The sequence below is a fragment of the Micromonospora sp. NPDC005257 genome (assembly GCF_042872445.1).
Taxonomy (GTDB): Bacteria; Actinomycetota; Actinomycetes; order Mycobacteriales; family Micromonosporaceae; genus Micromonospora.
The window spans coordinates 166114-221471 of record NZ_JBIAKL010000010.1; the positions used below are offsets into that span (position 1 = coordinate 166114).

Annotated in this window: 54 protein-coding genes, 1 tRNA gene, 1 other RNA gene and 1 pseudogene (2 of these 57 only partly in view); 21 read left to right on the top strand and 36 right to left on the bottom strand. The window is 72.8% G+C overall.

Annotation, left to right across the window (positions count from 1 at the left end):
* The 3 genes in view from ACFYO8_RS21935 to ACFYO8_RS21945 are tightly spaced (at most 34 nt apart) and all read left to right on the top strand, a layout consistent with a single transcriptional unit that may run on beyond the window.
* Positions 1 to 35, top strand: partial view of a hypothetical protein gene (locus ACFYO8_RS21935; RefSeq protein ID WP_387257469.1) — the 3' end only. Its footprint begins 274 nt before the window's first position; only the last 35 of its 309 coding nucleotides appear in the window; its start codon lies off the left edge, out of view; its stop codon occupies positions 33 to 35.
* Positions 36 to 69: 34 nt separating this feature from the next.
* Positions 70 to 435 carry a VOC family protein gene (locus ACFYO8_RS21940; protein WP_354865230.1) on the top strand — a complete coding sequence of 122 codons (366 nt, stop codon included), beginning with the start codon at positions 70 to 72 and terminating at the stop codon, positions 433 to 435.
* A 31-nt stretch (positions 436 to 466) separates the two neighbouring features.
* Complete coding sequence (locus ACFYO8_RS21945; RefSeq protein WP_354865228.1) at positions 467 to 1201, top strand: DUF2071 domain-containing protein; 735 nt, start codon at positions 467 to 469, stop codon at positions 1199 to 1201.
* Between the two features lie 40 nt (positions 1202 to 1241).
* Here the strand turns inward: ACFYO8_RS21945 and yidD are convergent, their stop codons facing one another.
* Positions 1242 to 1625, bottom strand: coding sequence for a membrane protein insertion efficiency factor YidD (yidD, locus tag ACFYO8_RS21950; protein ID WP_354865226.1), 384 nt, complete (start codon positions 1623 to 1625; stop codon positions 1242 to 1244).
* 102 nt (positions 1626 to 1727) lie between these two features.
* Between yidD and ACFYO8_RS21955 the strand changes: the two genes are divergently transcribed.
* Complete coding sequence (locus ACFYO8_RS21955) at positions 1728 to 2588, top strand: AraC family transcriptional regulator (protein WP_354865224.1); 861 nt, start codon at positions 1728 to 1730, stop codon at positions 2586 to 2588.
* Here the strand turns inward: ACFYO8_RS21955 and ACFYO8_RS21960 are convergent.
* The gene (locus ACFYO8_RS21960; protein WP_354865222.1) at positions 2585 to 3793 is read right to left on the bottom strand and encodes an aminoglycoside phosphotransferase family protein; all 1209 of its coding nucleotides are present in this window, start codon (positions 3791 to 3793) and stop codon (positions 2585 to 2587) included. The genes ACFYO8_RS21955 and ACFYO8_RS21960 overlap by 4 nt on opposite strands.
* A gap of 108 nt (positions 3794 to 3901) precedes the next feature.
* Here ACFYO8_RS21960 and ACFYO8_RS21965 point away from each other — a divergent pair, with 108 nt between their 5' ends.
* Entirely contained in the window at positions 3902 to 4471 is a 570-nt protein-coding gene (locus ACFYO8_RS21965) for a hypothetical protein (RefSeq protein WP_354865220.1), read from the top strand.
* Between the two features lie 6 nt (positions 4472 to 4477).
* Here ACFYO8_RS21965 and ACFYO8_RS21970 read toward each other — a convergent pair whose 3' ends face one another.
* A complete protein-coding gene (locus ACFYO8_RS21970; RefSeq protein WP_354865218.1) occupies positions 4478 to 5632 on the bottom strand; it encodes a hypothetical protein in 1155 nt (384 codons plus the stop codon).
* Between the two features lie 289 nt (positions 5633 to 5921).
* Here ACFYO8_RS21970 and ACFYO8_RS21975 point away from each other — a divergent pair, with 289 nt between their 5' ends.
* A complete protein-coding gene (locus ACFYO8_RS21975; protein WP_354865216.1) occupies positions 5922 to 7463 on the top strand; it encodes a gluconokinase in 1542 nt (513 codons plus the stop codon).
* Between the two features lie 22 nt (positions 7464 to 7485).
* A pseudogene (locus ACFYO8_RS21980) lies at positions 7486 to 8996 on the top strand (SLC13 family permease).
* A gap of 7 nt (positions 8997 to 9003) precedes the next feature.
* Here the strand turns inward: ACFYO8_RS21980 and ACFYO8_RS21985 are convergent.
* The 5 genes from ACFYO8_RS21985 to ACFYO8_RS22005 all read right to left on the bottom strand — a co-directional run bounded on the left by ACFYO8_RS21985 (position 9004) and on the right by ACFYO8_RS22005 (position 13851).
* Positions 9004 to 9288 (bottom strand): putative quinol monooxygenase, encoded by a 285-nt coding sequence (locus ACFYO8_RS21985; protein ID WP_387257471.1) that lies wholly within the window; start codon positions 9286 to 9288, stop codon positions 9004 to 9006.
* 26 nt (positions 9289 to 9314) lie between these two features.
* Complete coding sequence (locus ACFYO8_RS21990; protein ID WP_357706625.1) at positions 9315 to 10073, bottom strand: MerR family transcriptional regulator; 759 nt, start codon at positions 10071 to 10073, stop codon at positions 9315 to 9317.
* Positions 10074 to 10181: 108 nt separating this feature from the next.
* Positions 10182 to 10814, bottom strand: coding sequence for a hypothetical protein (locus tag ACFYO8_RS21995; protein ID WP_354865210.1), 633 nt, complete (start codon positions 10812 to 10814; stop codon positions 10182 to 10184).
* 129 nt (positions 10815 to 10943) lie between these two features.
* A complete protein-coding gene (locus ACFYO8_RS22000) occupies positions 10944 to 13223 on the bottom strand; it encodes a putative bifunctional diguanylate cyclase/phosphodiesterase (RefSeq protein WP_387187306.1) in 2280 nt (759 codons plus the stop codon).
* 130 nt (positions 13224 to 13353) lie between these two features.
* Positions 13354 to 13851 (bottom strand): ArsR/SmtB family transcription factor, encoded by a 498-nt coding sequence (locus ACFYO8_RS22005; RefSeq protein ID WP_387257472.1) that lies wholly within the window; start codon positions 13849 to 13851, stop codon positions 13354 to 13356.
* A 78-nt stretch (positions 13852 to 13929) separates the two neighbouring features.
* Here ACFYO8_RS22005 and ACFYO8_RS22010 point away from each other — a divergent pair, with 78 nt between their 5' ends.
* On the top strand, positions 13930 to 14883 hold the full coding sequence (locus tag ACFYO8_RS22010; protein WP_355093644.1) for a S41 family peptidase: 954 nt from the start codon (positions 13930 to 13932) through the stop codon (positions 14881 to 14883).
* Between the two features lie 10 nt (positions 14884 to 14893).
* Here ACFYO8_RS22010 and ACFYO8_RS22015 read toward each other — a convergent pair whose 3' ends face one another.
* The 7 genes from ACFYO8_RS22015 to ACFYO8_RS22045 form a co-directional block, all read right to left on the bottom strand.
* Entirely contained in the window at positions 14894 to 16399 is a 1506-nt protein-coding gene (locus tag ACFYO8_RS22015; protein WP_357706621.1) for a hypothetical protein, read from the bottom strand.
* Positions 16396 to 17466 (bottom strand): hypothetical protein, encoded by a 1071-nt coding sequence (locus ACFYO8_RS22020; RefSeq protein WP_354865202.1) that lies wholly within the window; start codon positions 17464 to 17466, stop codon positions 16396 to 16398. Before ACFYO8_RS22020 ends, ACFYO8_RS22015 begins: the two co-directional genes overlap by 4 nt.
* Before the next feature lie 218 nt (positions 17467 to 17684).
* Complete coding sequence (locus ACFYO8_RS22025) at positions 17685 to 17918, bottom strand: zinc-ribbon domain-containing protein (RefSeq protein ID WP_355096129.1); 234 nt, start codon at positions 17916 to 17918, stop codon at positions 17685 to 17687.
* 85 nt (positions 17919 to 18003) lie between these two features.
* On the bottom strand, positions 18004 to 18834 hold the full coding sequence (locus ACFYO8_RS22030; protein WP_355096131.1) for an SRPBCC family protein: 831 nt from the start codon (positions 18832 to 18834) through the stop codon (positions 18004 to 18006).
* Positions 18827 to 19387 carry a helix-turn-helix domain-containing protein gene (locus ACFYO8_RS22035; protein WP_354865194.1) on the bottom strand — a complete coding sequence of 187 codons (561 nt, stop codon included), beginning with the start codon at positions 19385 to 19387 and terminating at the stop codon, positions 18827 to 18829. Before ACFYO8_RS22035 ends, ACFYO8_RS22030 begins: the two co-directional genes overlap by 8 nt.
* Before the next feature lie 90 nt (positions 19388 to 19477).
* Positions 19478 to 20821 carry a class I SAM-dependent methyltransferase gene (locus ACFYO8_RS22040; RefSeq protein ID WP_355096132.1) on the bottom strand — a complete coding sequence of 448 codons (1344 nt, stop codon included), beginning with the start codon at positions 20819 to 20821 and terminating at the stop codon, positions 19478 to 19480.
* Entirely contained in the window at positions 20818 to 22203 is a 1386-nt protein-coding gene (locus tag ACFYO8_RS22045; protein ID WP_355096134.1) for an FAD-binding oxidoreductase, read from the bottom strand. The genes ACFYO8_RS22040 and ACFYO8_RS22045 overlap by 4 nt, the downstream gene beginning before the upstream one ends.
* A 32-nt stretch (positions 22204 to 22235) precedes the next feature.
* On the opposite strand from ACFYO8_RS22045, the gene ACFYO8_RS22050 reads away from it, so the two are divergent.
* From ACFYO8_RS22050 to ACFYO8_RS22060, 3 genes are read left to right on the top strand one after another with little or no spacing between them, the layout of a single operon-like run.
* A complete protein-coding gene (locus tag ACFYO8_RS22050; RefSeq protein WP_355096136.1) occupies positions 22236 to 22403 on the top strand; it encodes a hypothetical protein in 168 nt (55 codons plus the stop codon).
* A 10-nt stretch (positions 22404 to 22413) separates the two neighbouring features.
* Positions 22414 to 22698 carry a DUF427 domain-containing protein gene (locus ACFYO8_RS22055; RefSeq protein ID WP_354865186.1) on the top strand — a complete coding sequence of 95 codons (285 nt, stop codon included), beginning with the start codon at positions 22414 to 22416 and terminating at the stop codon, positions 22696 to 22698.
* Positions 22699 to 22756: 58 nt separating this feature from the next.
* Complete coding sequence (locus tag ACFYO8_RS22060; RefSeq protein WP_357706617.1) at positions 22757 to 23485, top strand: RICIN domain-containing protein; 729 nt, start codon at positions 22757 to 22759, stop codon at positions 23483 to 23485.
* A 4-nt stretch (positions 23486 to 23489) separates the two neighbouring features.
* On the opposite strand, the gene ACFYO8_RS22065 is transcribed toward ACFYO8_RS22060, so the two are convergent.
* A complete protein-coding gene (locus ACFYO8_RS22065; RefSeq protein ID WP_354865182.1) occupies positions 23490 to 24785 on the bottom strand; it encodes an MFS transporter in 1296 nt (431 codons plus the stop codon).
* Between the two features lie 71 nt (positions 24786 to 24856).
* On the opposite strand from ACFYO8_RS22065, the gene ACFYO8_RS22070 reads away from it, so the two are divergent.
* Positions 24857 to 25915: a helix-turn-helix domain-containing protein gene (locus ACFYO8_RS22070; RefSeq protein ID WP_355095225.1), complete on the top strand. Its 1059-nt coding sequence runs from the start codon at positions 24857 to 24859 to the stop codon at positions 25913 to 25915.
* Positions 25916 to 25930: 15 nt separating this feature from the next.
* Here the strand turns inward: ACFYO8_RS22070 and ACFYO8_RS22075 are convergent, their stop codons facing one another.
* Both ACFYO8_RS22075 and ACFYO8_RS22080 read right to left on the bottom strand, forming a co-directional pair.
* Positions 25931 to 26425, bottom strand: a complete 495-nt coding sequence (locus ACFYO8_RS22075) for a hypothetical protein (RefSeq protein ID WP_387187301.1) — start codon at positions 26423 to 26425, stop codon at positions 25931 to 25933.
* A gap of 98 nt (positions 26426 to 26523) precedes the next feature.
* Entirely contained in the window at positions 26524 to 27513 is a 990-nt protein-coding gene (locus tag ACFYO8_RS22080; RefSeq protein WP_357706614.1) for a zinc-binding dehydrogenase, read from the bottom strand.
* A gap of 75 nt (positions 27514 to 27588) precedes the next feature.
* On the opposite strand from ACFYO8_RS22080, the gene ACFYO8_RS22085 reads away from it, so the two are divergent.
* The gene (locus ACFYO8_RS22085) at positions 27589 to 27933 is read left to right on the top strand and encodes a metalloregulator ArsR/SmtB family transcription factor (protein WP_354865176.1); all 345 of its coding nucleotides are present in this window, start codon (positions 27589 to 27591) and stop codon (positions 27931 to 27933) included.
* A gap of 99 nt (positions 27934 to 28032) precedes the next feature.
* On the opposite strand, the gene ACFYO8_RS22090 is transcribed toward ACFYO8_RS22085, so the two are convergent.
* The 3 genes from ACFYO8_RS22090 to ACFYO8_RS22100 all read right to left on the bottom strand — a co-directional run bounded on the left by ACFYO8_RS22090 (position 28033) and on the right by ACFYO8_RS22100 (position 32552).
* Complete coding sequence (locus ACFYO8_RS22090) at positions 28033 to 29988, bottom strand: VWA domain-containing protein (RefSeq protein WP_355095229.1); 1956 nt, start codon at positions 29986 to 29988, stop codon at positions 28033 to 28035.
* A gap of 2 nt (positions 29989 to 29990) precedes the next feature.
* Positions 29991 to 31514 (bottom strand): magnesium chelatase, encoded by a 1524-nt coding sequence (locus tag ACFYO8_RS22095; protein WP_387257474.1) that lies wholly within the window; start codon positions 31512 to 31514, stop codon positions 29991 to 29993.
* A 69-nt stretch (positions 31515 to 31583) separates the two neighbouring features.
* On the bottom strand, positions 31584 to 32552 hold the full coding sequence (locus tag ACFYO8_RS22100; protein ID WP_355095233.1) for an aldo/keto reductase: 969 nt from the start codon (positions 32550 to 32552) through the stop codon (positions 31584 to 31586).
* 57 nt (positions 32553 to 32609) lie between these two features.
* Here ACFYO8_RS22100 and mgrA point away from each other — a divergent pair, with 57 nt between their 5' ends.
* On the top strand, positions 32610 to 33599 hold the full coding sequence (mgrA, locus tag ACFYO8_RS22105) for an L-glyceraldehyde 3-phosphate reductase (protein ID WP_355095235.1): 990 nt from the start codon (positions 32610 to 32612) through the stop codon (positions 33597 to 33599).
* 1 nt (position 33600) lies between these two features.
* Here mgrA and ACFYO8_RS22110 read toward each other — a convergent pair whose 3' ends face one another.
* Positions 33601 to 34314, bottom strand: a complete 714-nt coding sequence (locus ACFYO8_RS22110) for a lytic polysaccharide monooxygenase (protein WP_355095237.1) — start codon at positions 34312 to 34314, stop codon at positions 33601 to 33603.
* Positions 34315 to 34469: 155 nt separating this feature from the next.
* Between ACFYO8_RS22110 and ACFYO8_RS22115 the strand changes: the two genes are divergently transcribed.
* On the top strand, positions 34470 to 36647 hold the full coding sequence (locus ACFYO8_RS22115; protein WP_387188958.1) for a DUF4153 domain-containing protein: 2178 nt from the start codon (positions 34470 to 34472) through the stop codon (positions 36645 to 36647).
* A 35-nt stretch (positions 36648 to 36682) separates the two neighbouring features.
* Here the strand turns inward: ACFYO8_RS22115 and ACFYO8_RS22120 are convergent, their stop codons facing one another.
* Complete coding sequence (locus ACFYO8_RS22120; protein WP_355096070.1) at positions 36683 to 37024, bottom strand: VOC family protein; 342 nt, start codon at positions 37022 to 37024, stop codon at positions 36683 to 36685.
* Positions 37021 to 37965, bottom strand: a complete 945-nt coding sequence (locus tag ACFYO8_RS22125) for an AraC family transcriptional regulator (RefSeq protein ID WP_355096068.1) — start codon at positions 37963 to 37965, stop codon at positions 37021 to 37023. Before ACFYO8_RS22125 ends, ACFYO8_RS22120 begins: the two co-directional genes overlap by 4 nt.
* A gap of 71 nt (positions 37966 to 38036) precedes the next feature.
* Between ACFYO8_RS22125 and ACFYO8_RS22130 the strand changes: the two genes are divergently transcribed.
* Positions 38037 to 38525 carry an anthrone oxygenase family protein gene (locus tag ACFYO8_RS22130; protein ID WP_355096066.1) on the top strand — a complete coding sequence of 163 codons (489 nt, stop codon included), beginning with the start codon at positions 38037 to 38039 and terminating at the stop codon, positions 38523 to 38525.
* Positions 38526 to 39203: 678 nt separating this feature from the next.
* Here ACFYO8_RS22130 and ACFYO8_RS22135 read toward each other — a convergent pair.
* Positions 39204 to 39276 (bottom strand) — tRNA-Ala (locus tag ACFYO8_RS22135).
* 91 nt (positions 39277 to 39367) lie between these two features.
* Entirely contained in the window at positions 39368 to 39958 is a 591-nt protein-coding gene (locus ACFYO8_RS22140) for a YqgE/AlgH family protein (RefSeq protein ID WP_355096074.1), read from the bottom strand.
* Positions 39959 to 40106: 148 nt separating this feature from the next.
* On the opposite strand from ACFYO8_RS22140, the gene ACFYO8_RS22145 reads away from it, so the two are divergent.
* Both ACFYO8_RS22145 and mdlC read left to right on the top strand, forming a co-directional pair.
* Positions 40107 to 40895, top strand: coding sequence for an S-methyl-5'-thioadenosine phosphorylase (locus ACFYO8_RS22145; RefSeq protein ID WP_387257477.1), 789 nt, complete (start codon positions 40107 to 40109; stop codon positions 40893 to 40895).
* A 109-nt stretch (positions 40896 to 41004) separates the two neighbouring features.
* Positions 41005 to 42597, top strand: coding sequence for a benzoylformate decarboxylase (mdlC, locus tag ACFYO8_RS22150; RefSeq protein ID WP_357706597.1), 1593 nt, complete (start codon positions 41005 to 41007; stop codon positions 42595 to 42597).
* A 3-nt stretch (positions 42598 to 42600) separates the two neighbouring features.
* On the opposite strand, the gene ACFYO8_RS22155 is transcribed toward mdlC, so the two are convergent.
* The 8 genes from ACFYO8_RS22155 to pruA form a co-directional block, all read right to left on the bottom strand.
* A complete protein-coding gene (locus tag ACFYO8_RS22155; RefSeq protein WP_357706595.1) occupies positions 42601 to 43545 on the bottom strand; it encodes a hypothetical protein in 945 nt (314 codons plus the stop codon).
* Positions 43546 to 43732: 187 nt separating this feature from the next.
* Positions 43733 to 44108, bottom strand: a transfer-messenger RNA (tmRNA) gene (ssrA, locus tag ACFYO8_RS22160).
* A 103-nt stretch (positions 44109 to 44211) separates the two neighbouring features.
* Positions 44212 to 44691 (bottom strand): SsrA-binding protein SmpB, encoded by a 480-nt coding sequence (gene smpB, locus ACFYO8_RS22165; RefSeq protein ID WP_013284227.1) that lies wholly within the window; start codon positions 44689 to 44691, stop codon positions 44212 to 44214.
* A 133-nt stretch (positions 44692 to 44824) separates the two neighbouring features.
* A complete protein-coding gene (gene ftsX, locus ACFYO8_RS22170; protein WP_387257479.1) occupies positions 44825 to 45700 on the bottom strand; it encodes a permease-like cell division protein FtsX in 876 nt (291 codons plus the stop codon).
* A gap of 64 nt (positions 45701 to 45764) precedes the next feature.
* Positions 45765 to 46445 carry a cell division ATP-binding protein FtsE gene (gene ftsE / locus ACFYO8_RS22175; RefSeq protein ID WP_013284225.1) on the bottom strand — a complete coding sequence of 227 codons (681 nt, stop codon included), beginning with the start codon at positions 46443 to 46445 and terminating at the stop codon, positions 45765 to 45767.
* Positions 46446 to 46563: 118 nt separating this feature from the next.
* Complete coding sequence (gene prfB, locus ACFYO8_RS22180) at positions 46564 to 47691, bottom strand: peptide chain release factor 2 (RefSeq protein WP_357706591.1); 1128 nt, start codon at positions 47689 to 47691, stop codon at positions 46564 to 46566.
* Positions 47692 to 47845: 154 nt separating this feature from the next.
* Positions 47846 to 48361, bottom strand: coding sequence for a PadR family transcriptional regulator (locus ACFYO8_RS22185; RefSeq protein WP_357706588.1), 516 nt, complete (start codon positions 48359 to 48361; stop codon positions 47846 to 47848).
* A gap of 134 nt (positions 48362 to 48495) precedes the next feature.
* Positions 48496 to 50124, bottom strand: a complete 1629-nt coding sequence (pruA, locus tag ACFYO8_RS22190; protein ID WP_355094671.1) for an L-glutamate gamma-semialdehyde dehydrogenase — start codon at positions 50122 to 50124, stop codon at positions 48496 to 48498.
* Between the two features lie 375 nt (positions 50125 to 50499).
* Between pruA and ACFYO8_RS22195 the strand changes: the two genes are divergently transcribed.
* Complete coding sequence (locus ACFYO8_RS22195) at positions 50500 to 51513, top strand: hypothetical protein (protein ID WP_354865292.1); 1014 nt, start codon at positions 50500 to 50502, stop codon at positions 51511 to 51513.
* A 7-nt stretch (positions 51514 to 51520) separates the two neighbouring features.
* Here the strand turns inward: ACFYO8_RS22195 and ACFYO8_RS22200 are convergent, their stop codons facing one another.
* Complete coding sequence (locus tag ACFYO8_RS22200; RefSeq protein ID WP_354865135.1) at positions 51521 to 52030, bottom strand: DUF6912 family protein; 510 nt, start codon at positions 52028 to 52030, stop codon at positions 51521 to 51523.
* Between the two features lie 196 nt (positions 52031 to 52226).
* Here ACFYO8_RS22200 and ACFYO8_RS22205 point away from each other — a divergent pair, with 196 nt between their 5' ends.
* Together ACFYO8_RS22205 and ACFYO8_RS22210 are read left to right on the top strand one after the other, a co-directional pair.
* Complete coding sequence (locus ACFYO8_RS22205; RefSeq protein WP_013474124.1) at positions 52227 to 52454, top strand: helix-turn-helix domain-containing protein; 228 nt, start codon at positions 52227 to 52229, stop codon at positions 52452 to 52454.
* Between the two features lie 95 nt (positions 52455 to 52549).
* Complete coding sequence (locus ACFYO8_RS22210; RefSeq protein ID WP_354865133.1) at positions 52550 to 53128, top strand: Rv3235 family protein; 579 nt, start codon at positions 52550 to 52552, stop codon at positions 53126 to 53128.
* Between the two features lie 206 nt (positions 53129 to 53334).
* Here the strand turns inward: ACFYO8_RS22210 and secA are convergent, their stop codons facing one another.
* A protein-coding gene (gene secA, locus ACFYO8_RS22215) for a preprotein translocase subunit SecA (protein WP_354865131.1) crosses the window boundary here: on the bottom strand, positions 53335 to 55358 show its 3' portion. The gene runs 877 nt beyond the window's last position; the window shows 2024 of its 2901 coding nt (coding positions 878-2901); its start codon lies off the right edge, out of view; its stop codon occupies positions 53335 to 53337.

Below are 55358 nucleotides of genomic sequence, written 5' to 3' on the forward strand. Positions count from 1 at the left end.
TCACCACCGGCGGAAGTGTCGTAGACGGCTCGTAGCCTGGCGCGGTCATCGACGACCCCGGGAGGCGACGTGCTCGATCACCTGTCCATAGCGGTACGCGACCTGGCGGCCAGCGGCGCCTTCTACGACGCCGTGCTCGCCCCGCTGGGTGCGCGGCGGCTCATGGAGCCCGGCCCGATCGGCTACGGTGTCGACGCGCCCGACTTCTGGGTCGAGCCCGCGCCGTCAGGTGCCATGCCGGTGCCTGTGCACATCGCGTTCACCGCCGCCGACCGTGCCACCGTGCGGGCGTTCCACGACGCGGCTGTCGCGGCCGGCGCGGAGGTGCTGCACGCGCCGAAGGAGTGGCCGGAATACCACGCCACCTACTACGGCGCGTTCGTCCGCGACCCGGACGGCAACAACGTCGAGGCGGTTTGCCACCGCCCGGAGTGAGTCGCTTGCGTCCGGGAGGCAGGATGAGCCGGTGGAGATCGAACCGGTCGAACACGCTCCGGTACGCGCCATCCGCCGGGCCTGGTTGGCCCAGCGCTGGCACGACCTCACCTTCCTGCACTGGGCGGTCCCGCCGGAACGGGTGGCGCCGCTGCTGCCCGCCGGCACCCGGCCCGACACGTTCGACGGGCTCACCTACGTCGGGCTGATCGGGTTCCAGATGGTCGGGGTGGGTCTCGGCCGCGGCCCGGGTGTGCCCTACTTCGGCACGTTCTGGGAGACGAACGTGCGGCTCTACTCGGTCGACGGCTCGGGGCGGCGGGCTGTCGTGTTCCGCTCGCTCGACGCGTCCCGGCTGGTGCCGGTGCTGGTGGCCCAGTTGAGCCTGCGCCTGCCGTACAAGTGGTCGGCGATGCGGCTGGACCGCTCCGGTGACACGCTCACCTACCGTTGCCGTCGCCGCTGGCCCGGCCCGGCGGGCGCGACCAGCCGGATGGCGGTACGCGTTGGTGCGCCGATCCCCGAACCGACGCCGCTGGAGCACTTCCTCACCGCCCGCTGGGGTCTGCACACCCGCGCGTACGGCCGCACCCGCCACGTGCCGAACTGGCACCCGCAGTGGCCGCTGCACCGCGCCGAGCTGCTGCACCTGGACGACGAACTGATCACCGCCGCCGGCCTGCCCGCGCCGGACGGGCCGCCGATGAGCGTGCTCTACTCCCCCGGCGTCCCGGTCGTCTTCGGCGGCCCCACCTCGGCCGGCTGACCGGCCGGCGCGCGAGGCGGACCGGCGAGGACGGGCGGCGTCAGCGCACCGGATCGTGGGTGCCGTGCGGTACGTCGTGGCGGCACCGGCGGACCCGGTCGGCGGCCATCTGACCGCCCACCGCCAGCCCGTACCGCTCCACGGCGGCGAGCCCGTACGCGCTGCACGTGGGCGTGTAGCGACAGGTTCCCGGCCAGCGGTGCGACAGCCAGCGCCGGTAACCGAGGATGGCGGCCCGGCCGGCCCGGTCCACGGCGGGCCGCCGGACGACGCCCGCCGTCACCGAGCCGAGGGTGAGCAGGGTCGAGAAGATGCCCAGGTCGCAGCAGGTCAGCGCTTCACAGTCGAACGCGTCGCAGTCACAGCCGCGGTTCTTCTTCTTGTGGTGTCGCCTCCGGAAGATCACCACGTCATGATGCGACACCCTCGCCAGTGTCGATGAGGCGACCGGACCGGGTCCGGTCTGATCGGGTCGGCGGGCGGCCGGGAACCTAGCGTCGACGGCGTCACCAGGAGGGAAGAACGGGTGCTGGATCGGCTCAACGCCGCGCTGGAACACCTCGAACAGCGGCTCGACCAGCCGCTCGACGTGGCCGCGCTGGCCCGGATCGCGGGCGTGTCGGAGCACCACTTCGGCCGGCTGTTCTCGGCACTGGCCGGGTTGCCGCTGTCGGAGTACGTGCGCCGTCGCCGGTTGACCCTTGCGGGCGCGGACGTGCTCGCCGGCCGGGAGTCGCTGCTCGACGTGGCGGTCCGCTGGGGGTACGGCTCGAACGAGGCGTTCGCCCGCGCGTTCCGGGCCGTGCACGGCGTCGGGCCGACGCAGGCCCGGCAGGCCGGGGCGGTGCTACGGTCCCAGCCCCGGCTGTCCTTCCGGCTCGTCGTCGAAGGGAACACCAGCATGGACTACCGGATCGTGACCAAGGACGCCTTCCGGCTCGCCGGATTGACGGCGCGGGTGCCGCTCGTGCACGAGGGGATGAACCCGCACATCGTGGCGTTCGTCAGGGGCATCGACCCGGCCACCGTCCGCCGCATCGAGGCGCTGTCCGACCAGGAGCCGCGCGGAATCGTCAACGTCAGCACCGAGCTGACCGGTGCCCGAGACGAGGGCGCCGAGTTGGACTACTGGTACGCGGCGGTCACCGGCGCGGACGTGCCGGACGACCTGCGCAGCCTGCCGGTCGAGGCCGGTGACTGGGCCGTGTTCTCCAGTTCCGGGGCGTTCCCGGTGGCGGTGCAGCATCTGTGGCGGGCCGTGTTCACGTCTTGGTTCCCGGCCAACCCGTACGAGGTCCGTCCGGGTCCGGAGATCTCGCGGGTGCGGGTCGCCGAGGACGGCGGTACCGCCGACGCGGAGCTGTGGATTCCGGTCCGCCGCGTCTAGGATCCCGCCGCCACTCGCGCCAGCGCGGCCGGCACGTCGTGTACGTGGTACGGGTACTCGCTCGGCTCGATGGCGGCGAGGAACATCGCGTACACGGCGGCCAGTCGCAGCGGCGCGACCGGCCGCAGCAGGTCGACGGCCCGGTGCGGGTCGCTGCCGGGCACGTCGGTCCGCCACCGCCGCGCCCACGCGTCGATCAGCCGGGCGGCGGCGTCCGCGTCGACGTCCTCGGTGAGGCGCAGGATGTCGAAGGCGGGGTGGCCGACGAACGAGTCCGCCCAGTCGATCACCACCCGACGCTGACCGTCGCCGCGCACGTTGCCGGGGTGCAGGTCGCCGTGCACGAGCGTGTCCGGCAGGCCGCAGTCGCCTACCCGCCGCAACCGCCGGTCGAGCCCGTCGAGCAGGCCGCGTGCGGCCGACACGTCGTGCCCGGCGAGCCGTTCCCGGATCCAGCCCGCCAACCGCGTCCCGCGCAGGTCGGGCACACCTGCCGCGACCAACTCGCCGACGACCCCGCACGCCCGCAGTTGCACCAGGTGATGCCCGTCCGCGATGGCTGCCCGCTCCCCCTCCCCGGCCCCGTACCGGTCCTCCCCCGGCACGTCCGCCAGCAGCATCCGCCCCTCCCCGTCGGCGGCGAGCACCGTCGGCCCGTTGATCAAGGAGTTCGGGTCACCAGGGAAATCGGCGCCGGCACCAACTCCTTGATCACCGGGGAAGGCCAGGACCGTGGGCTCGTGGCGGGCGAAAGGAGGGAGCTGCTTCAGCCACGCAGGGCCCTGGGGGGTGTCCAGGCGCCAGATGGCGGAGAGGTTCCAGGTGCGCTGCTGCGCCACCGCCGTCACCCGGCGGTCGAGCCGGCTCAGCTCGCCGGTCGCCCACGCGACGCTGTGGGCCGGTCCGCCGGCCTCCGCCCACTGCTGACGCAGCGGATGCGGCGCGAGGTCCACTGCCACCGGTTCCAGGGGTACGACGGGCGCATCGGCGGTCTGCGCCAGGTAGCGGACGTGGCCGCCCGGCGGCGCAGCGCGGTCGGAGTCGAGCAGCCGCAGCACCGCGACCTCCAGACCGTGGCGCTGCCGAACGGCGGCGACGATCGAGTCGACCTCCTGCCACCACGGCTCCGGTACGCCGAACGGCGGCAGCGCGCCGAGCGGGCGGCCGGCGGTGTCGAGCAGGACCAGCGTGACGGTGCGGGACACGGCCGGACGGTATCCGGGCACCCCTACGGGAGGCGAGCGGATTGATCCGGGCGGGGTGCGGGACGACTCCCCGATGTCCCGCGCACGGACGCCCGGAACGCTGAGTCGATGAGCCTTCTCGATTCCCGCACCCGTCCGTACCAGTGGTTACGCCCGGTCGCCGTGGCGTCGGCGGTGCTGCTGCTCGGCTACGGTCTGCTGCGCCTGCTCGACCGGCTGGACGGACACAGCGACAAGGGCGCTTGGGCCTGGAACACCGGGCACACCCTGTTCCTGCTCGGCGTGCTCGGTCTCGCCGCGCTGATCGTCGGGCTGCGCGGCCTGCTGCGTACCCGCTCGTCGCGGTTGCGGACGCTCGACGACGTGGCCGCGCCGGCCGGCCTGGTCGGCGCCGCCGCCTTCGTCTGGGTGATCCTCGGCGACCTGTTCCCGAGCTTCGCCGACGCGGTACGCACCCCCGGCCTGGTGTTGTTCGGCGGGCCGCTGCTGTTCGAGGTGGGCCTGCTGGTGCTGCTGTACCGGGCGGCGGCGGCCCGGCTGCTGCCGGTGTGGGCGCCGGTGCTGGTGCTGGCCGGGTTCCTGGCGATCGCGGTGAACCTGAACCTGCTGCCTGTGGGCGCCGCGCTGGTGCTGGCCGGGGTGCTGCCGCTGCGCGTCACACCCCGCCCGGTGGCCTGACCCCGGTCACCGCCGGACGGTACGGCGGAAACCCTGGTGGCCGGCGCACACGTCGCGCTGGCCACCGGTGCGGCTGATCGAGCCGTCGCGGCACTGCACCAGCCAGCCACGATCCGACCAGAACCCGGGCACGCACTCGAACCAGTCGCACACCCCGGCCGCCGGCCGGCGGATCCGCTGGCCGCCGCAGAAGTCGTACCCGAAGGGGTTCGCCGGGGCGCCGCAGCGGCGCTCGACCGGCGGCTGCGGCGTGCCGCGCGGCGGCGCGGGACGGGCGCGCGACGGCTCAGGGCTGGGCGTGGGGCGGACCTGGACGGCGGGCGCGACGTGGGGCGGCGGTGTCGTGCCGGTGGCCGCCGGGGTCGCGGCGACGGCCCGCTCGGAGCCGGCCCGGGTCGGCGGGTTGGACTCGACGAGCATCGCCGGCACGATCAGCGCGAGCGCCGCGCCGACCGCCACCGTGCGCCGGCCCCCGGGCACCAGCGCGGTGATCCGGGCCTGGGCGGGAGTGAGCACGCCGGGACGTTCGGGCCGCGCCGCGGTGTGCTCCGCGATCAGCTCGTCCAGCTCGGCCACGACGGCGCCGCGCTGCTCGATCGCGTCGGCGAACGCCAGCGTGAGCGTGAACCGGAAGTCGGCCACCGCGCCGGTGGGCAGCAGCAACCCGGAGGTACGCCGCCGGTCCAGCACCTGGATCAGGGTGACCGGTGCGCCGGGGTCGTGGGACAGGCCGGTCATCCGGCCGTACGCCCAGTCCCGCCGGCCGCGTCCGCCGAGCAGCACCAGCCGCCGGTTGGTGAGCACGGCGAGCCCGGCGTCGACCACCTTGACGCCCTCGGGGCGGCGCGGGCGGAGCACCGGCGGGTCGGGGTCGACTGTCAGTTCGGGGGCGGGCAGCACGGCGGTGTGCCGTACCTCGACCAGTTGCGCGGCCGGCAGTGTCCAGAAGACCACCTCGCCGGGGGCCAGCTCCATCGGCAGGCCGACGCCCGCCTGGGCCGAGCCGTGGAAGGACACCGCGAGCGTACGCAGGCGGCGCAGCTCGTCGTCGCGGCGTCGCCACGCCTCGTCGGCCGCGCGGAAGGCCCGCTGCCGCCGCTCGTTCTGCCGGTGCGCCCACCGGTACCGCCATGTGGAACCCGTCGAATCAGTCTTCGCCACGCCGACTCCTCCGCCGCGCGAGCCCACCAACCGGGGTGTCATTCATGTCAACGATTCGGCAGGGGTACGAAGACACGCGAAAGTCGCTAATTAGACCGATCGGCTGATTGACCTCCACAATCGGCGGAATCTCCCACGTCTTCTCACGTTCCGTGCCGCCGCCTCCCAGCGCTCCCGTTCCGACATGCGGGGGCGTGGACGCGTCCGTAACATCAGCCGCGACAACGGGGAACATCAGCCGCGACAACGGGGCAGAACGCGCGGCCCCGGGCGGTGAGGAGGTGCACCGGTGGGCGACCCGGCCGTCGTGGTGGGCGTGGACATCGGCACCACCAGCTCCAAGGCGGTCGCGTTCGACGCCTCCGGCCGGCAACTGGCCAGCCACTCGATCGGCTACCCGCTGGAGGAGCCGAACCCCGGCTGGGCCGAACAGGACCCGGAACTCATCCACCAGGCCGTGCTGGGCGTGATCCGCGCGGTCGTCGACGAACTGGCCGTCCCGGTGGCCGGGCTGTCGTTCAGCACCGCCATGCACAGCCTGATCGGGCTGGACGCCGCCGGCAACCCGCTCACCCCGTCGATCACCTGGGCCGACTCCCGGGCCAGCGCGCAGGCCGAGCGGCTGCGCGCCGCGCCGTCCGGGCTCGCCCTGCACCGGCGTACCGGCACCCCGGTGCATCCGATGGCGCCGCTGCCCAAGCTGGTCTGGTTCGCCGAGCAGGACCCGAAGCTGCACGAGCGGGTCGCGCACTGGGTCGGCATCAAGGATCTCGTGCTGCGGCGGCTCACCGGCGCGCTCGTCACCGACCACTCGGTCGCCTCGGCCACCGGGCTGATGGACATCCACCGGCTGGCCTGGGACGCCGAGGCGCTACGCCTCGCCGGCATCACCGAGGAGCGGCTCCCCCGGCTCGTACCCACCACGCACGTGCTGCCCGGGCTCACCCCGGAGGCGGCGCGGGCCACCGGGCTGCCCGCGCACACCCCGCTGGTGGTGGGCGCCGGAGACGGGCCGCTGGCGAACCTCGGGCTCGGCGCGGTACGGCCCGGCGTGGTGGCCTGCTCGATCGGCACCAGCGGCGCGATGCGGGTGATGGTGGAACGCCCGAGCGTGGACCCGCTCGGCGGTGTGTTCTGCTACGCGCTCACCGAGGACCGCTGGGTGGTCGGCGGCGCCATAAACAACGGCGGGATCGTCCTCCAGTGGGCGAACGACGCGCTCGCCCCGGAACTGGGTGAGCACGCGGAGGAGGAACTGCTCGACCTGGCCGCCCAGGCGCCGGTCGGCTCCGGCGGGCTGATCATGCTGCCGTACCTGCTGAGCGAGCGGGCGCCGCACTGGAACGCGCTGCCCCGCGGCGCGTACGTCGGGCTGACCCACGGCCACGGCCGGCCGCACCTGGTCCGGGCCGCGCTGGAAGGCGTCTGCCAGCAGCTCGCCCTGGTCCTCGCCTCGGTGCGGGCGGCCGGCAACGAGGTACGCGAGATCCGCGCCAGCGGCGGCTTCGCCCGAAGTCCACTGTGGCGGCAGATCCTCGCCGACGCGCTCGGCATGCCGGTACGGTTCCCCGCCGGGCACGAGGGTTCCGGCTTCGGGGCCGCGCTGCTGGGCATGCAGGCCCTCGGGCTGATCTCCTCGATCGAGGTCGCCGCCGATCTGGTCCGGATCGAGGAGACGGTCCACCCGGAACCGGCCTCCGCCGCCACGTACGCCGCACTGCTCCCGCTCTTCTCCGAGTTGTACGACGCGCTCGTGCCCACGTTCACGTCCCTGCGGCGGATGGCGCCCAGCCTGCCGCCGGAACCGCCACCCACCGCACCTCCCCGCTGACCGACCGAAGGGCGTGATAGCCGTGGTCACACTGCTCGCCGCCCCCGCGGAACCGCTCACGAACGCCGGTGACACCCAACTCGTCCTCGCCGCCCTGCTCGGCATCGCGGCGGTGGTGCTGCTGATCGCCTGGGGCAAGGTGCATCCGTTCCTGGCGCTGATCCTCGGCGCGGCGGTGCTCGGCGTGGTCGCCGCCGTACCGGTCGACAAGATCGTGACGTCGTTCAGTGGCGGCGTGGGGTCCACTGTGGGGGTGTGGGCCTGCTCATCGCGCTCGGCGCGATGATCGGCGGTCTGCTGGCCGAGTCCGGCGGCGCGGACGGCATCGTGGAACGGGTGGTCGGCCGGGTCTCCGACACCGCGCTGCCCTGGGCGATGGCCGGAGTGGCAGCGCTCATCGGCCTGCCACTGTTCTTCGAGGTCGGCGTGGTGCTGCTGGTGCCGATCGTGCTGCTCGTGTCGTTGCGGGTGAACGTGCCGCTGATGAAGATCGGCATTCCCGCGCTCGCCGGCCTGTCGGTGCTGCACGGCCTGGTGCCGCCGCACCCCGGCCCGCTGGTGGCGATCGACGCGCTCGGCGCCAACCTCGGTCAGACGCTCGCCCTGGGCCTGCTGGTGGCGATTCCCACCGTGATCATCGCCGGGCCGGTCTTCGGCAACCTCATCGCCCGGTACGTGCCGGCCACCGCCCCGGCCGAGCTGCTGCCGACCCGGCGTGACGCCGCCGACGACCGCAGCCCGACCCGGCCCGGCGACGGACGGCTCGACGCCGACGGCGACCTGGTCACCGACGACGACCTGGCCAACCCGGGCGCCGGACGGCCCGGCGGCGCGATCGACGAGCCGGCCGGGAAGCGGTCGCGCCGCTCCCCGGCGCTCTGGGCTGCGGTGGTGACGGTGCTGCTGCCGGTGGCGCTGATGCTGCTGCGGGCGATCGGCGAGCTGACCCTCGACGAGGGCACCACCGGCCGCAAGGCGCTGGACATCGTCGGCACACCGATCATCGCCCTGCTGGCCGGCGTCATCTTCGCCATGGTCTTCCTGGGCTACCGGTCCGGCTTCAGCCGTACTCAGGTCTCCGGTTTCCTCGGCGGCTCGCTGCCGCCGATCGCCGGCATCCTGCTGATCGTCGCCGCCGGTGGCGGTTTCAAGCAGGTGCTGGTCGACGCCGGCGTGGGCGACCTGGTCGCGAACGCCGCCGACGGCGCGAACCTCTCGCCGCTGCTGCTCGGCTGGCTGGTAGCGGTCGGCATCCGGGTCGCCACCGGCTCGGCCACCGTCGCCACCATCACCGCCGCCGGCATCGTCGCGCCGCTGGCCGACACGCTCGCCGACCCCGAGGTGGCGCTGCTGGCGCTGGCCGTCGGCTGCGGGTCGCTGTTCTTCTCCCACGTCAACGACGCCGGCTTCTGGCTGGTGAAGGAGTACTTCGGGTTGACCGTCGGGCAGACCATCAAGAGCTGGTCGGTGATGGAGACCATCATCTCGGTGGTCGGCTTCCTCGGCGTCCTGCTGCTCGACGTCTTCGTCTAGCGATGCCTCACGAAGCCTCGACGCCGGAGATGCGGAACTTGTGCACCTCGGCGCCGAGGACCTCCGTCACCTGATCGTCCTCCGGGCCGGAGCCCCGGAACGCCAGCAACTGCTCGTCGGACTCCCACCGTTGGTAGACGTTGATCCGGCCCGGCTCGACGAGGTCGGCGCTGACCGCGAAGTCGACGCAGCCGGGCGCGGCACGGGCCGCGCGGACGGCGGCCTCGCAGGACGCCAGGTAGGCGTCCCGCCGGGCCGGATCGACGTAGAGGGTGCCGGCGACGATGAACATGCCGGCCATCCTGCCACGGCCCCCGGTCAGGACCGGGTGATCGCGTTCGCGTGGATGGCCTCGTTCAGGTACGCGGCCATCCCGGGCCGCAGCGTCTCGAAGTACTCGGTGAACCGCGGGTCCGCCGCGTACATGTCGGCCAGGCCGGTGTGGATCTCGTACGAGCAGTCGTACCACCACTTGGTGATGAGCTGCCGGTGCTCCTCGGCCAGCGCCATCGCCTCCGGGCCGTCAGCGGGCGCGCGCGAGTCCATGAGCGCGACGAACCGCCGCCCCCAGTCCTCGTTCTCCGCCTTGTTGCGCAGCCAGTCCTCCTTCGAGTAGCGGCCCGCGCGCTCCTGCGACTGCCGGTACGCCTCGGTGTCGCCCCAGCGCTGCTCCGCCTCCTCGGCGTGCTCGTCCGGGTCGAAGTCACCGAACACCTCGAACCGCTCCTCCGGCGTCAACTGGATCCCCAACGTTCTCGCCTCCATCGCGTGTTCGATCGCCGCGACCATCTCCTGGAGCTTCCCGATCCGCCCGGACAGCAGCTCGTGCTGCCGGCGTAGGTGCGCCACCGGGTCGGCGTCCGGATCGTCCAGGATCTCGGCGATCTCCTCCAGTGGGAACCCCAGCTCGCGGTAGTACCGGATGAGCTGCAACCGGTCAAGGTCGGCCTCGTCGTAGCGGCGGTAGCCCGCCGGCGTGCGCCCGCTGGGCCGTAGCAGCCCGATCTCGTCGTAGTGGTGCAGCGTCCGGACCGTCACCCGGGCCGCCCGCGCCACCTGACCCACCGTGTACGCCATGGTTCCCTCCCTTCCACGACCAAGACTCCCGCCTCCCGCGACGTGAGGGTCAAGCCGGACAGCACGACGCCCCCGACCAGGATCGGCCGGGGGCGTCGTCGGTGCGGGTCAGCTGGTGACCTTCTCCTTCTCCGGGGCGGCGAAGGTCGCGTTCTTCGGGGTGCGGAAGGCGTGCACCAGACCGGCGGCCGAGAGCAGCAGGAGCAGGCCGGCGCCGAGGTACATGGCCAGGGCGCCCTGCTCGGCCTTGCGGCCGAACTCGCTGAAACCGTACGAGGTGAGCAGCAGGCCACGCAGCGTCTCGCCCTTGAACACGGTCTCCCGCTGTGCGCTCACCTCGGCGAGCTGCTTCTGCAGGTCGGCCAGGTTGGCGGCGTTGCTCTGCTCGGCCTGGGCCACCTGCTCACGCAGCGCGGTCTGCGGCTCGCCCAGGTCGGCGTAGGTCTTGCCACCGGCCATGTTCTGCAGGTGCAGGCCGATGTACTCGTTGGCGTAGCACTCGGCCTGCTTGCCGGTGGTCATCTTCTGGCCGGCGTACTCGCGCAGGCAGTCCGACTTCTTCTCCTCGTCGGACAGCTTGTCGGCCGGGGTGAAGCTGATGTGCTGCGCGCCGAGCTGGTCGCGTACGTAGTCGTTGGCGAAGTTGGCGTTCGTCGTCAGGACGACGCCGACGACGAGCAGCAGGACCGCCAAGCCGATTCCACCGATGCTGAACAGCAGGTCGAGCGTCCGTCGCTTCATATCAAACTCCCGTGTGGAGACGTCTTCGTCTGGCTAACGAGAAATATCATGACCTTGCGGCACCGCAGGTGGGCAGGGTCGAATCCCCTGTCCTGTCCGGGACCTTCGGCCCCTGTCGACCCGGGCCGGTCAGCGCCCGGCGCCGGCTCCGGACAACGCGGGAAGCAGGTCCGGCAGCGCGGCCGGACGGCCGTACCGCCAGCCCTGGCCCTGCCGGCAGCCGATCGCGGTGACGGCCGCGTGCTGCGCGACCGTCTCCACGCCCTCGGCCACCACGGCCAGGTCGAACGCGCCGGCCAGCCGGTTCACCATCTCCACGGTGGCGTACGCGCGGGCGTCCCCGGCGTCCAGCCGGGACACGAACGACCTGTCGATCTTCAGCTCGGTGGCCGGGATGCGGTGCAGATAACTCAGCGAGGAGTATCCGGTGCCGAAGTCGTCGATGGCGATGCGGATGCCCAGGTCGCGCAGCTGGGACAGCCGGTCCAGCACCGACTCGCTGCCCTCGATCAGGGCGGACTCGGTCAGTTCCAGGGTGAGGGCGCGCGGCGGCAGGCCGGCGGCGCCGACCGCACCGGTGACGGTGGCGATCAGGTCGGGCCGGCACAGGTGGGCGGCGGCGATGTTCACCGCGACCGTCACGTCCGGCGCGTGCTCGCGCCAGGTGGCCGCGGCCCGGCACGCCTCGTGGATGACCCACCTGTCGATGGCCACGATCAGCCCGGTCTCCTCGGCCAGCGGCAGGAACCGCGCCGGGGGCAGCACACCCAGCCGGGGGTGCCGCCAGCGCACCAGCGCCTCGGCGCTGCGTATCGTGCCGGTGTCCAGGTCGACGATGGGCTGGAACTCCATCAGCAACTGGCCCTCGTCGACCGCGCGACGCAGGTCGGCGATCAGTTCGGCCCGGCTGACCGCCGACTCGCGCAACTCCGGCGTGCACGTGCGGTACGCAGCCTTGCCCGCCGCCTTCGCCGCGTACATGGCGATGTCGGCGTCGCGGAGCAGGTCGGTGTGCGAGGTGTGCTGCGGCCCGTACTCGGCGATGCCGATGCTCGCCGACGGGTGGGCGCCGAGATCCTCCTCGCCGGGCAGCGGTTCCAGGGCGGCCAGCAGCCGGACCGCGAGCCGCTCGGGTGACACCTGGCGTTCCCCGGCCACCAGCACGGCGAACTCGTCGCCGCCGAGCCGGGCGATCATGCCGTCCGCGCCGACCGCGCCCCGCATGCGCTCCGCGGTGGCGGTCAGCAGCCGGTCCCCGGCGGCGTGCCCGAACCTGTCGTTCACCTGCTTGAAGCCGTCCAGGTCGAGCAGCACCACGGCGACCGGACCGCCCGCGCGCAACGCCCGCCGCAGCCGCCGGACGAACGTCAGCCGGTTGGGCAGGCCGGTCAACTGGTCGGAGTACGCGAGCCGGCGCAGCCGGCCGACCAGCCGCAGGTTCTCGTTCGCGGCCAGCCCCTGGCGCAGCGCCAGCACCCCGAGCAGGGCCATCATGCCGAGGAAGACGACCTGCGGGGTCTGCCCGCTGGGCTGCCGGGACAGCAGGACCGCGACGATCGCGCCGCCCACCGGCAGGTACGGCAGCGCGACCCGCCACCACGGCGGCAGCGGCGAGTCGACCAGGTCGTCCTCGCCGTCCTCGCCGTATGGAGGCGGATAGCGGGTGGCCAGGCCGACCAGCAGGTAGCTCAGCGGCCAGCACACGTCGACCGGGTGACCCGGCGTGTAGTCGCCGCGCGCGACGAGCGAGACGTAGACGGCGTCCGCACCGGACCGGATCGCCAGGCCCGCCCCGATCACGGTGAGCGCCCGCCACATCGACCGGCCCGGACCGGCGACCGCCACCAGGATGGTGAGCTGCATCAGGTCGAACATCGGGTAGAGCAGCCCGAACGTCCGCATCGGGTCGGCCAGCGCGGCGTCGGTGATCTGGTGGAACACCACCACCCAGCCGATCGGGATGAGGGCCAGCCCGACGATCACCCCGTCGAGCAGGGTGCGGGCCCGGCCGATCAGGCTGCGCGGGCCGGTGCGGGAGCAGAGCAGCGCGCCGGTGCCGGTGACGATGCCGGCGGCGAACAGGCCCGCCACCAGGGGCGTGTGGGGCAGGCCGAGCCCGCCGAGCCGTTCCACGGTCCACACCGCACGGCCGAGCGCGGCGAGGGCCATGGTGGCGGCGAGCAGTTCCCAGAACCGGCGCAACACGGCCGGCTGTCGTCGCGCCGCGCCGGCGCAGAGCACCGCCGCCCAGCTTGACACCCCCATCGCGCCGAGGTCGCTCACCAGTGCCGCGCCGGGCAGCCGGGCGGCCAGCCAGGCCATCTCGCCGAGTACGACGACAGCGGCCGCGACGAGTCCGACACGGCCGACGAGCGGATGACGGGCCGGCGCCGCGGCGGCGAGGCTCACGTCGTGCTGGGATACAACGATGCGCTCCGGCTCTCTTCCAGACGTGCACCCTCGGGCGACGAGGACCGGACGACGGACGGCGCAAGCCTAGCCAGCGCCGGGGACGGCCGCCAGAGTCGACGACTGTCGGTCAGCGGACCGCGGGCGGGTGCCGGTAGAGGGAGACCAGGACGCCGTAGCGCGCCTGTCCCGGTGGTGCCTCCTCCGTCTCGCCCACCAGTCCGTCCAGCATGGACCGCAGGCGCTCGGCCTGGGCCGGGGTGAGCCGCAGGTGCCGCAGGTGCACGAGCGGGTCGGGGTCACCGGCGAGTTCCTCGGCGTACGCGCCCAGCAGTGCCGCCGTGGCGCCCGCGTCGGTGTCGGTACCGACGAGCCGGCGGAACGTGCGTTCGTGGTAGCGCTCGGTGCCGCCCCGGACCTGGCGGCTGTGCGCCGGGCGGACCATGCCCGCCTCGGTCAGCACCGCGAGGTGATGGGCCACCGTGCCCTTCGCCGCGCCGAGACGGGCGGCGAGCTGGCTGAGCGTGGCGGGGCCGGCTCCGAGCGCGAACAGCAGCCGGTGCCGGAACGGGTGGGCCAGCGCCTTGAACTGGGCCGGCTCGCGGATCTCCAGCGGATCGTCGGTCACCGTCAAAGCGTCTAGTTCTCTTGACGCTTTTGTCAACCGGCTGCTCTACTTCTCACCTATCGCGAGAACGGGGAACCGATGGATCCAGAAGACGTCACCACCGTCGTCGAGCGTGCCGCCCGCCTGGTCGCCGACGAGTACGTCATTCCGGACGTCGCCGACCGGGTCGCCGGCCGCCTGCGCGAGCGACTGCGCGCCGGGGCGTACGCCATGGCCGGCGATCCCGCCACGCTCGGCGCGCTCGTCACCACCGACCTCCAGTCGGCGAACGGCGACCTGCACCTGCGGCTCAAGCACCACGAGCAGCCGCTGTCCGACAAGGCGGACGACCCGGCCGGGGAGCACTTCGCGCGCCTCTCCGCGCTCGGCATGGGCGGTGTGACCCGGGTGCAACGGCTGCCCGGCAACGTCGGGCTGCTGGAGATCCAGCCGTACGTGTTCCCGCCCGACCTGGCCGGCGACGCGCTGACCGCCGCGCTGCGGCTGCTCGCCGGCACCGACGCGCTCCTGCTCGACCTGCGGGGCACCGAGGGCGGCAGCCCGGACGGAGTGGCGCTGCTCTGCGGCTGGTTCTTCGCCGAGCCGACGCATCTGCACACCATGCACGAGCGCTCCGGCGCCACCCGCCAGTTCTGGAGCGCCGCCTGGCTGCCGGTCCCCCGGTACGCCCCGGACAAGCCGGTCCACGTGCTCACCGGTCCGGCCACGTTCTCCGGCGGCGAGGAACTGGCGTACGACCTTCAGCAGTTCGGCCGCGCCACAGTGGTCGGCGAGCCGACCCGGGGCGGCGCGCATCCCCGCATCGGGCACCGGCTGCACCCGCACCTGGAACTGACGGTGCCGGTGGCCCGGCCCGTGCACGCGGCGAGCGGCACCAACTGGGAGGGCTGCGGCGTCACCCCGGACGTGGAGACCCCGGCCGGCCGGGCGCACGACGTCGCGTACCGCAGGAGCCTGGAGGCGCTGCTGGCGGCGGACCCGGACCGGCCGACGGCGGACGAGGCGCGGACGGCTCTCGCCGCCCTGGGCTGAGCCGCGCGGGTCAGGACCAGTCCTCCGCCGGGGCCGGGTCCTGCGGCGCGGCGGCCGTGCCGGGCGGCCCGCCGTGCGTCCACGGCGTCTCCTCGGGCGCCGGGAACGCGCCGCCCGGCAGGAAGCCGTCGGACAGGCTGGTCAGGCAGAGCCGCTCGCCCACCTCCGGGACGCTGCCGGGCGGTGCGGTCAGCCCCCGGCCCATCCCGCCGGACAGTTCCAGCACCACCTCGGTCTTGCCGTCGCCACCGGGCGTCACGAACACGATCTTCGCCTTCTGCGCCGGGCGGGCCGGGGAGTACAGCGTCGCGCCCACCGGCATCGGCACCGGCTCGGTGGTGACCACCTGGATGCGGGGGCGCAGCACCGGCCGCCTGCCGGAGTCGTCCACCCGCGCCGGGTCGGCGAGCGTCACCTCGCCGACGAACGCCTCCCCGGACAGCCGGTGCTCGGCCATCACCAGCGGATCGTCGTAGGCGCGTTGCACCGCCCAGGCGGTCGACGCGCGTTCCAGTCGCTGCAACCGCAGCGCCGCCGCCACCGCGCCGTCACGGCGCGGCTGCGGGCCGCCCCCGGCGTCGACGTGCTCGGCGTGCGCGGTGAACGCGTCCCGGTCACCGGCCCACCGGCCGGTCACCCGGACGCCGGCCGGCAGCGCCCGCAACAGCCCGACGCCGCGCCACATCAGCTCCCAGGTGGGCGCCAGCTGGTCGCGCAGCAGGCCGGCAAGCTCGTCGTACGCTGCCGCGCGGGCCGCCGGGTCGTCCTCGGCCCGGGTGTACGCCTCGATCGCCGGGGCCAGTCTGCGGTTGTCGAAGTCCGGGTCGGTGGCCGGACCGGCCGGCGGGCAGCAGGCCGGGTCCTCGGCGCGGGCCGCCGCCTCGGCGCCGGTCAGCCCGTCCGGCGGGTCGAGCCAGCCGAGCACCGCCGGCAGGTGCAGGTCCTCCACGGTGCTCTGCCCGGTCGCCCAGTGCAGCGTGAGCGCGTCCGTGAGCGCCAGCAGCGCCGACGAGCCGGGCTGCTCGGCGCGCTCGGCGAAGAACGTCAGCCAGCGGCCGAGCAGCGGCACCGACTGGTGCACCGGATAGTCGCCGTCGGTACGGCGGAACCGGGTGGAACGCCCGAACAGCCGCAGGAACGTGATCCCGGCCGGGTTCGGCACCAGCAGTTGCGGCGCGTCGGCGTAGCGGTGGCGGACGTCGCGGCCCCGGTCGACCGGCACCGCCTCGGTCAGGTCGCGGAACTCGTCCAGGTAGGGCAGCACGATCGCGGCCAGCTCGGCGGCGAACGCGAACCGCTGGTCCCGGTTGCGCGGCTGCGGCACCACCAGCAGCCGGGCCTCGTCGGGTGCGGCGCCGACCATCGCAGCGAGCGGGGCGTTCGCCTCACCGGCCAGCGCGAGCGGCACCAGCACCAGCGGCCGCTCGGACAGGTGCAGGTGGCGGACGGTGGCCACCGGCTGGGCCCGCCCGGTGGCGACCGCCTGCGCCCGGGCGAGCGCGCGAAGCGTACTCATGTGGGGTGTCCGGCGAGGGCGTCGGCGCGCAGGCGCGCGGCGGCCCGCAGCAGGGCGGCGGCCTCCGCCTGCTCCGGCTCGGGAGCGGCGACGCCCTCGGCGAGCGCCAGCACGTCGGCGACCTCTTCGACGCCGCCCAGCGCCTCGCGGACCGGCCGGCCCAGCGCGCCGGTCTGCCCGCGCGCCTCGTGCCGGCAGAAGTACGCCAGCTCGCAGGCGGCCAGGCAGTCGGGTGCGTAGCGCGCGGGCACCTGGTGCAGCGCGGCGGCGAGCGTGGCCGGATCGGCCGCCGGGTCCACTGTGAACCCGGCCGGTACGGCGGCGAGCAGCTCCTCGACCCCTGCCATCCGGGCCAGTTGGCGGCGCAGCACCAGCAGTTGCCGGCGCACGTCGAGCAGGCTGGCCACCGGCTTGTTGGCGAAATCGCGCGGGCAGACCAGCACCACCTCGTGCGACACCAGCTCCGGGTCGCGTCCCTCGGCGGCGAGCAGTTCGCGCAGCGCCAGCACATAGACGGCGGACTGGATCGCGGCGGCGGCGACCTTGCCCGGGTCGGCCTGCCCGTCGATCACCGGGAACGACTTGATCTCCACGACGTGGAACCGGCCGGCCAGCCGGGCGGCGACCAGGTCCGGTTCCAGGTGCACCCGGGTGCCGGCCACGTCCAGGCCGAGCAGCGGATGGTCGAACAGCGCCGGACCGTCCCCGCTCGCGGTCAGTGCCGCCCGGGACCGCTCCGGCCGGTCGTCGTCGGCGCCGAGGTCGGTCCAGGTCGCCTCGGCCGGGACCGGTACGCCGAGGCGCTCCGCGACCAGGCGCAGCAACAGTGCTCCACCGTCGGCCTTGACCTGCGCCTCGAACGCGTTGCCCCGGGTGATCGCGAAGCGCGACTGCCCGAAGCGGGCCGGGAAGCCGAGCCGCTCGGCGAGCGCCGGCTTGTCCGCGCCGGCGCTGTCCAGCACCGCGCGGCGGGTGCAGCCGGGGTTGCCGGTCAGCGCGGCGATGGTACGGGCGTTGTGCCGCCGGGGCGGCCCACCACCCCGGATCTGCGCCAGCCGCTCCTCCACCCGATGAAGTGTAGGGACGGGCCCCTTGCCGGCACCGGGAGCCACCCGGTCAGCGGCCGGCGGAGCGGTTCCAGGGCGAGCGGGGCGACTGCGCGCCCGCCACCGGACGACGCCGGCGGCGGTGCCGGCGATTGGGGGTGCAGGGCGGACGCGCGGCGGTGTGCACCGGCGGGGTGACCGGCTGCCGGCCGATCAGCCAGCAGAGGAAACGGGTCACGTCAGCCGACCGGGAGGCGCTGGGCCTCGGCGCGGGAGATGTCGTACTCGGCGCCGCAGAACGTGCACTGCTGCGCGTACCGGGTGCGCACCGGGATCAGCGGCACGAAGAAGAGACTGAACTTGGTGGACCGGCGCGTGATCACCTGGGCGGCCTGATTGCCGCAGTTGCGGCAGACCGCGGTGACGACGCCGGACCGGACGACCTTGGTACGCAGCCCGAAGATGAAGAACATCGTCGCGCATTACCCAGCCGGGGTCCGTGTTAAAAGGGGGCCCCTCCTCTACCGGAGACGTGGAGAAGGGGCCTTCCTCACACCCTCAGGGGAGCCAGACCGGCTGCCAGTCCGGCACCTCGTGGAAGCGGCGCAGCTCGGCCCATCCGGCCATGTTGCCGCTCCAGGCCGCGTACGGCGGGTTGCCCTCGTCGAAGCCGGACTGCACGAACGTCAGCTTCGTCCTGCCGTCGGACTCCGCCAGCTCCCAGGAGGTCACGCCGACCGGTCCCCAGTCGATGGACAGCGCCCGCCCGGGCGTCACGTCGAACACCTTCGCGGCGTCACCGGCCTCGAGGCCGCCCATCGCGTACCGGCCGCCCTCCCAGGGCTCGACACCGACCGGGTAGCCGAACCAGGCGGTGACCTGCTCGGAGTCGGTGAGCGACGTCCACACCTTGTCCAGCGGAGCGTCGATGACCATCTCGCCGCGCAGGTCGGCGGAGGTGAAGTCGGTACGCGGCAGCAGCGGTCGCCCCTCCAGGTGGTCGTTGAGGTTGGCGATCGCCAGCGCCCAGTACGTCTGGAGCACGCCCCGGATGCTGCTGCCGCTCATCGCCTCCGCGTAGTCGAAGTGGCTCTGCCGCAGCGTGAGTATGGTGCCGTCGCCGTCGGGCTCCAGCTCGAACTCGGTGGTGGTCTCCACCCCGTCGAGCGTCCACGCGAAGCGCAGCGTCCGGTCGTCGACGTGCAGCAGCCGCTGGTGTGGCGCATCGCCCTCGGGTGTGTAGCGGCCCCAGAACTCGTACCGCCGGGGCAGCTCGACCTCGGCGTGCTCGGCCAGCCAGACGCGCAGCTCGGCGGGGTCGGTCAGGGCCCGGCGGACGGTCGCCACTCCGGCGGCGAGGCGGGCCCGGATGGTCATCGGCTCAGTCATGCGTGTCGCCTTTCGGGTAGCAGGCCACGGCGAGCTTGAAGGCGTCTCCCTCGGCGCCGCCGTAGCGCGTGAACAGGTCCCGCAGCGTCGTCTGCAGGTCGTGCAGGAACTCCTGCCGCCGCTCGGCGGGCACCCGGATCTCGCCGGAGACGCCGATGGACGGCAGTTCGGGGGCGGTGCGGTCGAGCGCGGCGATGTCGGCCTGGACCTCTTCCATGAGGTCGAGCAGGTAGCCCAGGCTCAGCTCGTCGCGGGCGCGGCGGTTGCCGCCGATGCGGCCGACCAGGCGGGGCGAGAGCCAGTACGACCGGGCGGCGGCCTGGTAGATGCCCTCGGTGATGCCGCGCACCTGCCGCTGGGCCACCTGCTCGGCCAGCCCGGCCGCGACGAGTTGCTTGACGTGGTAGTAGACGCGCTGCGGCGTCTGCTCCAGCCGGGCTGCGACCTCGGTGCAGGTGCGGGGCTCGGCCAGTTGCCGCAGCACTTCGATGCGCTGTGGCTTGAGCAGGATCTCGGCCTGCTCGCGCTGTTCCAGGTACAGGACGTCTCTCATGGCAAAATCAGTTTGTACGTACAAAACTTCCTTGTCAATGACTCCGACGAAAGGCCGCGCCGTCCGCGCGGCCTTTCGTCGTACCTCGTGTCAGGGCGTCCAGTCCGGACGCAGCGGGTACCCGTTCACCCCATCCGGGCCGTTGTGCGTGGCCAGCACGTGGTGCAACTGGATGCCGTTGCGCTCGAACGCCAGCCGGGAGCCGGCCAGGTAGAGCCCCCACACCTTGGCGGTGCCCGGCCCCACCTCGCCGACGCAGAAGTCCCAGTGCTCGACCAGGTTCCGGCACCAGCCGGCGAGCGTCAGCGCGTAGTGCTGCCGCAGGTTCTCCTCGTGGTGCACCTCGAACCCGGCGTCGTGGATCTCGCTGATCAGCCGGCCCGGGCCGGCCAGCTCGCCGTCCGGGAAGACGTACCTGTCGATGAACGCGCCGGAACGGTGCGGCGCCCGGTTGTCGGCCCGGGTGATGCAGTGGTTGAGCAGCCGCCCGCCCGGCTTGAGCCGGGCGCGCAGCGCGCCGAAGTAGGCCGGGTAGTTGCGCACCCCGATGTGCTCGGTCAGCCCGATCGAGGAGATCGCGTCGAACTGCTCGCGCGGCGCGTCCCGGTAGTCCAGGTGACGCACCTCGGCCAGCTCGCTCAGCCCCTCCCGCTCGATCGCCGCCCGCGCCCAGTCGGCCTGCGCCTTCGACAGCGTCACGCCGAGCGCCTTGACGCCGTACTCGCGGGCCGCGTGCCGGACCATGGCGCCCCAGCCGCAGCCGACGTCCAGCAGCCGCATCCCCGGCTTGAGCGCCAGCTTGCCGGCGACCAGGTCGTACTTGGCCCGCTGCGCCTCTTCGAGGGTGTCGCCGGGGCTGCGGTAGACCGCGCAGGTGTACGTCATCGACGGCCCGAGCACCTTCTCGTAGAAGGCGTTCGACACGTCGTAGTGGTGGGAGATCACGCTGCTGTCCCGGGTACGCGAGTGGCGCAGGCCGGTCATCAGCCGCCGCCAGCGCGGCGCCGCCTCCTGCGGCGGGGGCGGCGGCGGGCGCAGCCGTTCCCAGCCCAGCCCTCGGACCAGCGCGAGCGCCTCGCTCATCGCCGGGATCCGCAGCGGCACCTCGTCCTTGAGCACCCGTAGCGCCTCGTACGGGTCGCCCGGGTGCACCCCCTCCAGCCCCAGGTAGCCGCTGACGTAGGCCCGGGCCATGCCCAGGTCGCCCGGCGCGGTGAGCAGGTAGGACAGGCCCCGCTCGGTGCGGATCGCCAGGGTGATCCCGGCGTCGGCCGGGCCCACCGCGCTGCCGTCGTAGCCGGTGACCCGGACGGGCAGGTCGCCGGTGGTGACCGCGCGGACCACGTCCGCGACTGTGGGTCCGGTACGCCGCCCACCCGCCGGCGGGCCGGCGGGGGCGCTCGCCGCCCCCGGTGTTCGGTCGGTCAGACTCATGCTCGGGATACCGCCTTCTCGTACAGTCCGGTGAGTCGGTGGTCCGGGTCGTAGCGGTCCTTCACGGCACGCCAGGTGTCCCCGCCGTAGAGCCGGTCGAACTCGCCCCGGTCGTAGTACGCGTCGGAGTAGAGCGACTTGTGGCCGCCCAACTCCGACACCATGCCCTCGATCTGGCGGTTGACGTCGCCGTCGGCGGCGCCCGCCGCGATGGGGACGCTTCCCCAGAAACCGATGTTCACATACGTTTCGCCCGGTTGGAGCGGATATAGCGGCCACGCCTTCGCCGACCCGGGGCCGGACGGGTCGCGCAGCCGCAGCGGGCACAGCCACACCGGCGTCATGCCCACGTTCGCCGCGAACCAGCGCAGGAACTCGGGTGTGTGGTCCAGCGGGACCTCCACGTCCTGCACCACCCGTTCGCGCGCCGGGCGCCCCCGCCACCTGTCGACCCGGGCGGCCACCTGGTGCCGGTGCTCCAACCGGACGAGCCGGTGGTAGACGTCACTGCGCCGGTAGCGCCGCGGCCACAGCCGCCGCACCACCGGGTGCTGCACCCCGAAAGCCGCCGAGCACCAGAACCAGTCGGTGTCCCAGCGCCAGAGATAGTCGTACGCGGTGAGCGTGTCCCGGGTGCGCCGGCGCAGGGAGCGGTAGTAAATCTCCTGGCCGGTGTAGTCGGACGGCGCACCCTCGGCCTCGTCGGTGAACGCGCCCAGCACGAGGTACGCCTCGCCGGGGCTGAACACCACCCCGTCCATGGCGTCGACCGGCTCACCGCCCCACGCGCCCTTGGCGACCACCTCGCCGATCGCGTCGACCAGCTCCTCCAGCCGGGTGAACCGGATGTTGCGCAGCGCCACGTGCCGGCGGATCGGTTGCAGCTCGATGCGCAGCCGGGTGGCGTAGCCGAGGCTGCCCAGCGAGTTGGGGAAGGCGCGGTGCAGGTCGGCGTGCTCGCCCCGGGGCCGAGTCGTGACGATCTCCCCCGCGCCGGTGAGCACGTCCATCTCCAGCACCGACTCGTGCGGCAGGCCATTGCGGAAGGAGGTGGACTCGATGCCCAGGCCGGTCACCGCGCCGCCCAGCGTGATGGTGCGCAACTGCGGCACGACGAGCGGCATCAGGCCGTGCGGCAGCGTCGCCTCGACCAGATCCTCGTACGTGCACATGCCCTGCACGTCGGCCGTGCGGGCCGCCGGGTCCACGGCGAGCACACCGGTCAGGCCGCTCACGTCGAGCCCTGGCGTCTGCGGCGCGGAGCGGGGCCGGAACAGATTCGAGGTCTGCTTGGCCAGCCGTACAGGCTCCCCGGCGGGCACCGCGGCGTAGGAGCGCCGTAGCGTGTCCACCGCCCGTTCATGATCACGGACAGCGTGCATGAGATCACCTTACGCGAGGGGTACGACAATTCGTGGGATGTCCACGGTGGTCACCGGGTACGCGCGGCACCATCACGCCGTTCGGCTCCACCACCGCCGGGCCGGTCGTCGCCGACGCCGCGCTGGCCGCGACTGTCGCCGACGTGACCGACGAGGAGCCCGCGCGCGCAGCGGTGGCCGGCGCGCGGCGACCGGCATAGCGTGGAGGACATGCCGAAAGCCGTCTGGAACGACCTCGTCGTCGCCGAGAGCGACGACACGGTGCTGGTCGAGGGCAACCACTACTTCCCCCGTACCGCGCTGCGCGAGGATCTGATCCGAGAGTCCGACACCCACACGGTCTGCCCGTGGAAGGGCACGGCCTCCTACTACACGCTGGAACACGGCGGGGCCACCAGCCCGGACGCCGTCTGGTACTACCCCGATCCCAAGCCGGAGGCGGAGATGGTCCGCGACCGGGTGGCGTTCTGGAAGGACGTCCGGGTCGTCGACTGAGTCACCGTGCCGCCGGGGCGACTGGCACCCGGCGGCCCTGGTGGGTCACTATGCCCCCATGGCCGACCCGCACTCCGACCCGTCCGGCACCGTCTACGGCGCCCGCCGCGCCCGTGGTGTCCGTGGCGTCCGGCTGCCCCAGGACCCGCTGATGCGGATCGCGCTGGGCGTCGGTGTGGCGGGCGTACTCCTCGGGGCCTTCTTCGCCACCGGCGTGCTCGGCGGCGGCAGCGGCGACCGGCCGGTGGTGCCGGCGGCGGCAGTGCCCACAGCGGAGCCGAGCGAGCCGAGCGCGGCACCGACGGCGGAGCCCACGCCCACACCGTCGTCGCCCTCGCCGAGCGCGGCACCGACCACCCCGGCCGCGCCGGTGGCCACGCCCAAGGTGCTGCGGGGCGTGCCGTCCGGGCGCTGCCTCGGCGTGACAGGTGACGAGGCCGAGGGCGCGCAGGCCGCGCTCGCCGACTGCACCGGCGGTCCGGAGCAGCAGTGGGTGGTCACGCCGGTCACGAACGACGCCTACCTGCTCGTCAACGCGGCGAGCAGCAAGTGCCTGGACGTCAACGAGGCGAGCACCGACGACGGCGCCGACATCCAGCAGTGGTCCTGCAACGGGCAGGCCAACCAGCAGTGGCGGTTGCAGCCGGCCGGGAACGGCGCGGCGCTGCTGGTCGCCGTGCACAGCGGCAAGTGCGCGCAGGTCGACGACGCGGGCACCGAGGCCGGCCGCGAGCTGGAGCAGGCGCCGTGCAGCGGCGCCGCCGAGCAGCAGTGGACGGCCGGCTGACCGGTCAGCCCCGGTAACTCCAGGCCCGCCGGGCCGGCACCGGCAGCGTGGGCGTCGGCTCCCCGGCGGCACGGCGGTGCAGCAGCAGCGACAGCCCGGCCGCGCCGATCGAGAGCGCGCCCGCCACGTACCAGGCCGCCGCGTAGTCGCCGAGCCGGTCCCGGACCAGGCCCGCGCCGGTGGCCGCGAGCGCGGCGCCGAACTGGTGCGCGGCGAACACCCAGCCGAACACCACGGCGCCGGACGCGCCGAACCACTCCCGGCACAGCGCCACGGTCGGCGGGACGGTCGCCACCCAGTCCAGCCCGTAGAAGACGATGAAGACCAGCATGCTCGGCCGGGCCGAGCCGGCGAACAGGCTCGGCAGCACCAGCAACGACGCCCCGCGCAACGCGTAGTAGGCGCCGAGCAGCAGCCGGGCGTCGACCCGGTCGGTGAGCCAGCCGGAGGCGATCGAGCCGGCGATGTCGAAGAGCCCGACCACGGCGAGCAGCCCGGCGGCGGTGGTCTCCGGCATGCCGTGGTCGTGCGCGGCCGGCACGAAGTGCGTACCGACCAGGCCGTTCGTGGTCGCCCCGCAGATCGCGAACCCGCCGGCGAGCAGCCAGAACGCCCGCGTCCGCGCGGCGGCGGCGAGCGCGCCGACGGCCCGCGCCGCCGCACCGCCCTCCGGCCGGGCCGGCGGCACGACCTCGGTCGCGCCATAGGCAGGCCGCCCCAGGTCCGCCGGATGCTCCCGCAACAACCACACCACAAGGGGTACGACCGCCAGCGCGGCCCCGGCCACGACGAGTGCCGCCGTGCGCCAGCCGTGGTCGCGAACCAGCACCGCCAGCAGCGGGAGGAAGACGAGCTGCCCGGCCGCACCGCCGGCGGTGAGCACACCCGTCACCAGGCCCCGGCGCCTGACGAACCAGCGCCCGGTCACCGTCGCCACGAACGCCAGCGCCATCGAGCCGGTGCCCAGCCCGACGAGCACGCCCCAGCAGAGCATGAGCTGCCAGCTCTCGGTCATCCCCACGGTCAGGCCGCTCCCGGCGGCCACCAGCAGCAGCGCACCGGCCACCACCCGGCGGATGCCGAACCGGTCCATCAGCGCGGCGGCGAACGGCGCGGTGAGGCCGTACAGGAGCAGGTTGACCGAGACGGCGGCGGAGATGGTCGCCAGCGGCCAGCCGAACTCGGCGTGCAGCGGATGCAGCAACACGCCGGGAGTGGCGCGGAAACCGGCCGCCCCGACGAGCGCCACGAAGGCGACGGCGGCGACGAGCCAGGCCGGGTGCAGGCGGGATCGGGTCACCAATCGAGTCTCGGGCCGGGCGGTTCCGCGGGACGAGTGGCCGGAAGGCCATCGTGCGCAATGATCGGGCCATGTCCGTACCGCACCGGATCGCCGTCCTCGCCCTCGACGGCGTGGTGGCGCTCGACCTCGGCACCCCGGCCCAGGTCTTCGGCGCCGCCCGCGCCGACGACAGCGCCCCGCTCTACGCGGTGGCGACCTGCACCCCGGGCGGGTTGCCGGTACGCAGCAGCGCCGGCTTCCAGGTCCTCCCCGACCACGGCCTTGAGCTGCTGGACAGCGCCGGCACCGTGATCGTCCCCGGCGTACACGGCGGTCCGTCGATGCTCGGCGGCACCGTTGCCGCCGAGGTGGCCGACGCGCTGCGGGCCGCGTACGACCGGGGCGCGCGCATCATGTCCATCTGCACCGGCGCGTTCGTGCTCGCCGCCGCCGGCCTGCTCGACGGCCGACCGGCCACCACGCACTGGGCGCACGCGTCACGCTTCCGCCGCCTGCACCCCGGCGTACGGCTCGACCCCGACGTGCTCTTCGTCGACGACGGCCGCGTGCTCACCTCGGCCGGCGTGGCCGCCGGCATCGACCTGTGCCTGCACGTCGTCCGCACCGACCACGGCAGCGCGGTGGCCAACCGGGCGGCCCGCCGCTGCGTGGTGCCGCCGTGGCGCGACGGCGGGCAGGCCCAGTACATCGAGCGGCCGGTCCCCCGCGGCACCGACAACGGCACCGCCGCGACCCGCGAGTGGGCCCGGCAGCGGCTGCACGAGCCGGTGGCGCTGCGCGAGATGGCGGCGCACGCGCGGATGAGCGTCCGCACGTTCACCCGGCACTTCCGTTCCGAGACCGGCCTCAGCCCTGCGCAGTGGCTGCTCCAGCAGCGCACCGAGCACGCCCGGGTGCTGCTGGAGACGACTGATCTCAGCGTCGACCGGATCGCCCGGGACGCGGGATTCGGCACCACCGCAGCGCTGCGCCAGCACTTTCACGCCCGGGTCGGCGTATCCCCCACCGCCTACCGCCGCACGTTCCGCCCGTCTTCCGCACCGCCTTCGCCCGCTTCCGACGATCGTGGAGTTGTGGCGCCTGGAGGGCCGGACGCGCCGGAGTTGTCCACTGCCACAACCGCATGATCGGCGGCCCGGTGGTCAGGCGAGGTGGGGCTGGCGACGCAGGGCGCGGAGCTGGGTGAGGTGCAGCGGCAGGTGCACGCGGAGGTGCAGGTCCAGCACTCTGCCCCACGGCAGCGAGTCGTCCACGTCCAGATCGAAGCCCTCGCGCAGCACCGTGTCCACAGGAGTCTCCGCCGCCGGGCCGAGCCGTTCGGCCAACGCGCACAGCTTCTGGCTCGTGGCCCGGAACAGCGCGGCCAGGCCGTCCAGCCCGCCGCACTCGGAGACCAGCGCGTCCAGCTGCGGCCGGTGAACGGTGTCCAGGTCGTAGTAGGCGAACGGCGAGCCGGCCAGCACCGCCTCGGTCGCCTCGCTCATCAGCTCGTCGTTGGCGGCGAGGTGCGCCACGATCTGCTCCGCGCTCAGATCCCCCTCCGGGGGAGGCCCGAACCCACCCGCGTCGATCTCCGCGAACAACTCGTCGTACGCCTGCCGCAGCGCAGGGGCGTCCACCTCGTCCATGCCCCGCATCCAACCCTCGCCGACACCGCGAGCACCCCGCCTACCACGGCTGGTTCACCCGGACGCGTGAAGGCCGGCACCCCGTTTTGATCAACACGCCGAAAGGGTCATCCCTGAAGGTGAGCGACGTACTTGCCGTCGCCGCGGCCCTCGGCGAGCAACTGGTGGACCGCGGGCACGTCCGCGAGCGAGCCGACCTCGGTTATCGCGATGTCCAGTCGGCCTTCGGCGAGCAGGTCAAGGACCCTGCGCAGGCCGGCGGCGGCGCGGTGCGGCGTCGTCGCCCACAGGCGGCTGATGCTGAAGCCGCCGATGGCGAGATTGCCGCCGATCAGCCGTCCGGCCGGTGGCAGCGCAGCCTGGTCCCCGCCGCCCGCGTTGCCGAACAGGACGAGCCGGCCGCCGGAAGCGGTGACTCCCAGATCAGTCTCGATCATGGCGGTACCCAACGGATCGAGCACGATGTCCACCCCGTCGCCCCCGGTCGCTGCCCGCACCGCCCTGGTCAGGTCCACACTCCGCGCCACCGCCACGTCATATCCGCGCTTGAGCGCCGAGGCGACCTTGTCGGGGCGGCCCACGGTGCCGATGCGCAGCCCTCCGCCGAGCGCCGGCACCAGCTGGGCGACGGCGCTTCCGACGCCTCCGCTGGCCGAATGCACCAGCACGGTGTCGCCCGGGCGGAACCGGGCGGCGTCCTTCAGGAGGAGCAGCGCGGTCGTGAGCATGAGCGGGGCCGCCGCCGCAGCCGGCGACGAGACCTGGTCGGGCACCGGCACCACGAACTCGGCCCGCACCAGCGCCACGTCGGCGAGACCACCCCCCGCGGTGAACGCGGCCACCCGCTGACCCGCGGCGAGGCCCGTGACATCGGGACCGATCTCCCGGACCGCCCCGGACACCTCCAGGCCCGGCGCGTACGGCCAGGCGCCGACATAGCCGGCATCACCGCGGCGGGCCATCACGTCGAGGAAGTTGATCCCGGCATACGCCACGTCGATCGTCACCTCACCCGGCCCCGGCCGGGGCTCCTCGATCTCGCGCACCTCCGTACGGTCGACCCCTCGCGACGGCCCGATCATCACCAACGTGCGCATGGCAGCTCCTTCGACGTTCGTCGTATGACGAAGACCGTACTAGTTGTACGATGATTGTCGAATGAAAGGGGTGAGATGCCGAGATCGCAGCGCCGCCGCCCGACGCTCGTCCATCCGGAGCCGAACGAGTTCGACCTGCTGGACATCCTGCACGCACTGTCCGACCCGACCCGGATGACGATCGTGCAGACATTGCGCGCCACACCCGAGCGCGCCTGCGGCACCTTCCCCGTGGACGTCGCGCCCTCCACGCTCACCCACCACTTCCGGGTACTACGCGAGGCCGGAGTCATCCGCCAACGGGAGGACGGCAACCGCCGGTGGACCGCGCTGCGTGGCGAAGACCTTGAAACCCGCTTTCCCAGCCTCCTGGACGCGATCGTGACCGCCTACGAAAGCGGGCTCACGCCGCCCCGATGAGCGCAGTCAGAAGCAGCGAGACATTCACACCGTGTGCGCTCCGGCAATCGCACACCAGCTCGTTACGTGTTCCAGTGAGGTCGGCGGCCTGCTACTTGGTCAGTGGCGGCCGTGGCGGGCGCGTAGGTAGTCGGAAACCACGTACTCGCCCAGGTCGTCCAGGTCCGGGGTGAACATCCGGCCACCCGAACGTCGCGCCACCGCGTCCACGAACCGGCGCAGTCCCGGGTCGTCACCCAGCATGAACAGGTTGAGCGTCGCGCCGTACCGGGTCAGCCGGTCCACCTCCCGGATCGTCGCCGAGATGGTCTCCGGCAGCGGCGGCCAGTGGAAGTACGCCTCACCGTCCTCCGGGTCCAGGTGCGCTGTGGGCTCGCCGTCGGTGACCACCAGCACCACCGGCTCGGCGCCCGGGTGGCGGCGCAGGTGCCGGCCGGCGATCCGCAGCGCGTGCTGGAGGTTGGTGCCCTGCTGCATGTCCGGTTCCACCGCCGCCAGCTCCTGCTGGGTCAGCGGCATCGCCTCCCGGCCGAAGCCGACGATCTGCAGCGCGTCCTGCGGGAACCGGGTCGCCATCAGGTGCGACAGGGCCAGCGCGGTCTGCTTCATCGGACCCCAGCGGCCCTGCGAGATCATCGAGTACGACAGGTCGACGCAGAGCACCACCGCCGCCGACGCCCGCCGTTCGGTCTCCACCACCTCGAAGTCCTCGACCGCGAGCGGCACCGGCACTCCGGGGCCGGCCCGTCGTACCGCGCGGGTGAGCGTGCGCACCACGTCCAACGGTTGCTCGTCCCCGTACTCCCAGGGGCGGGAGGACCCGCTGACCTCGCCTGCCGCACCGGCGGTGCGGAGGTCGTGCTGGCCGCGCGGGCCGGCGGTCAGGTCGGAGAAGACGCGCCGCAACGCGGTGCTCGCGAGCCGGCGCAGCGCCTTGGGGCTGAGTGTCAGCCCGTCCGCGTCGCGGGTGACCCAGCCCTGACGGCGCAGTTCGCGTTCCAGTTCCCGCAACCGGCGTACGTCGTCGGCGGCGTCGCGGCCCAGCGTGCGGGCGACCGCCTCCACGTCGATCTCGTCGAGCGTGGCGCCGGCCTGGTCCTGGTCGAGGGAGTCCAGCAGCTCGTCGAGTTCGGCGATCTCGTCGAGCGCGCCGGTGGCCTCGCCGTAGCCGAGCGGCTGGTCGCCGCGGACCCGCTCACCGCGCTGCCAGTTCAGGTCCGGCCGCAGCGACCGGAGGTGGGCGTCGAGTTGGGACAGCTCGCCGGACAGCCGGTCACCGAGCGACTGGCGCATCAGCCCGGCGAGTTCCTCGCGCTGCCGGTCCGACAGCGACCGCATCAGCCGCTCACCGGCCGCCGCCCGCCGGGCCAGCACGTCGATCAGCTCGTCGACGTCCCCGGGTCGTTCCGGGAAGAACTCGCCGTGCCGGCGCATGAACTCGGCGAACGCGTCGGTGGTGTCCTCGGAGCGGGCGTGCCGGGCGAGCAGGTCGTTGAGGTCGCGCATCATCTCGGCGAGCTGCCGCTGGACAGCCGGGTCGGCGGCGGCCCGCGCGGCGTCGCGCATCCCGGCGAAGCGCTGCTCCAGCACGTCGTCGCGCAACCCGTCGAGGATCCGCTGGTACGTCTGCCGCGCCTCGGCACTCGCCCAGTCGTACTCGGAGAGTGCCGACACCGCGCGGGCGGTGGAGCGGGGCAGGTTGTCGAGCATGGCCTCGGCGAACCGGGCGTCGTCGCCGTCGCGGCCGCGCAGCTCGTCGCGTTCGGCGGCGAGCGCCTGGTCGAGCAGGGCCCGGGCCCGGGTGACGGCGCCGTCCAGGTCGCCTCGGCGCAGCGCCTCCCGGCGCAGGCGGCGGGCGCGGGCGGCCAGGTCGTCCAGCCCGCCGCGCCCCTGAGGGCCGCGCCGCAGCAGCTCGCGCAGCGACTCGCGCAGGCTGCCGCCGGCCAGCACGTCCGAGCCGACCGCGTCCACCGCGGCGCGCACGTCGTACGGCGGGGCGAGCGGGTCGGGTCCGCCGCGCCACTGCCCGTACCGGAAGCGGTTCCCGCCGGCCACAGTCAGTCCCGGTCCCCGTAGACGGTGCGCCCGGAGTCGGTGACGTCCTTGCCGAGCCGGCGGGTCAGGTGCAGCCCTTCCAGCACGAACTCGATGCCGGCGGCGGCCTCCTCCGGGCTGGGCGCGTCGCCGAGCCCGAGGCGGTCGAGCACCTTGGCGAGCCCCGGTACGGTGCCGACCTGGCGCAGCAGCTCGGCCGAGGAGACCAGCTCGCCGGTCTCGACGGCGCCGCCCTCGGCGACGATCGCGGTGAACCCGGACAGGTCGAGCCCGGCCAGGCGGGCGCGGAACGTCTCGGCGGTGGCGGTACGCAGCAGGTGCGCGAGCACCTCGGTCTCGCGTCCCTCCTCGCCGCTCTCGAACTCGACCTTGCCGCGCAGCGTGGAGGTCACCGACACGGTGTCCCCGATCCGGGCCACCGGCGCCTCCGGACGCGACGCCGATCCGGCGCCGCCCGAAGCCGCAGCACCCGCACCGGCCGAAGCAGAGGCAGAGGCACCGGCACCGGCACCGGCACCGGCCAGCAGACCGGAGCGGCGCAGCGCGGCGGCGGCCACGGTCTCCGCGGCGGCGATGGCGAACCGGGCGGACACGCCGGAACGCGGGTCCACCGACGGGGACTCCCGCACGTCGCGGGCGAACCGGGCCAGCACCTCCAGCACGTGCTCCGGCACGACGGCGACCAGGTCGGCCTCCTGCCGGATCAGCGCCAGCTCCAGGTCGAGGTCGAGCGGGTAGTGGGTACGGATCTCCGCCCCGAACCGGTCCTTGAGCGGGGTGATGATCCGGCCCCGGTTGGTGTAGTCCTCCGGGTTGGCGCTGGCCACCAGCAGCAGGTCCAGCGGCAGCCGCAGCTGGTAGCCGCGCACCTGGATGTCGCGCTCCTCCAGCACGTTGAGCAGCGCCACCTGGATGCGTTCGGCCAGGTCGGGCAGCTCGTTGACGGCGAAGACGCCCCGGTTGGTACGCGGCACGAGCCCGAAGTGGATGGTCTCCGGGTCGCCGAGTGTGCGCCCCTGGGCGAGGCGGATCGGGTCGACGTCGCCGATCAGGTCACCGACGCTGGTGTCCGGCGTGGCGAGCTTCTCGCCGTACCGCATCGAGCGGTGCAGCCAGCCGATCGCCAGGTCGTCGCCGGCCGAGTTGACGAGCGCCCGGGAGGCGGGGGTGAGCGGGTGCATCGGGTGCTCGTTGAGCACCGAGCCGGGGATCACCGGGGTCCACTCGTCCAGCAGCGCGCCGAGCGAGCGGATCAGCCGGGTCTTGCCCTGTCCGCGTTCGCCGAGCAGCACCATGTCGTGCCCGGCGAGCAGCGCGCGCTCGACCTCGGGCAGCACCGTGTCCTCGTAGCCCACGATGCCGGGGAAGCGATCCTCGCCGGAGCTCATCCGGGCGAGGAGGTTGTCTCGGAGTTCCTGTTTGACCGTGCGGTACTGGTGGCCGGTCGCGCGCAGCTCGCCGAGCGTGCTCGGCAGGTCGGCGGGCGGGACCGGGGAAACCTGATTGGGAGCGGTCACCCGATCCACGCTAGCGCGGTCCGGCTCCGGGTGCGCCTGTCGTCGTATCCACGACCACGAACGCACCCGGGGCGCGGCTCACTTCCCGAGGCGGGCGCGGATCATCCGGGGCATCGCGGCCAGCCCGGTCACCGGGCGGAACGCGTGCGCGGCGGCGACCAGGGCGGCGTACTCGTCGTCGGCGAGGTCGATCTCGGCGGCGGCCGCGTTGCGTTCCATCTGCTCGACCCCGGAGGCGCCCGGGATGGCCACCACGTTCGGGTGCCGCAGCACGTACGCGAGCGCGATCTGGCTCGGCGTGGCGTCGTGCGCGTCGGCGACCTCGCGCAGCGTGGCGATCAGCGCGGTGCCGCGTTCCAGGTTCTCCGGCAGGAAGTACGGGTTGGCCCGGCGGACCGCCCCGGCCGGCGGGTTCGTCGCGTCGTAGCGGCCGGAGAGGAAGCCCTGCGCCAGCGGGGAGTACGCGATGACGATGCGGCCGGCCTGCTCCGCGTACGGGATGAGGTCTTCCTCGGGGCCGCGGTCGATCATGCTGTAGCGGACCTGGTTGCTCAGCACCCGGCGGCCCAGCGCGGCCTCGGCGAACCGCCAGCGGCGCAGCCCGTAGTTGCTGACGCCGACCTCGCCGACCAGCCCGACGTCCTGCAACGAGCGCATGCCGCGCATGGTGGTGGTGTCGGCGACCACCGGGTTGGCCTGATGCACCTGGTAGAGGTCGATGCCGTCGACGCCGAGCCGGGCGGCGGAGGCGACCGCGCGCTGCTGCACCACCGGGGCGACCGGCAGCAGCGGGAAGATCTTGCTGGCGACCACCACCTTTGCCCGGTCGTCGCCGAGCGCCGCACCGAGGATGCGCTCGCTGCGGCCGAAGCCGTACAGCTCGGCGGTGTCGAACAGGGTCACGCCCAGGTCGAGCGCGCGCCGGACGATCTCGGCGGCCCGGCGTTCGTACTCGGGGCCGTAGCCCCACTCCTTGGAGCCGAACTGCCAGGTGCCGAGGCCGATCTTGGAGATGGGCTTGGGGGTGTCGAGCCGCACGTAACGCATGAGGCCGAACGTACCCGCACCGCTGCGGCCACACTCCCGCGGCGACAGAATGGCCTCGTGACATACCTCGCCAGCGACGACCGTTACCACGAGATGATCTACCGCCGCAGCGGCCGGAGCGGGCTGAAGCTACCCGTCATCTCCCTCGGCCTGTGGCACAACTTCGGACCGGACCGGCCCTTCGAGCGGCAGCGCGACATCGTCCGCCGCGCCTTCGACCTCGGCATCACCCACTTCGACCTGGCGAACAACTACGGACCGCCGCCCGGCGCGGCGGAGGAGAACTTCGGCCGGCTGCTGGCCACCGACCTGAAGCCGTACCGGGACGAGCTGGTGATCTCCAGCAAGGCGGGCTACCTGATGTGGCCCGGCCCGTACGGCGAGTGGGGCTCGCGCAAGTACCTCATCTCGTCGCTGGACCAGTCGCTGCGCCGCCTCGGGCTGGACTACGTCGACATCTTCTACTCGCACCGGTTCGATCCGGACACGCCGCTGGAGGAGACGATGGGCGCGCTCGACGCGATCGTCCGCTCCGGCAAGGCGCTCTACGTCGGCATCTCCAACTACGACTCGGAGCAGACCGAGCGGGCCGCCGAGATCCTCCGCGACCTGGGCACGCCGCTGCTGATCAACCAGCCGTCGTACTCGATGATGAACCGCTGGACCGAGCGCGACGGGCTGCTGGACACGCTGGAGCGCGTCGGGGCCGGCTGCATCGCGTACAGCCCGCTCGCCCAGGGCCTGCTCACCGACCGTTACCTGGACGGCATCCCGGCCGACTCCCGGGTGCGCACGAGCGTCTTCCTGGACGAGAGCGACCTCGACGACCAGACGATGGGGACGGTCCGGGGTCTCGCCGCGGTGGCCGAGCGGCGCGGGCAGACCCTGGCTCAGCTCGCCCTGGCCTGGGCACTGCGCGACCCGCGCATGACCAGCCTCATCATCGGCGCGAGCAGCGTGGGGCAACTGGAGGGCAACGTGGCGGCGCTGGACGACCTCGCCCTGGACGGTGACGACCTGGCCGAGATCAGGAAGGTGCTCGGCTGAGTCACCAGATCCGGCGCCGCCCGACGCGGTGGTTGCGGACCCCACACGGCTGCCCGGGCGGCGGCCCGCCGGCCCGGCTCAGCCGCATCCCGACCACTGCCGCCGCGAGCAGCGCGACGACGAGCGCCGCCGCGCCGACGAGCAACGGCCGGGACAGCGGCCCGTCGTCGGTCACCGCCGCGACCGGCACCGCCGACTCGTCGCCGGTCGCCGCTCCGGCGAGGGTACGCGGAGGCGACGCGCTCGCCTTCGGGGCTGCCTTCTCCTCCAGGTCCGCCCAGGTCAGCACGCCCCGGGGCGAGTACGAGCCGGTGGTGACGTAGTACCGGAACGTGCCCCGATGCGGGATGGTGGTGCGGTAGCGGAACGTGTGCGACGCCCCGGCGGTCAACGTGGTTGCCGGCCAGTCGGCGCGCGGCAGGTCCAGTCCCCGGTACGCGGACAGCCCGCCGCTGCACAGCTCCCCGTCCGGGATGCGTTCCCGGTCCCGCCCGTCGATCCGGGCGACCCGGATGTTGTCCCACTCGCGTACCGCCGCTCCGGCGGCTATCGCGGCCCGGCAGGCGGGCGTCCGCGCCCGGCCACCCTCCGGCCCGCACGCGGCGGCCCGGCTCAGCGGGCTGGTCGGCGCACCGTGCGCCGCGGCCGGCGCGGCGGTCAGCGGCACCGTCGCGGCGACGGCGGCGAGCGCGGCGAGCGCGCGACGTGCGGCCATGTGATCGACCTCCCGCGCACTGGTACGGCCGCGAGCCGCCAAAGGTTCGATCCGCGCCGATCGGCCGGGGCGACGTGACCGAACGGACAACCGGGGCGGCGGGGCGCGTGTGGTGGGCCCTACAGTGACGAAACCCTGTGATCGAGGAGTCTCCCTTGCCCGAGCCGGAACCGTCCCCCGAGCCGACCCGCGCCACCCTGGCGGACGGTCCCGCGACGGGCGACGTCCCCGCCCTCGCGCAGCCGTACCTGCTGGTCCTGCCCACCGTGGAGGGCGCTCCCCCGCCGGTGCCCTGGCCGGGCGCCGAGGGGCAGCCCGGCTGGGCCATTCCGGTCAGCGTGCCGCCCGGCACCCAGGGGTACGCCTTGTTCGTCCCGCTGGTCCCGGCACCCGGCCGGCCTGCGGCGACCGGCCAACCGGCGGTGGCGGTGCCCGCCCAGGCCGCCGCGCCCGCCGCCGAACGCTCTCCGGTGGAGAGCGCGTCACCGTCCATCCCGGATGCCGACGCGGCGACCCCGGCCACCGCGGGTGCGGTCGGCGCGGTGCCGGCCGTCCCGGGTGCTCCCCCGGGCACGCCACCGGCTTCCGCCCCGCCCGGCGTCCCGCAGGCCCCTGCCGCCAGCCCGTCCGGCGCCCCTCGGACTCCTGCGGCTTCCCCTGGTGCACCGCCGGCCTCCGGGTCGTCGGCCGCTCCGGGGGCGCAGAGCGCTCCGGGCACGCCGCCCCCGCAGGGCGGTGGGCCGACGCCCGCGCCGCCGCACCCCGGCATGGCGTGGGGTGGGCACCCGCAGGCGCCGGTGTGGGCGCCGCGCCCTCCGGTGCCGCGGACCTCGTTCCTCGGCGCGCGGTGGCCCGGCCCGAAGACGGCGACCGGTCGGGCCGTGCCGCTCGCGGTGCTGGCCGCCGCGCTCGGCAGCGCGGTATTCGTGCCGCTGGGCCGCGTCGGCGTCGGCTGGTTCCTGGGGTGGCTCACGCTCACGCTCGCGGTAGGGCTGGCGGTCCGGTCCAGGGCCACGGATCTGCCCCGCGCCGACAAGCTCATCCGGGCCGGTTGGGCGGTGGCCGCCCTGGCCCTGATCGCCGTGCCGGCGTTTCGCAACGCCTGGTGGCTGGTGACGTTCTGTGTGCTCGGCGCGCTCGGCTGCGCCACCCTCGCGATCATCGGCGGGCGGCTGGTGCGCTCGATCCTGTTCGGCCTGGTGGCCACGCCGTTCGCGGCGTTGCGGGGCCTGCCCTGGGTACGCCGGCACGTCACCGCCTCGCCGCAGCAGGCGACCGTGCGCAAGGTGACCGTCTCGGTGGTCGCCACCGTGGTGGTGCTCGTGGTCTTCGGCAGCCTGCTCGCGTCTGCCGACGCGGCCTTCTCCGAGGCGCTCGGCTCGCTCGTCCCCGAGATCAACATCGGTACGGTGTTCGGCTGGCTGTTCCTGGCCGTGGTGGGCGGCCTGATCGCTGTCGCCGCGCTCTACACGCTCGCCGCCCCACCCGACCTTTCCCCGGTGGACCGGGCCGGTGCGCGCCGTCTCGGCCTGCTGGAGTGGGCCCCGGCCATCGGTGCCCTCACGCTGTTGTTCGCCGGGTTCGTGGTGGTGCAGTTCACCACGCTCTTCGGCGGGCAGCGGCACGTGCAGCGGGTCGCCGGGCTCAGCTACGCCGAGTACGCGCGCAGCGGCTTCTGGCAGTTGCTGTTCGTCACGCTGCTGACCGTTGCCGTGCTGGGTGGGGTGAGCCGCTGGGCACGCCGGGAGCAGCCGGCCGAGCGGATCCTGCTGCGTGTCCTGCTCGGGCTGATCAGCGCGCTGAGCGTGGTGATCGTGGCATCGGCGCTGTCCCGCATGTGGACGTACCAGAAGGTCTACAGCTTCACCGGCGAGCGGATCTTCGTGATGGCGTTCGAGATGCTGCTCGGCACGGTCTTCCTGATGATCCTCGCGGCGGGCGTGAAGTGGCGGGGCCGGTGGATTCCCGGCACCACGCTCGCGCTGGCTGTGGCGATGCTGCTCGGCCTGGCCGTGCTCAACCCCGAGGACTACGTCGCCCGCCGCAACACGCTGCGCTACGAGCAGACCGGCAAGATCGACGCGTGGTACCTGCGGGCGCTGTCCGCCGACGCCACGCCGGCGCTCGCCAAGCTCCCCGATCCGGTACGCCGGTGCACGCTGAGCTGGATCGCCGACGACCTCGCCGAGCCGGACCCCTGGTACGCCTGGAACCTGGGCCGCCAGCGCGCCCGGAAGGCGCTTGAGGAGGTCGGCCCGCAGGCGATCGGCGGCCAGAAGGACTGCCGCCGGGCCGACCAGTTCGACCTGCCGAAGACGCGGCGCCCCCGCTGACCTCGCCGGCCGGGCCGCGGATCACCGCGGCCCGGTCAGGCCGGGCCGCCGCCGAAGCCGATCTCGTTGCCGTCCGGGTCGTGGAAGATCACCTTGCGGACGCCGTTGTCGTAGGTCTCCCGCGTGGCCGGCTCCAGCCCGCGGGCGGCGATCGCCGCGACACGGGAGTCGAAGTCTTCGACGAAGATTGTCTGCATGGCGTGACCGGCGTGGCCGGGCCGCACCTCAATGTAGAGGCAGCGGTGCTCCGCCAGCTCCCACACCGCCTCGTGGTCGTTGGGCAGGAACTGCGGCGGGGCGCCGAGCAGTCGCTCGTACCAGGCCGTCGACACGGCGAGATCACTGATCGGGACGCCGGCGAACAGGTCGACAGTCATCCGGCCAATCTAGCCGCGTCGACGTGCCCGCGCGGGCTCACGCCGTACCGGCGCTTGAACGCCGTACTCAGGGCGAACGAGCTGCCGTAGCCGACCCGGCGGGCCACCGCTCCCACTGTGGCGCCGGGCTCGCGGAGCAGGTCGGCCGCGAGCGCCAGCCGCCAACCCGTCAGATACGACATGGGCGGCTCGCCGACCAGCGCGGTGAAGCGCCGGGCCAACGCCGCCCGCGACAGCCCCACCTCGGCGGCGAGCGACGCCACCGTCCACGGCCGGCCCGGCTCGTGGTGCAGCATCCGCAGCGCGCGGCCGACCACCGGATCGGCGTACGCCAGGTACCAGGCGGGCGCGGCGGCGCCCGGCCGGGCGAACCACTCCCGCAGCGCGGCGATGAGCAGCAGGTCGAGCAGGCGGTCGAGCACCGCCTCCTGGCCGGGGTCGTCCTTGACGATCTCGGCGGCCAGCAGCGGCACCAGCGGCGTGTCCCACGACTCGCGCCGGACCACCGCGAGCGGCGGCAGCGCGTCCAGCAGCCGCCTCCCGACAGTGCCCCGCACCGGGTACGTGCCGGTGAGCAGCACGGTCCGGCCGTCCGGCCCGTTGCCCCAGGTGCGTACGCCCCACCGCGTCATCGCGAACAGCTCGCGTCCGTCGGGTGTGGTGCAGCGCTGGCCCGGGTGCACTACCACCTGCGGCGCCGTGGCCGGGTCGTCCGCCACGGTGTACGGGGCCGGGCCGCGCACGATCGCCACGTCACCGGAGGTCAGTCGCGCGGCGTGGCCCTCCTCCGGCACGATCCAGCCGTCCCCGCGCACCACGGCGACCAGTGTGAGCGGGGCCTCGTCCCGGATCAGCATCGACCAGGGCGGGGTGAGGATCGAGCGCAGCAGGAAGGCGCCCCGGGCCCGGGGGCCGTCGAGCAGGCCGGAGACGGCGTCCACGGAGACGATTGAACACAGGATCGCGCGTTCTGACCATGGGCCGTCTCACCGCGCGGCGGTTCGATGAGGACATGCGACTCGTACAACTTCTGGCGCTGGTCGGCGCGACAGTCGGGGCCGGGCTGATGGCGGGCCTGTTCGCCGCGTTCGCCTACGCCGTGATGCCGGCGCTGCGCGGCGCGGACGACCACACGTTCGTGGACGCGATGCAGCGCGTCAACGTCACCATCGTCAACGGCTGGTTCCTGCTGGCGTTCCTGGGTACGCCAGTGCTCGCAGCGCTCGCGGCGGTGCTGGCGTGGCGCGGGTCGGCCCGGCCGGCGCTGCCGTGGATCGTCGCCGGGCTCGCCCTGTACCTGGTGATGTTCGTCGTCACCGTGGCGGTTAACGTGCCGTTGAACGACGCGCTCGCGGCGGCCGAAGCGGCCGATGTGGCTGCGGCACGCGAGCGCTTCGAGTCCGCCTGGGTCACCTGGAACGTGGTCCGGACGCTGGCGAGCACGGCCGGTTTCGGCGCGTTGTGCTGGGCGCTGGTGCTCGCGGGCCGGGTGGTCGGTTGAGTGGTTTCCAGCCGGTTGAGGGCGTTCCATCGGCCGGGTTGGCCGGGCTCGCCGCGGCTTCGGCAGGGGTGGACCGCGTAGTTCGGCGGTCCACCCCTCGACTGTTCCAAGCACCACCCACACGAACCAAGCGGCCGACGAGCAAGTTCAGGCAGGGCTGATGTCTGACGACAGCTTGGAACACCAGACGGCGTACGCGCACCCGGACGACCACCGGCCAGGCATCGACCGGCACGTCCGCGAGAGTCCGCTGTTGACGCCCATGCACCGTCCTGATCGACGCGGTCACTTCGCAGTCCCCGGCCCAGATGACCTCCACAGTCCGCGAGGATCAGATCGCCACTAGACGGATTTTCCGGGCAGCGCCAGCTCTCACTTAACCCGAAGGGGGACATTTCCCCTTCCGAAAGGCAAGCCCAAAAAGCCACATTCAACAGGTTTCCCCGTCGAATATGCGAACACCTTCAGGCGTGATCACGCTTCACATTTTCCGCTCTCGCCAGCATCTGCACCGCGAGCGACACAAAACACCAGGTAGGGCACGGCCTGGACCCGGTTGTCGATCTTGCTGGCCGGGTGGGAGTGTGGGGCGCAGCTGTGAGCAAGTTTGTGACCAAAAGATCATAAAAAGCGGCACCTCTCGATGAGAAGTGCCGCTTGACCTGCACAAACACAAGGTGGAGCCGAGGGGACTCGAACCCCTGACCCCCACACTGCCAGTGTGGTGCGCTACCAGCTGCGCCACGGCCCCTTGCGTTCGCGCCCGGTCGCCCGGGCACGGGAAGAACTATACACACGCCGCCCCGCATGGTCATCTCGCGGGGGTCCCCCACCGAGGGGGGTCAGTTCAGCGCCACATCCGGCGGGAAGTGGGCGACCGCCGCCATCATGCCGCCCTGCCGGCGCAGCACCATCGGCCAGAGATCATCCGGCCGGTCGACGAAGGCGTCGCCGGGCAGCGCGTCGAACACGAACCAGGAGCCCTCCTCGATCTCGCGCTCGACCTGCCCTGCGCCCCAGCCGGAGTAGCCGGCGAACACCCGGATGCCGCCGACGGCCTCGCGCAGCTTCTCCGGGTCGACCGAGAGGTCGATGGTGCCGACCGCGCCGGAGACGCGGTGGAAGCCCTTGACCGGCCGGACCGGGTGCCGCATCCGAGCCAGGCAGATGGCCGAGTCGGGTTGCACCGGGCCGCCCTCGAACAGCACCGCCGGGTCGCCGGCCAGGTCGCTCCAGTCGCCGAGCACGTCGGCCACCGATACCTCGGTGGCGCGGTTCAGCACCACCCCGAGGGCGCCGCCGGGTTCGTGGGCGACGAGCAGCACGACCGTACGGTCGAAGTTCGGATCCTTGAGCCCTGGTGCCGCGACCAGCAGTCGTCCGGTCATCGTCTCCATGGCCCGGCCACCGATCGCCTGCCCCTCACCCTGCATGTCCGACACCCGTCAGCCGTGCGCCCGTACGGGCCCGAGGCCGTCGACCGTCCACCCTGTCAACGCCATGTCACGCACCATAGCCTGCGTCCGGCCCGCTGGTTAAGGTCTGACGGCGGGTGATCGCGACGGATCGAGGGAGGGCCGGATGGCGGCGCAGGCCGAACTGGCGGTGATCGGCGGGTCGGGTCTCTACGCCCTGCTCGACGGCGCGGAGCACGTGGTGGACACCCCGTACGGCGCACCGTCGGGCCCGATCACGGTCGCCGAGGTGGGCGGCCGGCGGGTGGCGTTCCTGCCCCGCCACGGGCGCGATCACAGGTACCCGCCGCACCTGATCCCGTACCGGGCGAACCTGTGGGCGCTGCGGTCGCTCGGCGTACGCCAGGTGCTGGCGCCCTGCGCGGTCGGCGGGCTGCGGCCGGAGCTGGGTCCGGGGACGTTCGTGGTGCCGGACCAGTTGATCGACCGCACCAGCGGGCGCGTGCAGACCTACTACGACCGGGGCGCGGTGCACGTGTCGTTCGCCGACCCGTACTGCCCGGCCGGGCGGCGCACGCTGCTGGACACGGCGGCCGGGCGCGGCGTGCCGGCGGTGGACGGCGGAACGGTGGTCGTGGTCGAGGGTCCGCGCTTCTCGACCCGGGCGGAGTCGCGCTGGTTCGCCTCGATGGGCGGCACGATCGTCAACATGACCGGCCACCCGGAGGCGGTCCTGGCCCGCGAGCTGGCGCTCTGCTACACGTCGATCGCGCTGGTCAGGGACCTGGACGCGGGCGAGTCGGTCACCCACGAGGAGGTGTTCCGGGTCTTCGCGGAGAACACGGACCGGCTGCGTGGGCTGCTGCTGGACGCCGTCGCGGCACTGCCCGCCGAGCGGGACTGCCGGTGCGGGAGCGCGCTGGACGGGATCAAGCTGCCGTTCCCGCTACCCTGAGCACGGGAAGCGCCCGAAAAGTCGGCTTCGGCCCGATAGATTCGGCTGGTCGGGAGACTGGGCACCGGGCCGGCTCCGGCATCCGCGTGCGGAACGGAGGCGGCCGGCCATGGCGACGGTGCGGGAGGCGACCTACGACCTGCTGCGCGCGCTCGGCCTGACCACCGTCTTCGGCAACCCCGGCTCGACCGAGGAGCCGTTCCTCGCCGACTTCCCGGACGACTTCCACTACGTGCACGCGCTCCAGGAGGCGTCGGCGGTCGCCATGGCCGACGGCTACGCCCAGGGCACCGGCCGGCCCGCGCACGTCAACCTGCACACCGCGCCGGGCACCGGCAACGGCATGGGCAACCTGGTCACCGCCTGGCACAACCGGACCCCGCTGATCGTCAGCGCCGGCCAGCAGACCCGCGAGATGCTGCTGATCGAGCCGCGCCTGGCCAGCCCTCGGGCGGTCGAGCTGGCCCAGCCGTACGTCAAGTGGGCCCACGAGCCGGCCCGCGCGCAGGACATCCCGGCGGCCTTCATGCGGGCGTACGCCTCGGCGGTGCAGCCACCGGCCGGGCCGGTGTTCCTCTCGCTGCCGATGGACGACTGGGACCGTCCGGCCGACCCGCCGCCGCAGGTGCGTACCGTCGCCACCCGGATCGCGGCGGACCCGGACCGGCTGCGGGGCTTCGCCGACGTGCTGGCCGCCGCCCGCGCCCCGGCGCTGGTGCTCGGCGCGGCGGTGGACCGGTCGGACGCCTGGCCCGAGGCGGTGGCGCTGGCCGAGCACCTGGCCGCCCCGGTCTGGGCCGCCCCGGCGCCGGAGCGGGCGGTGTTCCCCGAGCGCCACCCGCACTTCCGGGGCGTGCTGCCGTACGCGATCGGGCCGCTGTCGGAGACGCTGCGCGGCCACGACGTGGTGCTCGTGGTGGGCGCCCCGGTGTTCCGCTACTACCCGTACGTGCCGGGCGACTACCTGCCCGGCGACACGCGGCTGCTGCACGTCACCGACGATCCGGACGAGGCGGCCCGCGCGCCGGTCGGGGAGAGCCTGCTCGGCGACGCCGGGTTGACCATGGCCGCGCTGCGCGAGCTGCTGCCGGCGGCCGGCCGGGCGGCACCGTCAGCGCGCCAGCGGCCGGCCCCGCCCGAGCCGGCCGACCCGCCGAGCGCCGACGCGCTGTTCGCCGCGCTGGCTGACGCGTGGCCGGCGGACGGGGTGCTGGTGCAGGAGTCGCCGTCCAACCTGGCCGCGCTGCGCCGCCGGCTGCCGATCGAGCGGCCGCGCTCGTACCTGACGATGGCCAGCGGCGGACTCGGGTTCGGCCTGCCGGCGGCGGTCGGCATGGCGCTCGCCGAACGCGACACCGGGCGTGGCCGCCCGGTGGTCGCGGTGGTCGGCGACGGCTCGTTCCACTACTCGGTGCAGACGCTGTGGACGGCGGCGCGGCTGCGGCTGCCGCTCGCCGTCGTGGTGCCGGTGAACCAGCAGTACGCGATCCTCAAGGCGTTCGCCGACCTGAAGCACACCCCGGGCGTGCCCGCGCTGGACCTGCCCGGGCTCGACGTGACGGCGGTGGCGCACGGCTACGGCTGCGCCGGTGAGGCGACCACGCTGGACGGGCTCGGTGCGGCGCTGGGCGCCGCGCTGGCCGCGGACCGGCCGACGGTGCTGCCGGTGGCGATCAGCACCGAGGTGCCGCGGATCCTGTGAGCCTCAGCCGGGCCGGACGGTCAGCGGGGCGCCGCTGCCGGCGTCGAGCACGACGCGCCCGCCCACCGGCGCGGTGAGCGTGACGCTGACCGGCTTCAGCATGAGCGCCAGTGTGCAGGGGCCCGTGGGCGGGACCACGGCACCGCCGATCACCACCGCGTCCGGGCGTTCCAGCACCAGCGGGGTGGGCGGACCGTCGCAGGCGCCGACGCCGAGCACGTAGTCGATGCGGTTGCCCTCGACCGCCCGTAGCTGCTGCGCGGACACCAGACCCGCCGGGAGCGGCTTACCGGGCACCGCGCCGCCGGGGGCCCGGCCGGTCACGCGAGGTGCGACAGCCACCCGGGCCACCGGTACGGCCAGCTCGTCCACAGTGAACAGCCAGGCGGGCACCTCGGCGCGGCCCCGGCTGGTCCACACCGGCGCGCTGCCCAGCCGCAGCTCGGTCACGGTGAGCGGGAGGCACGGGTTCGGCGCCGACGTGGAGACCGGGTCGTTCGGGCCCGGCCGGCCGGTCGGTGCCGGATCGGGTGCGGCCGGGCGCCCGTCGCAGGGCGGCGGGTCGCCCTGGTCCAGTTGCGCGTACGCGTCGGCGGCGCTGACCAGCGGCACCCGCAGCGTGCCGTCGGGGAACCGGATCGTGCCGTCCTTCGGCACGTCAGCCGGGATCGGGATCTGGTCTCGGAACCAGCCGGCCCCGAACGCCACCTTCGTCTCGTCGGTGAAGCCCGGGTCGCCGGCCAGCACTGTGGCGTCCTGGAGCGGCACGTACCCGTCGCGCCAGCCCGGCCCGGGCCGCCAGCCCGCTGCGACCTCCTGCGCCCGCTCGGTGAACGCGGACCGCTGGTCCGGGCCGGCCGACGGGGCCACCCCCGGATCGGCGCCGGGCGAGGCGCAGGCGGAGAGGGCCAGCAACGGGATCCCGAGCAGGGCGAGCACGCGACGCATACCGCTTGGACGCGTGCCCGTCCCGGCCGGTTCCCCGGGCTCGGTCCTCGTCGCCGACGGTGGCCGGCGCCCGCCCGAGGGCGCGCAGGTCGCCGGAGGCTGCCTCACCCTCGGCTGTCCCGATCGCATCGAGCGCCTCAGACGGCTGTGCCCCCCGGTCCGAGTGGACCGGGGCGCACAGGCCGTGTCGTGGAGGTGCCGGGAATCGAACCCGGGTCCTTCGCCGGTTTGTCAGGGCTTCTCCGAGCGCAGCTCGCTATGCCTCTACTCGGCCCCACCGCTCACGCGAGCAAGTTGGTGTGACGGGCCCAGTCGCTGATTAATCTCGCCGCACGGACCCCGCGACCGGGTCCGGTTGGCCAGCCTTCTAGCTGATGCCGGCTAACTGGGTCGAAGGCGCTCCCAGGCCGACAGACTTGCTACTCGCCTCAGGCGGCGAGAGCGAAGTCAGCGCGATTGTTCTTGGCGCTTATTGGTTTCCGACGACCGATTCTCGAGACGACGTCGGCTTCCTCGGCTCGCTTCCCCTGTCGCTGCGTACGAAGTCGAAACCAGTCACCCCCTCGTAGCGCTGCCCCTGTCGGCAGCACACCAAGCCTAACGCCTGGCGCAACCGGTTTCATCCCGAGGCCCACTTGACGCGGGATACCGGACGAACCGGACGTATCACTCAGCCATGCCCTTGCCTCGCCGGCCCACCGCCCGGGCGATCTCCCGGTCGGCGTCCCGCTTGGCGAGGTCCTGGCGCTTGTCGTACGACTTCTTACCCCGGGCCAGGCCGATCTCCACCTTGGCCCAGCCGTCGGAGAAGTAGACCTGCAACGGCACCAGCGTCAGGCCGCTCTCCTTGAGCTTGCCCAGCAGCCGGTCGATCTCCAGCCGGTTGAGCAGCAACTTGCGGGTGCGCCGGGGCTCGTGGTTGGTCCAGGTGCCCTGGGCGTACTCCGGGATGTGCATGGCGTGCAGGTAGATCTCGCCGTCGCGCTCCTGGGCGAACGCGTCCACGAGCGACGCCCGCCCGGCCCGCAGCGACTTCACCTCGGTGCCGGTGAGCGCCATGCCCGCCTCGTACGTGTCGAGGATGGCGTAGTCGTGGCGTGCCTTCTTGTTGGAGGCGACCACCTTGCGACCCTTTTCCCGTGGCATCGGCGCCACCCCCTTCCTGATCGACTCACCGGCCACCGGCCGGCGAGCGGAGATCATGCTACCGGAACCACAAGGGCCCTCCCGCGCCGTTTATTCCGGCGCGGGAGGGCCCTTGGCAGAGCCGTACGGGCGACTAGACCCGCAGGTAGAAGCGGAGCGTGACCCAGGCGGTGACCGCGCTGACCACGCCACCGACGGCTGCCATCAGCGGGAAGGTCAGGAAGATCTCGGACCAGGAGATCGGGGTGATCAGGCCCTCCAGGGAGGCCATCGAGCTGCCGGCCGCCACCACCTTCACCCCGATCAACGCGAGCAGGCCGAGGATGGAACCGAACAGACCGGCCACCACCGCCTCCAGCACGAACGGCGCCTGGATGAACCAGTTCGACGCGCCGACCAGCTTCATGACCGCCACCTCACGCCGCTTGCTGTACGCGGCGACCTGGATGGTGTTCGCGACGAGCAGCAGGGCGGCGATGGCCATCACGGTGGCGATCGCGAGCGCTCCGTTCTGGAAGCCGCTCAGCACGCCGAAGACCTTGTCGAGCAGCTTGCTCTGGTCGACGATCGTGTCGATGCCCTCGGTGGCCTTGTACTTGTCGTAGATCGCCTTGTACTGCTCCGGGTCGTTCAGCTTGACCCGGTACGACTCGGGAAGCTGATCCGGCTTGACGGCGCTGACCAGGTCCGGGGCGTCGGCGTACATCTGCTGGAAGCGCTCGTACGCCTGCTCCTTGTTGACGTACGTCGAGTCCTTGACCAGCGGGTCCTGACCGAGCTGCTGGCCCAGCGCGTCGACCTGTTCCTTGGTGGCATCGGTCTTCAGGAAGATCGAGACCTCGACGTTCTCGTAGTAGAGGTCCTTCATGTCGCCGACCTTCTGGTAAAGAAGGCCGCTGCCGCCCAGCATGAACAGCGACACCGCCAATGTGATGATCATGGCGATGGTCATCGTGACGTTGCGCCACAGCCCGACCAGTACTTCGGACAGGACGTACTTCATCCGCATCGGGATATCCTCCGGCTCTCCGGCGTGAGGTTTCGTCGTCAGGGTCTACGGAACGTCGTCCGGCTCAGCCGTAGACGCCGCGGGCCTGGTCGCGCACGATGCGGCCACTCTCGATCTCGATGACCCGGCGCCGCATCTGGTTCACGATGTTGGAGTCGTGCGTGACCATCACGACCGTCGTACCGGTGCGGTTGATCCGGTCCAGCAGGCGCATGATCTCGATCGAGGTGTCCGGGTCCAGGTTTCCGGTCGGCTCGTCCGCCAGCAGGATCAGCGGCCGGTTGACGAACGCCCGTGCCACCGCGACACGCTGCTGCTCACCACCGGACAGCTCGTGCGGGTAGCGGTGCTCCTTGCCGCCGAGACCGACCAGCTCCAGCACCTCCGGCACAACCCGGCGGGCGACCGCCTTCGTCTTACCGATCACCTCCAGCGCGAACGCCACGTTCTCGTACGCGGTGCGGTTCGGCAGCAACCGGAAGTCCTGGAAGACGCAGCCGATGGAACGCCGGAAGTGGGGTCGCTTCCAGGAACGCATCGAGGTGACGTCCTTGCCGTTGACGACGACCCGACCCTTGTTGGGTGTGACCTCGTGCAGCAGCAACTTGATGATGGTGGACTTGCCGGAGCCGGATGGACCGATGAAGAAGACGAACTCGCCCTTCTCGATCGAGACGGACACGTTGTCGAGCGAAGGCCGGGACGCCTTCGGGTACGTCTTCGTCACTTGCTCAAGCTGAATCACGGGTCGGTAGTCTACGCGGTGTAACCGCAGAGCCAAGCCCCACGCCCCGCCGAAGCGGTGCGCGTCATCGATTTACCCGGTCAACACGAGATCGATGACGCGCTGCGTCCGACCGTGATCACGCACCGTCAGCGGCGAGTTGTTGCTGCTGCTGCTTCCGCCAGCGGATTCCCGCCTCGATGAAGCTGTCCAGCTCACCGTCGAAGACCGAGGACGGATTGCCCGTCTCCTGTTCGGTACGCAGATCCTTCACCATCTGATACGGGTGCAGGACGTACGAGCGCATCTGGTCGCCCCAGGAGCTGGTGCTGCCGGTCTTCAGGCCGGCCAGCTTCGCCTCCTCCTCCTGCCGCTTGCGCTCCAGCAGCCGGGCCTGGAGCACTCGCATCGCGGAGGCCTTGTTCTGCAGCTGGGACTTCTCGTTCTGGCAGGTCACCACGATCCCGGTGGGGATGTGGGTCAGCCGCACCGCCGAGTCGGTGGTGTTGACGCTCTGCCCACCCGGCCCGGACGACCGGTAGACGTCCACCCGGACCTCGTTCTCCGGGATGTCGATGTGGTCGGTCTGCTCGGTGACCGGCAGGACCTCGACACCGGCGAAGCTGGTCTGCCGGCGGCCCTGGTTGTCGAACGGGCTGATCCGCACCAGCCGGTGCGTGCCGGACTCCACGCTCAGCGTGCCGTAGGCGTAGGGCACCTTCACCGTGAACGTGGCCGACTTCAGGCCCGCCTCCTCGGCGTAGGAGGTCTCGTAGACCTCAGTCGGGTAGCCGTGCCGCTCGGCCCAGCGCAGGTACATCCGCAGCAGCATCTCGGCGAAGTCGGCGGCGTCCACTCCACCGGCGCCGGCCCGGATCGCGACGAGCGCCTCCCGCGAGTCGTACTCGCCGGAGAGCAGCGTGCGGACCTCCATCTCCTGGATGGCCTTGGTCAGCCCGGCGATCTCCGACTCGACCTCGGTCAGCACGCCCGGGTCGGACTCGGCCTGGGCGAGCTCCAGCAGCACGCCGGCGTCGTCGAGCTGGGAGCGCAGGTCACCGAGCTTGGTGATCTCGCCGTTGACGTACGAGAGCTGCGACGTCACCTGCTGCGCCTTGGCCTGGTCGTCCCAGAGGTCGGGCGCGGAGGCCTCCTGCTCCAGCCGGGCCTTCTGCTCGCGCAGCTTGCCGAGGTCGAGCACGGCCTCGATGTTGCGCAGCGTGGAGTCGAGTTCCTTGAGCTGTTCGGCGTAATCGGCAGCGGTCACGACAGACAAGACTACCGGCGCGTGCGAGGAGTGAGCTTGCGAGCCCCGCAGTCACGCGCAGAAAGTCGGCGCTGCGCATGCGAGGAATGAGCTTGCGAGCCCCGCGTCACGTGCGAAAAGTCAGCCGCCCGGTGCCGCGAGTTTGCCGCAGGTGTCAGCCGACCGGTGCCGTCTTCAGCCAGGACAGCGCCGCCTTGTGGTAGGCGACGGCGAACTCCAACGCGCTGGCGTCGTAGCTGTCGCCTTCCTTCCTGGCGTTCTTGACCTGCTCGCGCACCGCCGCCAGCGCCTCGGTGTGGTACTCGTTCGCCGTGGCGTACAGGTTCTTGAGCTGGCTCGCCGAGTGCAGGCCGCCGAACGCGATCCGTAGCGCTATCGGGTTACGGATGGTGTCCTTGCCGGGATTCTCCGCCAGCCAGCGGGAGAATGTCCGTTTGCCGGCCGCCGTCAGCGCATACGGCTGGCTCATCCGCGGCCCGGGCTTGCCGAGTCGCACCAGACCCTTCTCGGCCAGGACCGGCAGCTCCCGGTAGACCTGACTGCGGGTCATCGACCAGTACGGCGCCAGACGGCGCTCAGCGGCGGCCATCAACTGGCCGCCAGTCATCGGTCCGTCGTGCAGCAGGCCGAGCAGGGCTGCTGCCGTCGGGTTGACTCCGGATTCCGCCATGCCCTCTAAGCTGCCACTTTGTCGGCTCTGGCGTCCAGGATTTGCTCATTTCGGCACCTGATGACCGGTCCGATGTGCACTGTCGGATGAGGAAGAGGGCCCGCCCCGGACGGAACGGGCCCTCTGAAGGCGTCTCAGCCCATGTGCGGGTAGGCGTGATCGGTCGCCGGGACGAACGTCTCCTTGATCGTCCGGGGCGACATCCAGCGGACCAGGTTGTGCCAGGAACCCGCCTTGTCGTTGGTGCCGCTGGCCCGGGCGCCGCCGAACGGCTGCTGCCCGACCACCGCGCCGGTCGGCTTGTCGTTGATGTAGAAGTTGCCCGCGGCGTACCGCATCTTCTCCGCCACCTGGTCGATCACCCGGCGGTCGGTCGCGAAGATCGAGCCGGTCAGCGCGTACGGCGCGATCGACTCGGCCTGGGCGACCACCTCGTCGAAGCGGGCGTCGTCGAAGACGTGCACGCCGAGGATCGGCCCGAAGTACTCGGTGGTGAACGTCTCGTGCGCGGCGTCGGAGCACTCGAAGAGCGTCGGGCGGACGAAGTAGCCGACCGAGTCGTCGGCGGTGCCGCCGGCGAGGATCCGGCAGGAGTCGTCGCCCTTGATCAGCTCCAGCGCTGCGGTGTGCCGGCCGAACGCCTTGTCGTCGATCACCGCGCCGCCGAAGTTGCTGAAGTCGGCCACGTCGCCGTAGGTCAGCGAGTCGGCGGTGGCGGCGAGGCGGTCGCGCAGCCCACCCTCCCAGATCGACCGCGGGACGTACGCCCGGGAGGCGGCCGAGCACTTCTGGCCCTGGTACTCGTAGGCGCCCCGGATCAGCGCGGTGTGCAACGCGTCCACGTCGGCGCTGGTGTGCGCGACCACGAAGTCCTTGCCGCCGGTCTCGCCGACCAGCCGGGGGTAGCCCCGGTAGCGGGCGATGTTGTCGCCGACGGTCTTCCACAGGTGCTGGAACACCTTCGTCGAGCCGGTGAAGTGGATGCCGGCCAGGTCCGGGTCGGCCAGCACGACCTCGGAGACCTCCTCGCCGCGCCCGGTGACCATGTTGATCACACCGGGCGGCAGGCCGGCGGCCTCGAACAGGCGCATGGTGAAGTGCGCCGCGAACTGCTGCGTCGGGGACGGCTTCCAGACCACCGTGTTGCCGAGCATGGCCGGCGCGGACGGCAGGTTGCCGGCGATCGCGGTGAAGTTGAACGGGGTGATCGCGTAGACGAACCCCTCCAGCGGCCGGTGGTCGAGGCGGTTCCAGACCCCGGGCGAGGACAGCGGCTGCTCGGCCAGGAGCCGGCCGGCGAAGTGCACGTTGAACCGAAGGAAGTCGATCAGCTCGCAGGCCGAGTCGATCTCGGCCTGGACCGGAGTCTTGGACTGGCCGAGCATGGTGGCCGCGTTGAGCGTGTCCCGCCAGGGGCCGGCCAGCAGGTCGGCGGCGCGCAGGAAGATGGCGGCCCGCTCCTCGAACGGCAGCGCGCGCCACATCGGCGCGGCGTCCTTGGCGGCCTGGACCGCGGCGCGGGCGTCGTCGTGGGTGGCGTGCCCGGTGACGCCGAGGAGGTGCGCGTGCTTGTGCGGCTGCACCACGTCGATCGACGCGCCGCCGGCCATCCGCCGCTCACCGGCGATCGTCATCGGCAGCTCGATCCGCTCGGCGGCTAGATCGGCCAGCCTCCGCTGGAGACGCTCCCGGTCGGCGCTGCCGGGCTCGTAGGTGTGTACCGGCTCGTTGAGGGGCTCGGGTACGGAGAACACGGCGTCCATCACAGGCTCCTGGCGATCTCGACGGCGACGGCGAAACCGGACCCGCGGGCGCCGGCCGGCGGCCGGACGCCGGACACCGCGGGGTGAGGCGGCGGCGGGACCCGGCCCCGATTCTGTCACGAGATGCGCCCGCGGGCCGCGTCTCCCAGGCACACCGGACAACCCCGCTGTCTTCGGACCTTCGGCCGCCGCCCACCCGCGACCGATGAAACATCGGAGTACGGGATGACACGTCGTTGATCCTTCGGCGCGCTCTGTTCCGGCGCCTGCCACGCCCGGCCCGCCCGAGGAGCGGCGGCACACCGCGTACGCTGGATGACCGGTGACCTGCCCGGCCCGGCGCGGGAAGATCCGGCGACCGTCGAAGGGAAGACGATGAGCAACCAGCCCGGCATCCCCACGGCCGCCGAGACGGATCAGCCCGAGGCCGTCGAGCCGTCGGTCGGCGCGGCGAGCACGGACGAGGCCGTCGCGGCCGGGCGTCCGGAGTTCGCCCCGGGCGCCCTCGTGCTCGCCCTGGTCTCGACCGGATGGCTGGCCGCCATGCTCTGGTCCACCCGGGAGGCGATCCACTCGACAGCCGCCGGCGTCACCGCGATCAGCCTTTCCGCGTACGCGTTGCCGGGCGTCATCACCGCGGCGCTTGTCACCGGCGCCACCGTCGCCCTGCTCGCGACCAACCGGCTGGGCCGCGCCACGCTCCGTTTCCTGGCCGCCGTCGGCGCCGGCCTCCTGGTCGGGCTCGTCGCCGCCGTGGCGATCAACCTGACGTACGCGGACAACGCCACCACGAACACCATCGCCGGCACCACGGCGGCAGCCGCGATCATCGGCGGGGCGATGGCCGGCGCGCGCCAGGCCCGGGTGGTGGGGGCGATCACGCTCGCGACGCTCACCGCGCAGATCTTCGTGGTGCTGTTCAGCCGTGCCCGCGACCCCCTCTCCGACCTGTTCGGCGCCGGGGAGACGCAGCAGTCGGTGCTGGACGCCGCGAAGTGGGTCTCGCGTACCGAGTCGCTGCTCGCCGGACTGCTCGCCGGCCTGGCCGCGTACCTCTATCTGACCTGGTCCCGCCGCCGGGCGGAGCGTCGCGACGGCGCGGCGTCGCCGCTGCGCTGGCCGGCGTACCTGGTTGCCGGCGCCGGCGCGGGCCTGCTCCTCCTGCTCACCGAGGTGATCATCCGGATCGGCGGGCGCGGGCTGCTCGACCTGGCCGCCGCGCTCAGCGAGGCCGACGAGGTGGCGCAGACCGCGCTGGGCACCTCGCGGGTGGACAACGGCATCTGGGTGCTCTTCGTGGGCGCGCTGACCACGCTCATCGTCTTCGGCCGCACGCTCGGCCCGCGGCCGGTGGACGACGACGAGGACGAGGACGAGCCGGCGGCCTGAACCGCCGTCAGCCGGCCGCGCGCAGCAGCAGGTCCAGTTCGGTCACGTCGTACCACTCCAGTTCGTGGTCCTCGGCGCTGTCGACGGTGAACTGCGCGTCCGGGTCGCCGGCCTGGGCCTCCACCACCATGTCGACGGCCGCGGCCACGTCCTCGACCGCGTCCGCGCCGTCCACGTGCAGCGCGGCGACCGACTTGACGGGCACCGGTCCGGCCGGCTGGACCACACTCGATCCCAGCTCGCCGCCGACCCGCCCGACCGCCCGGGCCGGCAGGTCGGCCGAGACCACCACCCGCCGCCGGGGCGCGGCGGGATCGTGCCGGAGCAGGAGCAGCGCTTCCTGGGCGGCGCGGGTGAACGCGACGTACTCCAGTTCCTCCTCGTCGCCCTCGGCGTACCACTCGCGCAGCTCCGGGGTCACGGCGTGCGCCGCCTCGGCGCTCAGCCCCTCCTCGCGCAGCCGGGCGAGCATGGGGACGGTCGCCGGCAGGTACACCCGGACAAGATCGTCGGTCACGGCTCACTCCCACACTCAGGCCGATCGTCGGCGGGCGCCGACTCCGGGCGCCGATCATGCCGTACGCCGAGACCGTCATACACCCGGCACCGGCGCGGGGTGAAGTCTCCCGCCGGTGTGTCTCCCGAACGGGCACCCGGCGGTGTCACCCGGTGATGGCAAACTGAAGCAAACGAAACCAACCCCGGGAGTCACCGTGGAATCGAGGTTCCTGCTGCTGTCCGACGTCGCCGCCGAGCTGAACGTCTCGGACTCGCAGGTCTACCACATGGTCCGCAGCGGCGAGCTGCCCGCGATCAAGATCGGTGGCCGGGGCCAGTGGCGGGTCGAGCGCGCCCGGCTGGAGGAATACATCGAGCGCAAGTACGCCGAGACCGCCGAGTGGGTACGCGGCAACCCGCTCGGCGAGCGCGACGAGGAGTGACCGCCCGCCGACCGTGCGCCATTGACGCCGGTCGTACGAGTCCGAGAAGATGAGAGCCTGTCGGAGGCAAACGGAAGCAAACGCAAGGATTCGAGATGGTCGACACCCGCCGTCCCCACGCACCCCGCCCGCCGGTCCGTCTCCGGCCCGCCCCGCCGCTCGATCCGCCGTGCACCGACGAGGAGCCGCTCTGGAGTCCCGCCGGTCAGCTCATGCTCGACCTGGCCGATCCGCGGCACCGTGCCGCCGCGCGCCCGCCCGGCCGCGCCCCTGACCCGGCACCAGCGTGGCCACGCTGGTCGGGCACACCCGCATCAGCCCTCGCCTCCGCCACGCCCGAGGGAACGCGGGCGGCGCACCGGTTCGTGCGCACCTTCCTGGAGATCGTGAACGGCTTCCGGCCACCCGGCCAGCTCCGGCCGCTCTGCGTGCCCGAGGCGGCCGGTCCGGTGTCGGTCGAGCTGACCCGCGCCGCCCGCCGGGTGACGCCGGTCCGCCGCCGTACCGCCCGGCCGGCGCTGCTGCTGCGGCGCCTGCGGGTCTGCGAGCCCCGCCCGGGCGCGGTCGAGGCCACCGCCGTGTTCGCCGGCGTCGGGGGCACGAGCTGGGCGGTAGCGGTACGCCTGGAACGCCGCCGAGGCGCCTGGCTGTGCCTCGTCCTGGACGTCCTCTGAGCACTCGTTCTCTCGACGTCGTGGCGCCCCCCTCGACGCGCCGCGCCCTCACCTGCGCCGATCTTGCACTTGCCGCCCTCCGATACCGGCATGAATCGGTCACGACGGGGGCCACAAGTGCAAGATCGCGGAACAGGAAGGCGGGAGGGCGACGGGGACGGCGACGGGCCCCGGCCGGGAGGCCGGGGCCCGTCGGGGCGTTTCGGTCAGTTGCCGCCGTTGGGGGAGCCGTGGCAGCGCTTGTACTTGCGGCCCGAGCCACACGGGCAGGGCGCGTTACGAGACGGGCCCTCGCCGCCGTCGACCTGGCCCGGCGTTGCCCGCCGGGCGGTGCTCGCGGCGACCGCCTGGCCGCTCGCCCCGGCCGGCGCACGGCGCGGCGTGGTGGCGGCCGGGCGCTCCGAGGACTGCTGGCCGATGCCGAGCGCCGGAGCCTGCTGCTCGGGCCGCTCGATCACCGGGGCGCCCCGGCCGGCCTCGCCGTCCACCGACGGTGCGGAGTATTGCAGGCCCTGCTGCTGCGGCGCGCGGTTGAGACCCTTGGCCCGGATCTCCACCGGCTTCTCCAGCAGTGCCACCTCCTCAGCCTCCGGCTCCGCCTCCTCGACCTGCACCTCCAGGTTGTAGAGGAAGCCGACCGTCTCCTCCTTGATGCCGTCCATCATGGAGGCGAACATGTCGAAGCCCTCGCGCTGGTACTCGATGACCGGGTCGCGCTGGGCGTACGCCCGCAGGCTGATGCCCTCCTGGAGGTAGTCCATCTCGTAGAGGTGCTCGCGCCACTTACGGTCGATCACCTGGAGCAGGACCATGCGCTCGAGCTGGCGCACCGCCTCCTCGCCGAGGTTCTCCTCACGCCTGTCGTACGCGGCGTGCGCGTCCTCCTTGAGGCGGGCGAGCAGGAAGTCCTGGTCGATGCCGGAGCGGGAGCCGACCTCCTCCTCCAGCTCCTCGACGGTGACGCCGACCGGGTAGAGCTGCTTCAGGCTCGACCAGAGCTGGTCGAGATCCCAGTCCTCGGCGTAGCCGTCGCTCGTCGCCCCGACCACGTACGCGGTCACGACGTCGTCGATCATGTTGCGGACCTGCTCGGACAGGTCCTCGCCGTTGAGCACCCGGAGGCGCTCGGCGTAGATCACCTGGCGCTGCTTGTTCAGCACCTCGTCGTACTTGAGGACGTTCTTGCGGATCTCGGCGTTCTGGCCCTCGATCTGGGCCTGGGCGCTCCTGATCTGGCGGGTGACCATCTTCGACTCGATGGGCACGTCCTCCGGGATGTTGAAGCGGTCCATCACCGCCTCGACCGCGCCGGCCCGGAAGCGCTTCATCAGCTCGTCCTGCAGCGACAGGTAGAAGCGGGACTCGCCCGGGTCACCCTGCCGGCCGGCGCGACCGCGCAGCTGGTTGTCGATCCGGCGGGACTCGTGCCGCTCGGTGCCCAGCACGTAGAGCCCACCGGCGGCGGCCACCTCCTCCGCCTCGGTGTCGCACGCCTGCTTCCAGGTCGGAAGGATCTCCTCCAGCGCCTTGGCGTACTCCTCCGGCTGCTCGACCGGGTCGAGCCCGCGCTGGCGCAGCTCGTTCGCGGCGAGGAACTCGGGGTTGCCGCCGAGCAGGATGTCAGTACCACGGCCGGCCATGTTGGTCGCGACGGTGACCGCGCCCTTGCGCCCGGCCTGGGCGACGATCTCCGCCTCCTTGGCGTGGAACTTCGCGTTCAGCACCGAGTGCGGGATGCCGCGGCGGCGCAGCATGTGCGACAGGATCTCGGAGTTCTCCACCGAGACGGTGCCGACCAGCACCGGCTGGCCCTGCTGGTGCCGTTCGGCGATGTCCTCGACGACGGCGTTGAACTTGGCCTTCTCGGTCTTGTAGATGACGTCGGGCCGGTCGAGCCGGACCATCGGCCGGTGCGTCGGGATGGTCACGACGCCGACCTTGTAGACCTTGTTGAACTCGCCCGCCTCGGTCTGGGCGGTACCGGTCATGCCGGAGAGCTTCTCGTAGAGGCGGAAGTAGTTCTGGAGGGTGATGGTGGCCAGGGTCTGGTTCTCCTGCTTGATCTCCACCCCCTCCTTGGCCTCGATCGCCTGGTGCATGCCCTCGTTGTAGCGGCGGCCGTGCAGGATGCGGCCGGTGAACTCGTCGACGATCAGGACCTCACCGTCGTTGACGATGTAGTCCTTGTCGCGCTTGTAGAGCTCCTTGGCCTTGATCGCGTTGTTGAGGT

What these genes read in the sequence shown, in the direction of transcription:
- ftsX (WP_387257479.1), bottom strand. Translation starts at nt 45,700, where the DNA reads ATGCGGATGAAGTACGTCCTGTCCGAAGTACTGGTCGGGCTGTGGCGC.
- ACFYO8_RS22130 (WP_355096066.1), top strand. Translation starts at nt 38,037, where the DNA reads ATGCGACTCGTACAACTTCTGGCGCTGGTCGGCGCGACAGTCGGGGCC.
- ACFYO8_RS21990 (WP_357706625.1), bottom strand. Translation starts at nt 10,073, where the DNA reads ATGGCGTACACGGTGGGTCAGGTGGCGCGGGCGGCCCGGGTGACGGTC.
- ACFYO8_RS22100 (WP_355095233.1), bottom strand. Translation starts at nt 32,552, where the DNA reads ATGCGTTACGTGCGGCTCGACACCCCCAAGCCCATCTCCAAGATCGGC.
- ACFYO8_RS22195 (WP_354865292.1), top strand. Translation starts at nt 50,500, where the DNA reads ATGAGCAACCAGCCCGGCATCCCCACGGCCGCCGAGACGGATCAGCCC.
- ACFYO8_RS22010 (WP_355093644.1), top strand. Translation starts at nt 13,930, where the DNA reads ATGGATCCAGAAGACGTCACCACCGTCGTCGAGCGTGCCGCCCGCCTG.
- ACFYO8_RS22140 (WP_355096074.1), bottom strand. Translation starts at nt 39,958, where the DNA reads ATGCAGGGTGAGGGGCAGGCGATCGGTGGCCGGGCCATGGAGACGATG.
- ACFYO8_RS22210 (WP_354865133.1), top strand. Translation starts at nt 52,550, where the DNA reads ATGGTCGACACCCGCCGTCCCCACGCACCCCGCCCGCCGGTCCGTCTC.
- ACFYO8_RS22120 (WP_355096070.1), bottom strand. Translation starts at nt 37,024, where the DNA reads ATGACTGTCGACCTGTTCGCCGGCGTCCCGATCAGTGATCTCGCCGTG.
- ACFYO8_RS22080 (WP_357706614.1), bottom strand. Translation starts at nt 27,513, where the DNA reads ATGCGCACGTTGGTGATGATCGGGCCGTCGCGAGGGGTCGACCGTACG.
- ACFYO8_RS22070 (WP_355095225.1), top strand. Translation starts at nt 24,857, where the DNA reads ATGTCCGTACCGCACCGGATCGCCGTCCTCGCCCTCGACGGCGTGGTG.
- ACFYO8_RS22045 (WP_355096134.1), bottom strand. Translation starts at nt 22,203, where the DNA reads ATGCACGCTGTCCGTGATCATGAACGGGCGGTGGACACGCTACGGCGC.
- ACFYO8_RS22185 (WP_357706588.1), bottom strand. Translation starts at nt 48,361, where the DNA reads ATGGCGGAATCCGGAGTCAACCCGACGGCAGCAGCCCTGCTCGGCCTG.
- ACFYO8_RS22015 (WP_357706621.1), bottom strand. Translation starts at nt 16,399, where the DNA reads ATGAGTACGCTTCGCGCGCTCGCCCGGGCGCAGGCGGTCGCCACCGGG.
- ACFYO8_RS22155 (WP_357706595.1), bottom strand. Translation starts at nt 43,545, where the DNA reads ATGCGTCGCGTGCTCGCCCTGCTCGGGATCCCGTTGCTGGCCCTCTCC.
- ACFYO8_RS21965 (WP_354865220.1), top strand. Translation starts at nt 3,902, where the DNA reads ATGAGCCTTCTCGATTCCCGCACCCGTCCGTACCAGTGGTTACGCCCG.
- pruA (WP_355094671.1), bottom strand. Translation starts at nt 50,124, where the DNA reads ATGGACGCCGTGTTCTCCGTACCCGAGCCCCTCAACGAGCCGGTACAC.
- ACFYO8_RS21985 (WP_387257471.1), bottom strand. Translation starts at nt 9,288, where the DNA reads ATGTTCATCGTCGCCGGCACCCTCTACGTCGATCCGGCCCGGCGGGAC.
- ACFYO8_RS22075 (WP_387187301.1), bottom strand. Translation starts at nt 26,425, where the DNA reads ATGCGGGGCATGGACGAGGTGGACGCCCCTGCGCTGCGGCAGGCGTAC.
- ACFYO8_RS22055 (WP_354865186.1), top strand. Translation starts at nt 22,414, where the DNA reads ATGCCGAAAGCCGTCTGGAACGACCTCGTCGTCGCCGAGAGCGACGAC.
- ACFYO8_RS22085 (WP_354865176.1), top strand. Translation starts at nt 27,589, where the DNA reads ATGCCGAGATCGCAGCGCCGCCGCCCGACGCTCGTCCATCCGGAGCCG.
- ACFYO8_RS22035 (WP_354865194.1), bottom strand. Translation starts at nt 19,387, where the DNA reads ATGAGAGACGTCCTGTACCTGGAACAGCGCGAGCAGGCCGAGATCCTG.
- mdlC (WP_357706597.1), top strand. Translation starts at nt 41,005, where the DNA reads ATGGCGACGGTGCGGGAGGCGACCTACGACCTGCTGCGCGCGCTCGGC.
- ACFYO8_RS22110 (WP_355095237.1), bottom strand. Translation starts at nt 34,314, where the DNA reads ATGGCCGCACGTCGCGCGCTCGCCGCGCTCGCCGCCGTCGCCGCGACG.
- smpB (WP_013284227.1), bottom strand. Translation starts at nt 44,691, where the DNA reads ATGCCACGGGAAAAGGGTCGCAAGGTGGTCGCCTCCAACAAGAAGGCA.
- ACFYO8_RS21995 (WP_354865210.1), bottom strand. Translation starts at nt 10,814, where the DNA reads ATGAAGCGACGGACGCTCGACCTGCTGTTCAGCATCGGTGGAATCGGC.
- ACFYO8_RS22025 (WP_355096129.1), bottom strand. Translation starts at nt 17,918, where the DNA reads ATGTTCTTCATCTTCGGGCTGCGTACCAAGGTCGTCCGGTCCGGCGTC.
- ACFYO8_RS22040 (WP_355096132.1), bottom strand. Translation starts at nt 20,821, where the DNA reads ATGAGTCTGACCGACCGAACACCGGGGGCGGCGAGCGCCCCCGCCGGC.
- ACFYO8_RS22145 (WP_387257477.1), top strand. Translation starts at nt 40,107, where the DNA reads ATGGCGGCGCAGGCCGAACTGGCGGTGATCGGCGGGTCGGGTCTCTAC.
- ACFYO8_RS22060 (WP_357706617.1), top strand. Translation starts at nt 22,757, where the DNA reads ATGGCCGACCCGCACTCCGACCCGTCCGGCACCGTCTACGGCGCCCGC.
- ACFYO8_RS22030 (WP_355096131.1), bottom strand. Translation starts at nt 18,834, where the DNA reads ATGACTGAGCCGATGACCATCCGGGCCCGCCTCGCCGCCGGAGTGGCG.